The organism is Bacteroides sp. D1 (genome assembly GCF_000157095.2).
Lineage (GTDB): Bacteria > Bacteroidota > Bacteroidia > Bacteroidales > Bacteroidaceae > Bacteroides > Bacteroides xylanisolvens.
In genome coordinates this window covers 115236-172906 of record NZ_JH114332.1, presented here as the reverse complement: position 1 = coordinate 172906, position 57671 = coordinate 115236, and the positions used below count along the sequence as shown (strand labels likewise).

At 42.9% G+C, this 57671-nt stretch carries 32 protein-coding genes and 1 pseudogene (2 of these 33 cut by a window edge); 14 read left to right on the top strand and 19 right to left on the bottom strand.

The annotated features are described in order from the left end of the window. The 3 genes from BSAG_RS17815 to BSAG_RS17825 form a co-directional block, all read right to left on the bottom strand. A protein-coding gene (locus BSAG_RS17815) for a LiaF transmembrane domain-containing protein (protein ID WP_004312816.1) crosses the window boundary here: on the bottom strand, positions 1 to 349 show its beginning. The gene continues 446 nt to the left of window position 1, outside the view; only the first 349 of its 795 coding nucleotides appear in the window; its start codon is at positions 347 to 349; its stop codon lies beyond the left edge, outside the window. Between the two features lie 173 nt (positions 350 to 522). Continuing rightward, positions 523 to 2100, bottom strand: a complete 1578-nt coding sequence (locus BSAG_RS17820) for a hypothetical protein (RefSeq protein ID WP_004312815.1) — start codon at positions 2098 to 2100, stop codon at positions 523 to 525. 41 nt (positions 2101 to 2141) lie between these two features. Then, complete coding sequence (locus BSAG_RS17825) at positions 2142 to 3782, bottom strand: hypothetical protein (protein WP_004312814.1); 1641 nt, start codon at positions 3780 to 3782, stop codon at positions 2142 to 2144. A gap of 297 nt (positions 3783 to 4079) precedes the next feature. Here BSAG_RS17825 and BSAG_RS17830 point away from each other — a divergent pair, with 297 nt between their 5' ends. The 3 genes from BSAG_RS17830 to BSAG_RS17840 are packed head-to-tail and all read left to right on the top strand — an operon-like array spanning position 4080 to position 10956. Beyond that, positions 4080 to 7301, top strand: a complete 3222-nt coding sequence (locus BSAG_RS17830; RefSeq protein WP_004312813.1) for a SusC/RagA family TonB-linked outer membrane protein — start codon at positions 4080 to 4082, stop codon at positions 7299 to 7301. Between the two features lie 13 nt (positions 7302 to 7314). Continuing rightward, the gene (locus BSAG_RS17835; RefSeq protein WP_008017893.1) at positions 7315 to 9342 is read left to right on the top strand and encodes a RagB/SusD family nutrient uptake outer membrane protein; all 2028 of its coding nucleotides are present in this window, start codon (positions 7315 to 7317) and stop codon (positions 9340 to 9342) included. 18 nt (positions 9343 to 9360) lie between these two features. Further along, the gene (locus BSAG_RS17840; RefSeq protein WP_004312811.1) at positions 9361 to 10956 is read left to right on the top strand and encodes a DUF5123 domain-containing protein; all 1596 of its coding nucleotides are present in this window, start codon (positions 9361 to 9363) and stop codon (positions 10954 to 10956) included. Between the two features lie 230 nt (positions 10957 to 11186). Here BSAG_RS17840 and BSAG_RS17845 read toward each other — a convergent pair whose 3' ends face one another. From BSAG_RS17845 to BSAG_RS17865, 5 genes are all read right to left on the bottom strand, one after another. Continuing rightward, positions 11187 to 15761 carry a hybrid sensor histidine kinase/response regulator transcription factor gene (locus BSAG_RS17845; RefSeq protein ID WP_008771090.1) on the bottom strand — a complete coding sequence of 1525 codons (4575 nt, stop codon included), beginning with the start codon at positions 15759 to 15761 and terminating at the stop codon, positions 11187 to 11189. 90 nt (positions 15762 to 15851) lie between these two features. Beyond that, positions 15852 to 17192 (bottom strand): ATP-binding protein, encoded by a 1341-nt coding sequence (locus BSAG_RS17850; RefSeq protein WP_004315064.1) that lies wholly within the window; start codon positions 17190 to 17192, stop codon positions 15852 to 15854. Positions 17193 to 17524: 332 nt separating this feature from the next. Further along, the gene (locus tag BSAG_RS17855; protein WP_004315063.1) at positions 17525 to 19273 is read right to left on the bottom strand and encodes a pectinesterase family protein; all 1749 of its coding nucleotides are present in this window, start codon (positions 19271 to 19273) and stop codon (positions 17525 to 17527) included. A 359-nt stretch (positions 19274 to 19632) separates the two neighbouring features. Further along, positions 19633 to 20604, bottom strand: a complete 972-nt coding sequence (locus BSAG_RS17860) for a pectinesterase family protein (RefSeq protein ID WP_004315061.1) — start codon at positions 20602 to 20604, stop codon at positions 19633 to 19635. A 9-nt stretch (positions 20605 to 20613) separates the two neighbouring features. Further along, a complete protein-coding gene (locus BSAG_RS17865; RefSeq protein WP_004315060.1) occupies positions 20614 to 21813 on the bottom strand; it encodes a glycoside hydrolase family 88 protein in 1200 nt (399 codons plus the stop codon). A 301-nt stretch (positions 21814 to 22114) separates the two neighbouring features. On the opposite strand from BSAG_RS17865, the gene BSAG_RS17870 reads away from it, so the two are divergent. The 3 genes from BSAG_RS17870 (at position 22115) to BSAG_RS17880 (ending at position 26290) form a co-directional block, all read left to right on the top strand. Next, positions 22115 to 23521, top strand: a complete 1407-nt coding sequence (locus BSAG_RS17870) for a PTS galactitol transporter subunit IIC (protein WP_004315059.1) — start codon at positions 22115 to 22117, stop codon at positions 23519 to 23521. A gap of 64 nt (positions 23522 to 23585) precedes the next feature. Further along, positions 23586 to 24506 (top strand): 5-dehydro-4-deoxy-D-glucuronate isomerase, encoded by a 921-nt coding sequence (kduI, locus tag BSAG_RS17875; RefSeq protein WP_004315058.1) that lies wholly within the window; start codon positions 23586 to 23588, stop codon positions 24504 to 24506. A gap of 266 nt (positions 24507 to 24772) precedes the next feature. Next, positions 24773 to 26290, top strand: coding sequence for an MFS transporter (locus tag BSAG_RS17880; protein WP_004301500.1), 1518 nt, complete (start codon positions 24773 to 24775; stop codon positions 26288 to 26290). A 400-nt stretch (positions 26291 to 26690) separates the two neighbouring features. Here BSAG_RS17880 and BSAG_RS17885 read toward each other — a convergent pair whose 3' ends face one another. From BSAG_RS17885 to BSAG_RS17905, 5 genes are all read right to left on the bottom strand, one after another. Further along, the gene (locus BSAG_RS17885; RefSeq protein ID WP_004315055.1) at positions 26691 to 30077 is read right to left on the bottom strand and encodes an AAA domain-containing protein; all 3387 of its coding nucleotides are present in this window, start codon (positions 30075 to 30077) and stop codon (positions 26691 to 26693) included. After that, entirely contained in the window at positions 30040 to 30882 is an 843-nt protein-coding gene (tatC, locus tag BSAG_RS17890) for a twin-arginine translocase subunit TatC (protein WP_004315054.1), read from the bottom strand. The genes BSAG_RS17885 and tatC overlap by 38 nt, the downstream gene beginning before the upstream one ends. A gap of 17 nt (positions 30883 to 30899) precedes the next feature. Continuing rightward, on the bottom strand, positions 30900 to 31121 hold the full coding sequence (gene tatA / locus BSAG_RS17895; RefSeq protein ID WP_004301497.1) for a twin-arginine translocase TatA/TatE family subunit: 222 nt from the start codon (positions 31119 to 31121) through the stop codon (positions 30900 to 30902). A gap of 113 nt (positions 31122 to 31234) precedes the next feature. Next, positions 31235 to 33775: a bifunctional UDP-N-acetylmuramoyl-tripeptide:D-alanyl-D-alanine ligase/alanine racemase gene (locus BSAG_RS17900; protein ID WP_004315053.1), complete on the bottom strand. Its 2541-nt coding sequence runs from the start codon at positions 33773 to 33775 to the stop codon at positions 31235 to 31237. Then, positions 33751 to 34770, bottom strand: a complete 1020-nt coding sequence (locus tag BSAG_RS17905; protein WP_008017880.1) for a GSCFA domain-containing protein — start codon at positions 34768 to 34770, stop codon at positions 33751 to 33753. The genes BSAG_RS17900 and BSAG_RS17905 overlap by 25 nt, the downstream gene beginning before the upstream one ends. Before the next feature lie 167 nt (positions 34771 to 34937). Here BSAG_RS17905 and dxs point away from each other — a divergent pair, with 167 nt between their 5' ends. From dxs to BSAG_RS17920, 3 genes are read left to right on the top strand one after another with little or no spacing between them, the layout of a single operon-like run. Further along, entirely contained in the window at positions 34938 to 36842 is a 1905-nt protein-coding gene (gene dxs, locus BSAG_RS17910) for a 1-deoxy-D-xylulose-5-phosphate synthase (RefSeq protein ID WP_004315051.1), read from the top strand. 1 nt (position 36843) lies between these two features. Then, the gene (trkA, locus tag BSAG_RS17915; protein ID WP_004305310.1) at positions 36844 to 38184 is read left to right on the top strand and encodes a Trk system potassium transporter TrkA; all 1341 of its coding nucleotides are present in this window, start codon (positions 36844 to 36846) and stop codon (positions 38182 to 38184) included. A gap of 23 nt (positions 38185 to 38207) precedes the next feature. After that, positions 38208 to 39659 carry a TrkH family potassium uptake protein gene (locus tag BSAG_RS17920; protein ID WP_004315050.1) on the top strand — a complete coding sequence of 484 codons (1452 nt, stop codon included), beginning with the start codon at positions 38208 to 38210 and terminating at the stop codon, positions 39657 to 39659. Positions 39660 to 39872: 213 nt separating this feature from the next. On the opposite strand, the gene BSAG_RS17925 is transcribed toward BSAG_RS17920, so the two are convergent. From BSAG_RS17925 to BSAG_RS17945, 6 genes and pseudogenes are all read right to left on the bottom strand, one after another. Further along, a complete protein-coding gene (locus BSAG_RS17925; RefSeq protein ID WP_004315049.1) occupies positions 39873 to 41255 on the bottom strand; it encodes an SGNH/GDSL hydrolase family protein in 1383 nt (460 codons plus the stop codon). A gap of 70 nt (positions 41256 to 41325) precedes the next feature. Continuing rightward, entirely contained in the window at positions 41326 to 42864 is a 1539-nt protein-coding gene (locus tag BSAG_RS17930; protein ID WP_004315048.1) for a family 43 glycosylhydrolase, read from the bottom strand. Between the two features lie 11 nt (positions 42865 to 42875). Further along, on the bottom strand, positions 42876 to 44009 hold the full coding sequence (locus tag BSAG_RS17935; protein WP_008997377.1) for a glycoside hydrolase family 130 protein: 1134 nt from the start codon (positions 44007 to 44009) through the stop codon (positions 42876 to 42878). Positions 44010 to 44185: 176 nt separating this feature from the next. Continuing rightward, entirely contained in the window at positions 44186 to 46342 is a 2157-nt protein-coding gene (locus BSAG_RS17940) for a GH92 family glycosyl hydrolase (protein ID WP_004315046.1), read from the bottom strand. Between the two features lie 30 nt (positions 46343 to 46372). After that, a pseudogene (locus BSAG_RS0222655) lies at positions 46373 to 48647 on the bottom strand (GH92 family glycosyl hydrolase). Between the two features lie 275 nt (positions 48648 to 48922). Beyond that, on the bottom strand, positions 48923 to 50227 hold the full coding sequence (locus tag BSAG_RS17945; RefSeq protein WP_004301486.1) for a DUF5005 domain-containing protein: 1305 nt from the start codon (positions 50225 to 50227) through the stop codon (positions 48923 to 48925). A 357-nt stretch (positions 50228 to 50584) separates the two neighbouring features. Between BSAG_RS17945 and BSAG_RS17950 the strand changes: the two genes are divergently transcribed. The 5 genes in view from BSAG_RS17950 to BSAG_RS17970 are tightly spaced (at most 33 nt apart) and all read left to right on the top strand, a layout consistent with a single transcriptional unit that may run on beyond the window. Beyond that, on the top strand, positions 50585 to 52429 hold the full coding sequence (locus tag BSAG_RS17950; RefSeq protein ID WP_004301485.1) for a RagB/SusD family nutrient uptake outer membrane protein: 1845 nt from the start codon (positions 50585 to 50587) through the stop codon (positions 52427 to 52429). Positions 52430 to 52444: 15 nt separating this feature from the next. Beyond that, positions 52445 to 52900, top strand: coding sequence for a DUF5004 domain-containing protein (locus tag BSAG_RS17955; protein ID WP_004301484.1), 456 nt, complete (start codon positions 52445 to 52447; stop codon positions 52898 to 52900). A gap of 15 nt (positions 52901 to 52915) precedes the next feature. Continuing rightward, complete coding sequence (locus BSAG_RS17960) at positions 52916 to 53983, top strand: DUF4961 domain-containing protein (protein WP_004301483.1); 1068 nt, start codon at positions 52916 to 52918, stop codon at positions 53981 to 53983. A gap of 33 nt (positions 53984 to 54016) precedes the next feature. Further along, entirely contained in the window at positions 54017 to 56848 is a 2832-nt protein-coding gene (locus tag BSAG_RS17965; protein WP_004320976.1) for a SusC/RagA family TonB-linked outer membrane protein, read from the top strand. Positions 56849 to 56862: 14 nt separating this feature from the next. Then, a protein-coding gene (locus BSAG_RS17970) for a RagB/SusD family nutrient uptake outer membrane protein (protein WP_004320977.1) crosses the window boundary here: on the top strand, positions 56863 to 57671 show its 5' end (the start). Its footprint extends 967 nt past the window's final position; 809 of the gene's 1776 nt are visible here — the first part of the coding sequence; the start codon lies at positions 56863 to 56865; its stop codon lies off the right edge, out of view.

Below are 57671 nucleotides of genomic sequence, written 5' to 3'. Positions count from 1 at the left end.
CCCGCCTGTTCTTGCCGGATTTAAAAAAGAATAAGACACCTGCTGTTATCAGAGCGATAGGCCATACCATTGCCTGCGAATTTTCAGGCAACCATGAAAGCCCTCCAATCAAAAAATACACACCTATCAACAAAAGGATGATTCCACCGATGAAATGGCGGCGAATCATAGAATATATACCTAATATAATAAGGAGTGAATGCCAGGATACGATCATATCGAAGACTTCAGATGTAATCCATCCCATATTACGGGCAAACAGCAGAATCCCGGAAAGGATAAAAAGCGAAGCTATCAGTGTTTTACCGGAAAAGCCTGTAGCAGTGGGAAATTTTTGTTTCTCTTCCATTGTCTCTATTACTAATTGATTAATGGTTCAAAGATACATCATTTCTCACTGCTTCTACAGCCTTTTCTGTTGATTTCCGGTATAAATTCCGATGAATGCCGGATAAAAACCGGTGAAACTGACTATAAAGTATCTTACCTGATAAAGATAATTCTTAATACGATGTTTGCAGATTACTTTTTTCCACCGCTATTTTGTTTTTCAATAATGTCATGCACCAAACTATTCATATACATTTCCAGATTTGTATACTGGCCATATTTATCTATCGTTTTTCCATTGCCATCAGAAGCATCATGAGGATTTAATCCGAATTTTCTCTCCCATGCATCAGGCAAACCATCATTATCAGAATCAATCAAGGTACTTCTCTGTAAAAGAACTGGCCATGCGGAAACATTTTCCGAAGTATTTAACGAGAGCAAATCATCCTGACTATCTATCAATCCTGGTTTCGGATATCCTTCACTTTTCCAAATACCTCCTTCTCCATTATGAACATTCAAACCTTTATATCCAGCTGTTCTCGTACGTGTTTCCTTCACAATACGTGCATCCACATCATCTCGATGCAATGAACACCCCGCATAATCCAACACTTGTTTATAAGCATTGAAAGCAGAATGTGTCGTTACCGATGCAAATTCATGAGGTTTGTCCAATCGAATCGAGTCTTTAGTTTTTTGCGTAACTACTTTCTTATAATTATTCGAAAATTGATTGTAAACTCCATATTCCCAATTATTAGCTGTAGCCTTTTGGCTGTTTTTATCATCTGCCCCTCCATCTACAACGTTACCATCGATATAATACTTTCCCCACAGATACCCCCCATTCCTATTTTCTGTTGCATCTATAGCAAAAATCCGTCCACGTTTAGAGCCTGTCACCGTTGCAGGACCTGGTTTATAATAATTGTTCACTATATTAATATTCATCCTTTCGCCACCATACGAACTGTTCATACCCCAATTATAGATCACATTATTGCGAAAATCTACATAATCACCATCACATTCTCCATTCTTACGTACCTTAGCTCCTAATCCGAAACGGGGATTCCGGCTATCATGATGGGCTAATAAATTATGGTGATAAGAAGAGTGTTCACCTCCCCAAATTCCTCCATATCCATGAGGACCTTTGGTATGTCCACCTAATCTAAGACTTTCAGAAATAATGCACCACTGCATAGTAAAATCATCATTTTCATAAAAAGAAGCACATTCATCTGTACACCAGCTGATAGAGCAATGGTCTATAATCACATTCCTTGCCCCTTTTCCTCCTAAAGCATCTGCACCGTCAGGATGCACACATTCTTTATTACCCATACGGAAACGTAAAAAACGGAGAATTACATTACTAGCATAATTTGTCACCGGATAACCCGCTATGCATATACCGTTTCCCGGTGCAGTTTGTCCCGCAATAGTCAAATTCCCTTTCCGTATTTTTAGGTCTTTATGCAGAAATATTGTACCGGACACTTGAAAAATGATAGTACGAGGACCATCCAACTTTTCTATACCATAACGTAAAGTGCCAGGCATCCCATCATCTGCTAAAGAAGTAACAATATACACTTCACCTCCACGTCCGCCTGTAGTCATACGTCCATATCCTTCTGCTCCGGGAAAAGCAGCCAACTCTCCAAAATCAAGAGTGTTACCAATACCAGAAGAGGCAAAAGCAGCCTCATTTCCGATCAGAGTTAATAAAACGGTTAAACAACGAAAGATCAAATTCATATTTTTATTTATGGAATAATACAAAAATACACCAAATTTATTTATTGCACTCCTCCTTTATTCTGTTCCTCAACAATCTTTTGTACCAAGCTATTCATATACATCTCCAGATTTGTATATGTTCCTTCCTCATCTACTGTTTTACCATTTCGGTCAGAAGCATCATTCGGATTCAAACCATACTTTTTTTCCCATTCATCAGGCATACCATCATTATCCGAATCCTTCAGAATAACACCTTGTACCAATTCAGGCCATGCTGAAGATTCTCCAACAGGAATCACATCATCCTGACTATCAATGATACCTTTCTTTGGATACCCCACGCTTTTCCAATCAATACCTTCAACAACTCCCTGACCATTGTGCTCGTTCATTCCCTGGTAGTTCGCAGTCCCGGTACGAGTCTCCTGAACAATACGTTCATCCACTCTATCCCTGTGCAAAGAACAACCTGCATAATCCATAACACGCTCAAAAGCCGTACGGGCATCATGAGTGGTAACAGTACCTGTTTCTACAGGAGTGGTACGTTTAAGAGCTTTTTTTGTACCTTCATCCAACGTTCCATACTTTTTATCAAACTGATTATAAACTCCGTACTCCCAGTTATCCTTTGTAGCCTTCATACAACGATCGTAATCAGCCGCACCATTAATTTGCCCATCATCCACCACATTTCCTTGGATAAAGAAATCTCCCCAAGTGTCAAAAATGGCCGGATATGATTTCTTATCCGAATCACTCACTTTTTTGTCAATGGCGATAATACGTCCACGTTTAGAAGTGCCAGTAGGAGTGGCAGGCCCCGGCTTATAAAAATTATTCACAATATTTACATGCATGGCTTCTCCACCATAACAAGAGTTTCCACACCAGTTATAAATGACATTATTACGCATATCAACAATTTCATTCTCTTTTGTCGAATTAACTCCAGGACCTAGACGAGGATTACGGCTATCATGATGTGCCAATAGATTATGGTGAAAAGAAGCTTTCATACCTCCCCATATACCACCATAGCCATGAGGACCTTTTGTATGCCCACCTAAACGCAGACTTTCAGAAATAAGACACCATTGCAGTGTAAAATTCTCATTTTGATAGAAAGAAACACACTCGTCAGTACACCAACTCATAGAACAATGATCAATCATTATATTTCTATGATACCGACCGCCAAAGGCGTCGGCTCCGTCTGCACTGACATCTTCTTTATTTCCCATTCGAAAACGCATAAAACGGACAATAACATTGTCTGCTTCCAAGAAAACCGGATAACCAGCCAAACAAATACCATCCCCCGGAGCCGTCTGGCCTGCAATGGTCAAATCTCCATTCTTAATCTTTAAATCACCATTTAAATGAATAGTTCCGGATACCTGGAAAATAATTGTACGTTTTCCGCTTAGTTTCTCAATACCATAACGTAAAGTTCCGTTCTGTAACTTGTCCTCCAATGAAGTAACAATATATACATCGCCACCACGCCCACCGGTTGTGTAGCGTCCATGTCCTTCTGCCCCAGGAAAAGCTGGTATCTTTTCATCTTGAGTTTCTCCAGTCCCTTCAGGTTCTTTAGGCAACTCATTAGCGTCACTACCATCAGTACACGCCAGGATTCCAAAAGCAAACAAAATGGCCAAACACCATTTACTTAGAATTATATCCATTTTCATACATTATTAGATTAATGAGGGCAAAAGTAGGCAGGATAAAGAAAAGTCTTGTTCAAATTTTGTTTTTCCAAATCATTAAAATCGATAAAACAAGGCTTTTCAAGCTAGTATGTGTATTTTTTGTTTTAAAACTATTCTAAAAATGCCTGCCGGCTATTAAAAAACAAAAAATACTAGGTGAAAAACAAATATTGCACATATCTATATTCACATTCATATACTTTTGTACCGAGGAATTAACTCTAAATGTGAGTACAGAATCAAAACAATAACCATTAATTAATAAACATGCAAAGAATGTCTAACAAGGTGAAAAACATGCGCAGTTGGCTGCTAATGCTATTTGCAGCGATATCGCTTGGCGTATCAGCGCAAACAATTACCGTAAAAGGTAATGTGAAAGACACAACAGGAGAACCGATCATCGGAGCTTCTGTAGTAGAGAAAGGTAATACTACCAATGGTACAATTACCGATTTAGATGGTAACTATTCTATCAAGGTTCCTTCAAAAGCAACCCTTACAATTTCTTATATCGGAATGAAAACTCTGGATATTGCTGTAAAAGGACAAAGTCAAATTAATGTCACTCTTTCCGATGATACACAAGCATTGGATGAAGTTGTGGTAATTGGTTACGGAACCGTTGCAAAAAAGGATTTGACTGGTTCCGTATCTTCCGTTAGTGCCAAACAGATAGCTGCCATTCCGGTATCTTCTGCATCAGAAGCATTACAGGGAAAAATGGCTGGTGTATCTATCACAACGACTGAAGGTTCTCCTGATGCAGACGTAAAAATCCGCGTACGTGGTGGCGGTTCTCTATCTCAAGATAATTCACCGCTTTATATTGTAGACGGATTTCCCGTATCAAGTATCTCTGATATTGCTCCAACAGATATTCAATCGGTAGATGTATTGAAAGATGCTTCTTCTACTGCTATTTATGGTGCCCGTGGTGCAAACGGTGTTATCATCATTACTACTAAATCCGGTCAGGAAGGTAAGGTGCAGGTAAACTTCGGTGCATCTTACGGTTTGCGCAAAGTGACCAAGATGGTCGATGTACTCAATCCGTATGAGTTTGTGATGTGGCAACAAGAATTAGACCAAAAAAGTTTTAATTATGGCACCTTTGACGATCTGGAGATTTATAAATCATACACAGACACCGACTATCAAGGAGAAATATTTGGTCGCACCGGTAATCAACAACAATACAATATTAGTGTCAGTGGTGGAAACAAAGATACCAAATTCAATATCAGTTATTCACGTAACGACGAAAAAAGTATCATGTTGAACTCAGGTTTTGCCAAAGACAACATCAATGCTAAAATAAATACAAAAATCAACAAATGGCTAACATTTGACTTCAATGCCCGTTTATCCTATCAAAAAGTAAAAGGAACCGGAAGCGGTGCAGACGACAATCAATCGAGTGCAACCACTTCTGTAAACGCACGCTCTGTAGTATTTGCTCCTGTTGAAAAATTAATCAGCGGCAGCAGTGACGATGATGAAAACGTAAATAACGCACGTTACACGCCTATCGAAATATTGAACGCGACTTACAAACGTGTTAGCCGCTTCCAACAAAACTACAATGCCGGAGTGAACTGGGAACCCGTAAAAGGACTTAAATTCAGAAGCGAATTCGGATATGGATGGAAATACAATAATACTGACCAAGTATGGGGGGTGGAAGCTACAAACAACAGTAAATATGGAAATCCGGGAATGCCCCAAGCGTTATTAACCAAACTTATCAACAAGAACTGGAGAAACGCCAATACTGTAACATATAATAACGATAAGATGTTCAATTTGAACCACAGAATGAATGTCATGTTAGGTCATGAAGTATCCAGCAGTTACGACCACAAAACAACAATGACATCTGTAGGTTTCCCTAAAAACATGTCAATAAAAGAAGTACTTGCTAATATGGGACAAGGTCAGGCACTCCCCACAGATACATACATTGGTATCAAAGACAACTTGCTCTCTTTTTTCGGACGTATCAACTACACCATTAACGATAAATACCTGATGACTTTCACCATGCGTGCAGACGGCTCCAGCAAATTTGCCTCCGGCAATCAATGGGGATACTTCCCATCACTGGCTTTAGCATGGCGTATATCCGACGAAGCTTTCATGAAAAACGCCCAAGAATGGCTTTCCAACTTAAAACTTCGTTTAAGCATCGGTACGGCAGGAAACAATCGGATTCCCTCCGGGTCGCTAGAAACAACTTACTCACTAGCAGGTTCGGGAGACAAACATATCTATTTCAACAATACAAGCAGCGTGGTTCTGCAAAGAGGTAAAAACTTGTCCAACCCGAACTTGAAATGGGAAACAACGCTCACTCGTAATATAGGTTTGGATTTCGGCTTCTGGAACGGACGCCTTTCCGGTAGCTTAGATGCATACTGGAACACGACCAAAGATTTGTTGATGCAAACTACCCTCCCCAAAGGAGCTGGTTATGAGTTCCAATATCAGAATTTCGGTCAAACCTCCAACAAAGGTATTGAGCTTGCTTTAGACGCTATCCTTGTCGACCAAAAAGATTTCGGTCTGAATTTCAACTTCAACATTTCTTATAATCAAGCTAAAATTGACAAACTGCCTACAAATAAAATCTGGCAAAGCAGTGGCTGGGGCGGCAGTCTCATCGCTGGTATCGATGATTTCCTAATTGAAGAAGGTGGAAGACTGGGTGAAGTATACGGTTATAAACTAGATGGTTTCTATACTACAGAAGACTTTACTTGGGATAATGGATGGAAACTTAAGGAAGGACGTGTCAATCCGACGGAATCGGGTATGAAAGTCAATAATTTCGGTCCTGGATCACCCAAACTGAAAGCAAATGCAGATGGTAAAATCGAGAAAGAACGCCTTGGAAATACAATCCCGAAAATAACTGGCGGTTTCGGTATCAATGCACGATATAAGAGCTTTGATTTAAGTGCATTCTTTAACTATTCCTTGGGAAACAAAATTATCAACGCTACCAAACTTGCTTCCGGATTCTATAGTGACACAAAAAAAGATTGGAATCTGAACAATGAATTCAACCTTAGCAAACGTTACACTTGGATTGACCCTGCCAACGGAATGGACATGACTTCCAAAAGCTATATCAACGAATTTGGAAGCGACTATGCCATCAACCGTCTAAATGAAATAAATGCTGGTGCCAGCATATTCAACCCTGCTTCCATCACACAGATTCCACTTTTGGACTGGGCTGTAGAAGACGGTGCCTTCTTGCGTGTCAACAACATTTCCATCGGTTACACATTGCCGAAAGTTTTCGTACAAAAACTACAAATGCAGAATGTGCGTATCTACTTTACAGGATACAACCTCTACTGCTTCACTAAATATTCCGGTGCCGATCCGGAAGTAGACACTTGTCGCAAAACACCTATGACTCCGGGCATAGACTATTCGGCCTATCCTAAAAGCCGTTCATTTGTAGGTGGTATAAATGTTACATTCTAAAACAGATACATATATGAAATCAATTATAAAATACATCATTGGAGGAATGGGGTTACTGAGCATCACCTCTTGCAGCGATTTCTTAGATCAAAGCTCTCCTTCCGAAATCAAAGGCGACATGGTTTTCAACTCGCTTACTTTTACAGAACAAAGTTTGAACAAAGTATATGCAGGGCTTACCCTCGACCATACTTATGGTGCCCGCATCCCTCTGAATTTCGGATTCAATACAGATATTGAACTAGTAGATGCCGACGTTAACAAACCAGCTTCTTTCACCGAATCCAGTGAGCGCGCTTTAGGTAATTACAATGGAGAAAGCATCAGCGGTTCCTGGTCAAAACTGGATGACAATTGGAAAAACTGTTTCGCCATTATTGAGGACGCCAATCTTGTCGTAGAAGGAATCCGTTCCAGCGAGTTGTTCCAAGAAGGAAATCCGGCACGCAACAAGATGGCTAATTTCTTGGGTGAGGCACTCACCATCCGTGCCATGGTCTATTTTGACCTTGTAAAAAACTATGGAGACCTGCCAATGAAATTCGAAACGACCAAGGTAGACGGTTCCAATTTATATGTAGCCAAAAGCGACCGAGACGATATTATGGAACAATTGCTGAGCGACTTGGAAGAAGCTGCAAACTATCTCCCTTGGGCAGGCGAATCCGGCTATACGACCGAACATGCCACTGCAGGTTTTGCTCACGGCTTGTTCGCCCGCATCGCCCTTGCCAAAGCCGGCTACAGTATCCGCGAATCCTCCAAACCCGGCTACGAGACACTTGCCGGCTCTGACGGTACATACCCTACCCAACGTCCGGGAGAAGCAGAAAGAAAACTGTTGTATGAACGTGCACTGAAACATCTGACAGCTGTTATTGGAAGCGGTGTACACAAGTTGAATCCTTCGTATGCAGACCAATGGTTCCAAGTAAACCAGCGGAAGTTGGACAATACTTATAAAGAAAACCTATACGAAGTAGCGCACGGCCTGAATAAATCCGGAGAAATGGGATATACCATTGGCGTGAGAATCAGCGGTGCAAGCAGCTACTACGGTGCTAAAGGAAACTCAAGCGGAAAAGTGAAATTAACCGCTCCGTTCTTCTGGTCGTTCGACCACTCTGACCTGCGTCGTGACATCACATGTGCCACTTATGAACTCAAAGAAGAAAACGGGCACATCAAAGAAAATATGCAGAAAAACGCCCCATTCGGTATCTATGTAGCAAAATGGGACATCCGCAAAATGAACGATGAATGGCTGAATGCTGTCCGTGCGAGCGATGCAAAAATCGGATATGGCATCAACTGGATTGCAATGCGTTATTCCGACATACTATTAATGTATGCTGAAGTTATGAACGAACTGTATGGAGCTGATGCAGCCAATCCATTGGGGGGAACTGCCATGACAGCCCGTACCGCACTGACAGAAGTTCACAGCCGCGCGTTCGACAACAAAGCCAATGCACAAGCGTATGTAGCTGCTATCTCATCAGGTGACGATTTTTTCAACGCCATCGTGGATGAACGCGCATGGGAATTTGCCGGAGAATGTGTTCGCAAATATGACTTGATTCGTTGGGGATTACTCTCAAAGAAGATCGACCAATTCAAAGAAGACTACCGCCAACTCACTACCATAGCTCCAAAATACATCTTCTATAAGATGAAAGCTGATGATGAATATTCCATCGACATGAGTAGTATTTGCTGGTATGAATATCCCTCCTTTGTCAACGAAATCAATAACGAATTGGATGTCAAGAATGCCATAAAGAACGCCACTGATCCCAACTGGAAATACGTTCCGGGCTGGGGAACCTTCCCAAATGGAAAAATAGAGAAAGACGCAACTACAAAGCAAGAAGTGTTCAAAGAGGACGGAAGCACCTCCAATGATTCCAACCTTTCGGGATTAACGGACTATGTTAGCACAGGTCTGAACAAGACCGTAAAAAACAGGCATTTGATTCCACTAGGTAGTAAAACGATTTCAGAATCAAACGGAACATTAGCCAATTCATACGGATTCTAATTGATAAAAACGATTATTATGAAAATTAGTACAAATATACACACGCTATTAAGCATCATTTGCTTAACAGTTATTTCATTTTCGTCTTGCGACCAAAGTAATGACTGGAGTTCGGACGAACGATACAACCGCTTATTCCGCAGCAACAATCTTGCGGTTACTCCCCAAACATTCGAAGCAGAGGTTATTTGGAACGCAACTCCCAACACCGACTACTATATCATAGAGGTAAATAAAAACGAATTTACAAATGACGAACTGCAAGAAGGCTCTATCATCTACGGAGAAGACAAAGGCATTACAAGCAGCCCTTACAGTATCACAGGATTAGAAGAGCAAACGACGTATTACTTGCGTCTGCGTTCCTGTTCCGAATCTGCCCAACCGTCTAAATGGTGCACCTTGGAGGATGGCACTTTCACCACAAAGAGCGAACAAATTATCGAAAGCAGCAGCAACGTGACCAGCAAGAACGCCACCATCCACTGGACTGCAGGAGTGGACGTTACCCACTTCCTCATCGAATCTACCGAAGGGGAGACACGCCGCGACATCACCGCCAACGAGAAGAATGCAGGTCAAGCTACGTTGACAGGACTCAAAGCTGCCACCACTTACAAAGTTTCTATCTATAACAATCAGAAGTTGAGAGGAAACTGTAAATTTGAAACAACAGAAGACTTTCCGGAAGGATACAACATAGCCAACCTGAAAGAGGGCGATGATATTGATGCAGTTCTTGCCGAACAACAAGGAGATGTAGTGCTCGTCTTCCCTGCTGGAAGCACTTTCGAACGTACGGAAAAACTTAGCATTCCCGCATCGGTAAATGCAATTATCTTCTGGGGTGCCTCCGGTGGAGCACAGCCTAACTTCAAGCCCAAAGAAGTGACAGCCACAGAAAACACGACTTCTATCAAGTTTTATAACATGAACCTCTACAACAATGGCAAAGGCAGCGATTACATGATTAACCAAGATGCCATGACAACGGATGTAAACATTTCCTTCGATAAATGCAAGGTATCCAAAACTCGTGGTATATTGCGTGTGCAAGGCGGTGGTACAGGTTGTTCCATCAACAACATCGAATTCACTAATACCACCTTCAGTGAAATCGGTTCGTATGGTGTCATCCACACTAAAGACATGACGGGAAACCTGAATTCCATTCATATTAGTAAATGCACATTTAATGATGTAGCAGCTACTAACGGAGCGACATTTACATTAACAGCAAAAAATACAACGCATTCTATCACATTTAATATCGAGCAATGTACATTCTATACTTGTGTTCAAGCTAGCAATAAACACCTTATTGATGCAAACAAAGTGGAACTACACGATATCAGAATCACAAAATGCTTATTCGCCAACTGTGGTAGCAGCGATGCCAAAAACAAACTATGTAGCGTAAAGAGTATCGTTAAAGAGACTTCCGACAACTGGTATACCACCGATTGCGCATGGCACAGTGAGGCACAAGCGATGTGCACCGAATATGGCAAAACATCTGCCGAACTCTTTGAAGATCCTGAAAACGGTAATTTCAAAATTAAAGACGCTTTATTCAAGAACCGTGCAGGCGACCCTCAATGGTTCAGTGAATAATATAGGTTTTACATAAAAAACATATAAAAAAGATAGGGCGAATGTATATTTGAATATATACACTCGCCCTACTTTTTTAATATACACTCCCAAGCAAATGAACGTTTACAAACAAAGCATATAAAATACACTTTGAGTTTGGAATACATGAATTGAGAAGTCCATAGGAATAGTCTCTTAAATCATTTATTTCCTAAAAATAGAATAAACAAAGAGATTGTTACTACGTATTACCGACCTATTTTTTCCTTATACTCAGTTGGTGTCATACCCACCTGCGCCTTAAAACATTTGCTAAAATAACGCGGGTCGTTGATTCCGACCATATATGAAATCTGCGTCATATTAAACTCTCCGGTTTCAATCAGTTGCGTAGCACGCTTGATGCGTATTTCTTTGATAAACTCAATAGGTGCCAATCCTGTCAATGTCTTCAGCTTCTTGAAGAACACGGAACGACTGACAGCCAGTTCACGTACCAAATCATCCACTACGAGGTCTCCATTATCCATGTTCTGCTCCATCAATTCCACTAGTTTATCCATAAACTTACGGTCATTTGGAGACATATCAGGAATGGTCGGTTGCTGTTGTGACTGTAATTGCGTTTGCTCTTCTTCTCGCTCCGACACTATCTTTTTTTCCTCTTCAGCCATAGCCTTTGTCGACGCAAGCAACTCGCCGGAAGTAACAGACATATTGATATGCATCAGGCTATCCCGATAGAAACTTTGCAGTTTCTTACGCTGCATCAACAGATTTTCCACACGGGCCTGCAGATAGATAGCACTGAAAGGTTTCGTGATATAATCATCCGCACCATATTCCAATCCTTCCAGTTTACTTTCAATCGTAGTCTTGGCAGTAAGCAGGATAATAGGTATATGGCTGGTTGTCATATCCGCACGCAGTTCACGCGTCATTTCAATACCGTCTTTCTCGGGCATCATCACGTCACTGATAATAATATCCGGAAGATACTTCAATGCTTTATTCGCTCCTTCCCTACCATCGGCAGCTTCCACTACCCTGTACATCGGAGTAAATATACTACGCAAGAATTCACGTAACTCCTGATTATCTTCAACTAATAACATCAGTTCTTTGGAGTTTTCTTCTTTCGCAGTATCTTCCTCATAAACAGCTTCAATTTTCTCCGAATCATCGGGTATCAGCGTTTCAGACTGAATGGAAGAGTTGGCTATATCCACCACTTGCCCCATCCTTACCGGAGCTTCCGCATCTTCCAGGATAAACTCGGTTTCCTTATCATAATGTTCTTTCCCTTTCAGGAAATCGACTTTGAAACAACTTCCCTCTCCCAAACGACTATCCACGGAAATTGTAGCCTTGTGCATCTCCACAAGCTCTTTCACCAATGAAAGTCCGATACCCGTACTAGCCTGATTGAAAAGATTCTTGTCTACCAGATTCTCAAAACGGACAAACAAGGATTTCTTTTTATTTTCCGCGATACCAATTCCCTGATCTTGTACACCGATAGAAACTGTATTCTCATCTTCACGGATAAACATCGTTATCATCTTGCCATTCGGCGTATACTTAAATGCATTGGAAAGCAGATTGAATACAATCTTTTCCAGCTTATCGGCGTCCACCCAAAGATAAAGATGCTCCTTTTCCGTCTGAAACAGGAAATCAATCCGGTGCTCTTCGGCCACAGCTTCAAAATTATCCATCACCTTGCGCACGAAAGGAACGATGTCCACACGCTGTACCTGCATCTTCATCTTCTTGTTCTGAATCTTACGGAAGTCCAATATCTGATTGACAAGACGAAGCATACGGCTGGTGTTCCGTTCAACCACCACCAACTGTTCGCGGGCATCAGCCGGCAATTTATCATTCTTCAAAACCTGCTCTACCGGACCTGCTATCAACGTAAGCGGAGTACGCAACTCATGGGATATATTCGTAAAGAAGCGCAGTTTTATATCCGAAATCTGCTGTTCGACCGACACTTCATGCTTCAACCGGTAAATGGTGAACAGGATATAAACGGCCACAAGAATAATAATCAGAATAAAAAGTATATAAAGCACGTATGCTATCGGCGTTTCCCAAAAAGAAGGCAGAATGACAATATCCAAGATACGTTCGTTATCCACCCATACACCATCGCTATTGGTAGAACGGACGCGGAGCACATACTCTCCTTTCGGAAGATTCGTATAAGTCACGCTACGCTGTTTGTCGGCAAAGGTCCACTGTTTTTCAAATCCGTCGAGAATATAAGCATACTGTATATTCTGCGGATTGGTATAATCGAGTGCCGCGAAATGAACGGAGAAAATATTCTCTTTATGCGAAAGTACCAATTTATCAGCGTCGTCAATATCCACTTTCAACAATGAGTTGCCGCCGGGGGTAATGTCCTCATTAGCCACTGTCAGTTTGGAGAATACGATAGGCGGGATATAGCTGCTCTTACGAATAGAGTCAGGATTAAATATAAAGACTCCGCCACTGGCACCGAAAAGCATGCTTCCTTTAGCAGTTAATGCCGAAGCGGCTTCACTAAAACGTACGGGGAAAGTGATACTACGCTCGTCATAACTTTCAAAACGTTCTTCAGAGGGGATGAACTTACAAATTCCATTCTCCGTACTAATCCATAGATTCTGCTTACTATCTTCGCGAATGGAAAGCAGGACATCGGAAGGAAGACCATCCAATACGGAATATGATTTGAATTCTCCGTGACCGTCCTTACTGATAGATACCAGCTTGTTGAGTCCGCCGCCGAAAGTAGCCAGGTAAAGTTCCTTTTTCTTGGTGGAGATAATCCAATGGACATCATTATTACTCAAGCTTTGCGTATCATTCGGCATACGGGAGAAATGATAGAACTTCACATCCTCCGGTTTCTTAAAATTCTCATCAAAAGCAACGGCACCCGTAGTTGTTCCTACCCACAAGCGTCCGTTGTTATCGGAAGTGATGAAACGAGCTTTGTAACAAGGATCGATGGGATAACCTTTCAGGTTGTTCCGGTGATTGATAAACAATGTCTTTCCAGCTTCATTCTCCGTGATATAATTGATACCTCCGGCAAAAGTTGCCAGCCAGATACGACCATAATGATCTTCATAGACGCAATATACATTATTATCGCTCAAACTGTACATATCATCTTCACGATGAAGATAACGGGTCAGCTTATAAGACATTCCGTTGGAAGAAATCGGCTCGGCACGAACAAGGCCGTCTCCTTTTGTCGCAATCCAGATGATTCCTTTTGAATCCTGAATAACAAAATAAACGGTTCCCAGCATGGGAGTACCGGTGGTAGAGATCGTGCCGCTTTCGGTGAGGTATCCTTTATAAGTTTTGCCGACATCATACATACGAAGTATGCCGTCTTTCAAGCCAACCCACAAATTTCCCAGTTTATCTTCACACAGGGCACGTACCTCATTATGCAACGATTCGTGTTCATGAGGCATAGGGGTCATCATCGCAAAGGGTACATTTCGATAAGTCACTTTCTCCAATCCTTTAGAATGGGTACAAAGCCACAGATTACCTTGTTTATCGGAAAAGGCCGAGTGAATCTTATTGGAAAAACGCCAGTCACGGCTGCCCAGTCCGTTATAGAAAGGAACCAAGCATTTTTTTTGAGGATCGAAGTAAGAGAAACCTCCTCCGTAAGGATGTACCCAAAGATAACCGTTTACGTCTTCATGGATATGAAAAGCCGGACGGGAACGTTCGGGATTGCTGTATTCTATAGGAATTTGCTCACGGGTCACCACTCCGGTCGAGGGATTAAAATGAGCTACAACACCCGGTTCTTCCTGTTCGAACCACACTTCCGAAGAACGGTCTACATAAGCAGAAAGGATCGGCTTTGCGGGTAACGCCTTACAAGTCAGGAACGAGTAATGTACGTTTGTTTTTGTTCGCAGGTTGTAAGTAAAGAAGCCATCCGAATCGGTAGTAATAACGGATACGTCCGGTGCAATGGGATGAATGGAGGTGATCTGTCCTTTTGTGGGAAGCTCGATCAACGTAAATTCTCCGCTTTCTTTCTGATAAGACCAGATACGTCCATGATCCGAGGCGAAGCAAATATCTTTATCACGTTCCTGCACAGCATAGAAAGCCTGGTTCATTCCGCCAAACTTTCCTTTTGTCTCCGTAAAATAAGAATCCGGCTCTTTCTTTCCGGGATGGATCATACCGAGGCCATTATCCGTCAACAACCAGTCATTGCCGGCTTTATCCTGATGAACTTTGAATACATGTAAAGAAGGAAACAGTTCTGTCTTGCTGGAATAAATATCCCATGTCAAGCGATTATTCTCATCCGGATGCGTCAGGATGCGGATGGCCCCGTCGTTTTCTGTCAGCAGCCAGACGGTTCCGTTGGGCATCACTTCAATGGTATGCACATTGAAAGCACTCCCCTCCTCTCCGGCAGCAGGCACTTGCTCGAATGTCTCTGTCTTCGGGTCGAAACGATGGACACGGTTGTCATAAGTCAGCAACCACAGAAAGCCGTAACGATCTTCATACATACGGTCTACGCGGTTATTGGTCAGACTGATGTAGTTTCCCTGACGGGCCTTGTATGTTTTAAAAGTATAACCGTTGAAACGGTTGATACCATCCCAGGTGGCAAACCAAAGGTTGTCTTTGTGATCCTGCAAGATGTTCATCACCGTATTTTGGGATAGTCCATCTTCAGTAGAATAGTGGGTGAAAAAACAGTGCTGTTGCGCGTATGTTGAGAACGCAATAGCTAACAAAAGAATTACTGAAATTAAGGTTTTCTTCATCATATCACTCGGTTCTGTGGCGTAAAGATAGAAAAATACTTGTAGTATCATGCAATCTTTAGCGGCTATTTAACAGAATCGGGCCAACATGACTTATGTCTCTATTTTTTTTAAAATATTAGGCAATGCGGCTATCATGTAAAAAGGAAGGTTGATAAGTTTGAAATGTTTTCCTTCATTAGTAGTAACTTCGTCTATGGCATAATTCCCCGACCAGATTCGAACTGCCAAATCATGCTCCGTTTCATTCATAAACTGATGAATGGATTTTAAGTGGGCGTTGTGTCCGTTTTTCACTTCAATTGGAATGATTTTCCCGCCATATATGTATACAAAGTCCACTTCTGCAGAACTCCCCCTTTTAGCCCGTACCCAAAACTTTTGCTTCTTACCTACTTCGTTGGAAAGAGCTTTTAATTCCTGCGCAACGATTTGTTCGGCAGCCATACCTCTCCATGTATCCGTCAAATCTTTACTAAGAAGATATTCTTTTTGTATTTCAGCCGCATAATTTACTAGTCCTGTATCCAGCCAGATCAATTTAGGAGCGCGTTTCAAATCTGTGGTAGCTGGCATTATCGTATGAGTGGTAGGATATACCAACTCCAGCAACAATGCTTTTTCCAGAGTACGGAAAGCCTCGCCCGTTTCACGGGCTTTGTAAGCGGACTGTGCAAATCCTCCTAAAGTGACAGCTTGCCCTGCATATCCCCAACCTTCTTCCAGTATGTAACGAATCACCGCAGCTTGCGTGTTTGTCTCCGCATACTTTTCCACATCATTCTTGTAGGCATTTAGCAGTTGATTGTAAGTATCGGACAAGGATACAACATCTCGGTTGGCAGCATACCTCGCTACAATTTCGGGCATCCCGCCTATCAGTGCATAACTATTAAAAAGTAGCATTAATTGTTGATGGAAAGCCTCCGGCAAACGTGCTTCCAAAATCCAATCTACAAACCGTCCCTCTCCTATTGCCTGAAGAAATTCAATAAAGGAACACGGATGCAAAGCCATATACTCCACCCGTCCTACAGGCAACGAGATGTGTTTGTCCAACATATTTTCCAGAAGAGAACCTGCTGCAATAACATACAACTCCGGCAATTCCTCGTAAAAGTACCGCAACAATGCAACAGCTTGTGGCGACGACTGTATCTCGTCGATAAAAAGCAGGGTTCGTCCCGGCCTCTGCGGCTTATTATCATACAAAAACAATAAAGGCAGCAGCATCTTTACATCATCAGTAGACTCAAACAAATCCTTTGCCTCTTTCTTTTCAAGATTTAAAGACAGGAAATTATCAAATTCTTTGCCAAACTGCTCAACAATAGTGGTCTTCCCTACTTGGCGGGCTCCTCTCAATATCAGAGGTTTTCTATTATTTTTCTCTGCCCACTCATGCAACTGATTCTGTATCCTTCGTTCAAACATATCGTAATTTGTTTATTTACAGTTACAAATATACAAATTTGTTTCATTGCAGGGGTGAATTTACTCATTTTTTGTTTCATTGCAGAGGTAAATTAGCTTAATTTTTGTTCCATTGCAGAGGTATATTACACCAACTTTGTACCAGTTCAATAAAGTTGTACCAGCTCAATAAAGCAGTGTACCAGTTGAGCATATGCAGTTCCGCCCTTTCAGGGCTTATGTTTGGTGTATACCTATCACGTAGGGCAATGCCCTACGCTATATAATAGAAGGCTTTCAGCCTATTAAACTACTTCCGAAACTTGAGTAAACAATCATATCTGTTCGTCAGATCAACGCTTTACCGTTATCAGTTTATTTCCGTTCTCTATCGGATTCCATCCGTCTTCTCCTGCCAAAACTGCATTTATCTCATATCCTTTCAGATTCTTCAATTGTTGGGAGAAAGCAGCGCGCGCTTTCGGATGGGCTCCTTCGCCCCGACTTTCATATTCGGCATAAAAGACAGTTTTCTCGTTTTCCTTCTTGCCCCAGTTGTTCCAGCCAACGGGAAGAATGTGTTTCCCCAATTCGCAACGGATGAATACAGCTTGTGCATACGGACGCCAGGGACGGGACAGATACACTTTTGTGGCTTCCGGTTCCGCAGTCAGTTTGCAATTATAGAATACATAGCCATATTTTTTACCTTTATCAGTAGAGGGAGCGGTGACATAACCATCCCGTTTGCTATGAATGTGGCAACGGTTGAAAACAGCCGTAGACCAACCGAAGATAAAATCTACCGTTCCTTCGATGTAGCAGTCTTCATAATATTGGCGGCTTTGCTTGCTGTATGTATAGAGGGTATCCTGGAAGCCGAGGAAACGACAGTTCTTAAAATAGACACGATCGGCAGACACAAAGCAGGCAACTGCCTGTCCTACGGGACCTGATGAGTTCTCGAATGTGATATTCTCCGCATAAAAATCGGGGGCATAGATGTAACAGCTGGACGAACCGGAAGTTCCCATGTTCTCGCCGAATACATTTTTCTTGTTTGCAAAACCGTCATAAGTCAGTATCGCACTGTCTTCTCCAATCAAAGAGATATTAATCTTGGATTCAGGGATGATGAGTTTCTCTTTATAAGTTCCTTTACGAATCAGGATAGTGGTACGGACGTCTTTGCGAAAATCGGGAACAGCATTGATAGCTTCCTGCACGGTAAAGAAATCACCGCTACCGTCTTGGGCCACTACATAATCGAATTGACGGATATATTTCGCCAGTTCCGGAATTTCCTTGCCGATGGCATCCACTGCCAGTCCGGCAATTGTTCGTGCTCCGTATACGTTTAAATGAGTATTGTCTTCACGACCTTTCGGGAAAGCCGGCACCTGATTGGGTTCGACAAACATAAATAGTTTCTTTGATTCTACTGGTCCCAGTTCCTGCACCAGGTCGTGGGTGATTTTATTCATGTCGATGAAAGTCACTCCCAGTTCTTTTGCCACATTGCGGGGAGCATCCAGATAGGCGCCATGCGTATCGAATAAAACAATTCCTTCTTTCGGTTGTTCCTTTTCCCCTGGTGTGCGGCGGACATCTTTTGCGATGGCATCATCCTTCGGCTGTACGAAATTTCGACGGACGATAGAGTTGAACAATACCGGTATTCCACCTTTGGCGCGGGTTTCATTCACATACCGACGAAGATTTTCATCAAAAGTACTGCCCGGATCGGTGTGACGGGTAGAGTCTGCTTTCTCATCATTATGGCCGAACTGAATAAAGACATAATCTCCTTTTTTCACTTTAGAAATTACTTTTTCCCAGCGTCCTTCGCTGATAAAGCTCTTAGAACTTCGACCGTTGGCGGCATGATTGTCTATCCGTATGTCTTCGGAGAAGAATCCGGGAAGTACCATTCCCCAACCACGTTCGGGATTTCCTCCGTCTATTTTCTTGTTAGCCATTGTCGAATCACCTATCATAAAGATAGTGATGACCGGTTTGTCTGCACGAAATGCAGAAAAAAGAATAAGAGCCGTTGCAAGTAGCCCTACCATTTTAACCCTAAGTGTTTTCATATTCTTCATCCCCTCTTACGAGTTTTATTTTTTGTTTTTATCTGCCACCTGCAACGTTTTGCTTGTATCTTACTTGCAATCAACTGATTGCAGCGTTGCAGATACTGTTGCAGATACCGTTGCAGATGTTTATCTGCAACACCTTATATAATCCTGTTTTGCACGCAGGCAAATTCAGTTTCCACGCATAGGAACTACAGTTTCCCCGGGAAGAAACGCTAGTTTCCACGTAGAGAAACGACAGTTCCCACATAGGGAAACTGCAGTTTCCTGCCTTGGAACAGGAGTTTTAAGCTAGGGAAAGCAAAGAGCCAAGCCCGGAAACAAAAATTTCAAGCTGCATAAACAGTCGGAAAACCTACGTATTTTTATTTATAGGGATACCAATTACTGCTTTCCTTAAAGATATTTTGCGGAGTATACTTCATTGCCTCCTTATTTGTCAACTGTTTAGCCCATGCCACACGCCCGGAAGTATCTGCGCCCGCACCCGTATTTCCGAATTCGGCATAACGGGCTGTCTTTTCGTTCTCCGGATTCTTCCAATTGTGCCATCCTTCGGGACGGATATGATTACCAAACTCACAATTGATAAAGACCGTTGCCGCATAAGGACGCCACGGACGACCTAAATATACTTTTTTCACTCCCGGAGCGGCCGTCAACTTACAGTTTTTGAAAACATAACCGAATTCTTCACTTTGAGGAGTGGAAGCGGCAGTGATATACGAATCACGTTTACTATGCAGTTCACAATATTCGAATAGAGCGGTGGAAGGACCAAAAATAAAATCGGTAGTTCCCTCGATATAGCAATTTGTGAATAAGAGACGCGCTCCTTCGGTTCCTGTATAAATAGTATCCTGATTTCCCAAGAAACGACAGTTGACAAACATCAGTCTGTCACCTTCGGTGTGAAGAGCTACCGCTTGCCCCAGTGGAGCCGCATTATTTTCAATCGTCAGGTCTTTGAAAGTGATGTCATTCCCTTCCACTTTTACCGTATAGGTACGGAAAGTACCCATCTTATTGATATTGGCATGGTCATCGTAAGTGATAATCGTTTTTTCTGCGCTTTCGCCCACTAATTGCACATTCTTTACCCAGGAAGGAATGACCAGTTTTTCTTTGTATATACCGTTCTTGATAAATATCGTCACCGTATAATCCATAAAAGCGCGGACAGCTTCCACGGCTTCCTGAATGTTACGATACTCCCCTGTCCCGTCGCGTGCCACAACTAATGTGTCTTTGCGTTGCTGTTGTTGTGCATAAACAGATGTTGCTCCCACACCCAGTAGAAGCAAACACATCATTCCTTTAAAAATACTCCTTTTCATTGTCGGAAATTACTTTTGTAAACGTTCGTATTCCAAGCTAGCCATAATAAAAGGTCCTACGGCTTTAGGATCGTTATTGCGGATAGTTTCATTAATATAATAGTCATAATCGCCGGAACGATAGACCTTTCCTCCCAATCCTGCCACTGCACAAGCCTTGGTGATGGTTACCAATCCGTTCTTGTCCACTTCGATAAAATTATCCAGGAATCCTTTGTAGCCTTTCAATGCCACATCCAGATAAGACTTATCAATATATCCCAGACGAACCGCCTTAAAGAGCGAATAAATGAACATAGCGGAACAGGAAGATTCTACGTAATTACCCTTATCACCACTCCGGTCCATCACCTGATACCATCCTCCGGTCTTCGGGTCCTGAAGTTTCTTCACCTGCACAGCTACATTATTCAATATATCAAGCAGGGAATCTCTTCCGGCTTCATGTTGCGGAATAAATTCGAGCACATCCACCAATGCCATCGCATACCATCCCATTGCACGTCCCCACGTATGTTTCGACTGTCCGGTCACCGGGTCCGCCCAACGTTCGGTGCGGCTTACATCGCACGCATGACGATAAAGACCATTTTTAGGATCGTACGTATGACGGGCACAAGTGACAAACTGGTTGATTACATCTGCATAGTCCTGCGGAAGATTATTACGGAATGCATATTCCGCGTAGAAAGGAGCTCCCATGTAAATTCCGTCCAGCCACATTTGGTGGGGATAAATCTTTTTATGCCAAAAACCACCGTCCTCATTACGCGGTTGTCCTTCAAACTGGCTATAAAGCAGGTCGAGCGCTTTCTTATATTTAGGATTCTTGGTCTGCTCATAGATACGGAAAAGGATTTTTCCGGAGTTGATACGGTCGAGACTGTAATCGGTTAATTTATAAGCGGTAATGCTTCCGTCCTCGTGCACCATTGTATCCGCATACGCGATGGCGTAATCACGAATTTTCTTGTCGCCATAAGCGTCGTACACATCGAGCATGGCTCCCAGTTCAAGTCCGTGGCAATAATCCCACTTCAGTTTCGGCTGAAAGTCGAGCTGCCAGGATTCGGGGTAACGGATCATTTCCGATTCAGTCAGTCGCACAGACCAGGGAAGTTTGCTGTCTACCTGTTGTGCCGATACAGAAGCGGTCATTGTAACCAATAAAGCCACTATAAAAAAATTATAAAAAGGAGTTCGTCTCATGGTTTGTTATTTTAAGGATTCAACATAGTCTTTTTTCACGGTACGAAAGTAGTGTTTTTCCTCCAAACCCAGTGGGATTTTTTAGTCAAGTAGGTGCATTTTTTGTTTTTCGTGCACGGAAACGACTAATTTTGTGCACGCAAACGTCAAAAATGTCCATTTTTGATGCAATATCTCATAAATTAAGAGTTTCGTTTTGGAAGAAAGCAAAAAAGGTCTTACTTTTGGCACGGTTTACAACTAATACCCTCTGGGGAAACACAGGTAATTTATCATTAAAACAGAGAAAAAATAGAACAGAATGGAAGAAGTATTTAAGTACATTATCGGTCTTGGAGCGGCAGTAATGATGCCAATCATTTTCACGATTTTAGGAGTATGTATCGGTATTAAACTTCCCAAAGCGCTGAAGAGCGGTTTGTTGGTTGGTGTCGGTTTCGTTGGTTTATCAGTAGTGACGGCATTGCTCACCAGCAGTCTGGGTCCGGCATTAAGTAAAATGGTTGAAATCTACGGATTGGAATTGGGAATTTTCGACATGGGTTGGCCTTCTGCTGCGGCGGTAGCTTACAACACTTCAGTCGGTGCTTTCATCATCCCTGTTTGCTTGGGAGTTAACTTATTAATGTTGCTTACCAAAACAACCCGTACCGTCAATATCGACCTTTGGAACTATTGGCACTTCGCATTTATCGGTGCTATCGTGTACTTTGCTTCCGACAATATCTATTGGGGATTCTTCGCTGCTATCATCTGCTACATCATTACGCTGGTAATGGCTGATATGACTGCTCCTGCTTTCCAAAAGTTCTATGATAAAATGGACGGTATCTCTATTCCTCAACCGTTCTGCCAAAGTTTCGTTCCGTTTGCTATTGTAATCAATAAACTATTGGATAAAATTCCGGGATTCGACAAACTGAATATTGATTCTGAAGGATTGAAAAAGAAATTCGGATTGATGGGTGAACCGCTGTTTTTGGGTATCGTAATTGGTTGCGGTATCGGTGCATTGGGCTGCGGAAGCTGGAAAGAAGTAGTAGACAGTATTCCAAGTATATTAGGACTGGGTATCAAAATGGGTGCGGTGATGGAATTGATTCCACGTATCACCAGCCTCTTTATCGAAGGTTTGAAACCGATCTCTGACGCTACCCGCGAACTGATCGCTAAAAAATATAAAAGTAACACCGGACTAAGCATCGGTATGAGCCCTGCACTGGTTATCGGTCACCCGACTACTCTGGTGGTATCTCTGTTGTTGATCCCTGTCACTATCTTCCTGGCTGTTATCCTTCCGGGCAACCGTTTCTTACCGCTGGCTTCTCTGGCAGGTATGTTCTACCTGTTCCCGATGATTCTGCCTATTACAAAAGGTAACGTAGTGAAATCATTTATTATCGGTCTGGTAGCATTGATCGTAGGTCTGTATTTCGTAACAGAACTGGCAGGCTTCTTCACACTGGCTGCTAAAGATGTATACGAAGCAACAGGCGACCCGACAGTAAATATCCCTGCGGGCTTTGAAGGCGGCGCGCTTGACTTTGCTTCCAGTCTCTTCTGCTGGGGTATCTTCCACCTGACTTACAGTCTGAAGATTATCGGCCCTGCCATCCTTGTGGCACTGGCACTCGGAATGGCTATCTACAACCGTATCCGCATGACTAGAAACGACGCAAAGAACGCATTGAACAGTAATAAGGAATAAGTCGAAAAGCCTTTAACTGATAATAAGTAGTATATAATATATAACTCAATAAAAAACTCGAAAGATGAAAAAATTAGCAATTGCAATGATGTTGGGTATCGCAGCAATGTCTGCCTCCGCCCAGGTGAATTACAAGATGCAAGTGGCTTGCAGTCCGCAAGACGTGAAAACGTATGATACTAACCGCTTGCGCAGTAGCTTCCTGATGGAAAAAGTAATGGTTCCGAACGAAATCAACGTTACTTATTCTATGTACGACCGTCTGATCTTCGGTGGCGCAGTACCTGCAACAAAAGAATTGGTACTTGAAACAATCGACCCGTTGAAATCTAAATTCTTCCTCGAACGCCGCGAACTGGGTGTCATCAACATTGGTGGCGAAGGTATCGTAACCGTAGACGGTAAAGAATATACGCTGAAATTCAAAGATGCCCTGTACGTAGGTAGAGGCAAGCAGAAAGTGACTTTCAAGAGCAAAGATTCCAGCAATCCTGCCAAATTCTACATCAACTCGGCTACTGCCCACAAGGAATACAAGACTCAATTGATTACTATCGACGGACGTAAAGGTTCTCTGAAAGCAAACTCATTTGCTGCCGGAAAGCTGGAAGAAAGCAACGACCGCGTTATCAACCAGTTGATTGTTAACAACGTACTTGAGGAAGGTCCTTGCCAATTGCAGATGGGACTGACAGAGTTGAAACCGGGTAGCGTATGGAACACCATGCCGGCACACACTCACTCTCGTCGTGTAGAAGCATACTTCTACTTCAATGTACCGGCAGGAAATGCTATCTGTCACTTCATGGGCGAACCTCAAGAAGAACGCATCGTATGGATGCAGAACGAGCAGGCTATTATGTCACCGGAATGGTCTATCCACGCTGCTGCCGGAACAAGCAACTACATGTTTATCTGGGGAATGGCAGGTGAAAACCTCGACTACGGAGACATGGACAAGATCAAATATACAGAAATGCGCTAACCGTTGCGTATTCCTGTTCATGCATATAATCAATGATCCGAAAAACTTCATTCTTTTCTCTTGCGGGAGAAAGGGATGAAGTTTTCCGGATTTTACGTATTCTTCCCCCAGAGAACAAATACTCGTTACCTTATTATATATAGGATGTAACAAAATCCAACTATAATGCAACGAATAATACATGATTTTGACCAATTTTTACAAATAAAATTCAGTCGAAATACCGACCTTTGTCAACGAATCAAAATCTATTTAAATCCATTATCATGAATGCATTTCAAAAAACAGGCGAAAAGATGACAAACTACAGATGGACCATCTGTGCTATGCTATTTTTTGCTACTACAGTTAACTATCTCGACCGTCAGGTTCTCTCATTGACGTGGGATGAATTTATCAAACCGGAATTCCACTGGGACGAATCTCACTACGGTACTATTACTTCTGTTTTCTCCATTGTATACGCTATATGTATGCTGTTTGCCGGTCGTTTTGTCGACTGGATGGGAACTAAAAAAGGTTTTCTATGGGCTATCGGTGTATGGTCGGCAGGTGCTTGTCTTCATGCCGTTTGTGGCATTGTTACAGAAGCACAAGTTGGGCTTCATAGTGCAGCAGAACTGGCCGGTGCCACAGGAGATGTGGTAGTGACTATTGCTACTGTCAGTATGTACTGCTTCCTCGCCGCCCGCTGTATCCTTGCTTTAGGAGAAGCCGGTAACTTCCCTGCCGCTATTAAAGTAACTGCAGAGTACTTCCCTAAAAAAGACCGTGCTTATGCTACTTCTATCTTCAATGCCGGTGCATCTATCGGAGCATTGATCGCTCCTCTTACCATTCCTATTCTGGCAAAAATGTTCGGTTGGGAAATGGCATTTATCGTAATTGGTGGACTTGGCTTTATCTGGATGGGATTCTGGGTGTTTATGTATGATGCCCCGTCGAAAAGCAAACATGTCAATCAGGCAGAGCTTGACTACATCGAGCAAGATAATCGCGAAGCAGGCAGTGCTCCAATGACAGACGAAAAAGATGAAAAGAGAATGAAGTTCTGGCAATGTTTCAGCTACAAACAAACATGGGCCTTTGTCTTCGGTAAGTTCATGACTGACGGCGTATGGTGGTTCTTCCTTTTCTGGACTCCGTCTTATCTGAATACACAATTCGGTATTAAAACCTCCGACCCGCTAGGTATGGCGTTGATCTTTACGCTTTATGCAGTGACTATGTTATCTATCTATGGTGGTAAACTACCTACTATCTTCATCAACAGAACAGGTATGAATCCGTATGCAGCCCGTATGAAAGCGATGCTAATCTTCGCCTTCTTCCCGCTGGTTGTACTATTAGCACAACCGTTAGGTACTGTTTCTCCATGGTTCCCGGTTATCTTAATCGGTATTGGTGGAGCTGCTCATCAATCCTGGTCGGCCAATATATTCTCTACCGTAGGCGATATGTTCCCAAGAACAGCTATTGCAAGTATCACCGGTATAGGTGGTATGGCAGGAGGCGTAGGCTCTATGATTCTTCAGAAAGTGGCAGGTAACTTGTTCGTATATGCTTCCGGAACAACGATGATCGACGGCAAAGAGGTGGAAATGACAAAAGAATTACTCGAACAAGGAGCACAATTCGTACACCCAGCCATGACATTCATGGGATTCGAAGGCAAACCAGCCGGATATTTCGTTATCTTCTGCGTATGTGCAGTAGCTTATCTGTTGGGTTGGGTTATCATGAAGGCATTAGTTCCGAAATACAAACCTATCGTATTAGAGTAAATCTATTCGAACAGATAGAATCGTTAAAAACAAAAGAGTAACTCGTCGCCGAGTTACTCTTTTGTTTTAACCAATTATTCAAAAAAATGAAAAATGAAAAAATAAAAAAGCCTCTTCTCACGAAGAAGGCTTTTTAGGTTTACTTATCCTGCATCATCATCCTGCAAAATTTTTAACCGAAACACTAGAAACAGTGTTTTTGCATTCCTATAATGAAGTATAGTAAACGTTAAGATGAAAAAAAGGGAAGTCTCACGACTTCCACAATTCTTCTAACCTTAAATCTAAATCTCTATGAAAAAAACGTGTTGCAAATATAGGCGTTTGTTCAACATAGAGGTGTTAATGAATTGCATAAAGAGAGAATAAAAACTAACATCTGCAAAAATGATGCAATTTTTCAGGAGCCTTCTATTAATTTTAATAAACTTTTATAGAGAGGATTGCGTTCCAAGAGTTCGGGAACTCCCGTGATGAACATCTGTTTCCTTGCACGGGTCAAGGCAACATTCAGTTTCCGGTCAATCAAAACACCCTCTTCTTCTGTCAGATTGGATAGAAATTTTAATTGATAAGGGTAGTTGACACAGAAGGAATAGATTATTACATCACGCTCGCTTCCCTGGAACCGCTCCACCGTGTCAACCAGAATGCGATTCAAAACCGGAATACCTACTGATTCTATTTCTTTTTTAATCAATGCTATCTGACTCCGGTAAGGAGTAATGATTCCTAAAGTACGGGATTCGTCAAAATCCGACTGATGGTGTTCATAAATGCGAACGGCTAAATCCGCAACGATACGTGCTTCCGAATAGTTGATTTTGGCAGATGCTCCTGCTTTCTCCGGCACAGACGGATAAAAGGCTAAACGGCAGATCGTGTCCGAGTCCTCTATTTGATGAGGTAGTCCGACAGGAATCAGCCGCCCCCCGTAAAAAGCACGATTGGCAAATAAGGCAACTTCCGGATGCATGCGTCCCTGACGACAAAGCATATCATAGGAACGATGAATAGCAGACGATGAACAGGCTGCCGTACAGTTCCGATAAAGACGTTCGAACAAAGAATCTTTCAGATTGCTCAATCCGATAGACAGTAATGATTCATCATAGATTGCCGCCTGTTCCGCGTTTTGCTGCACAACAGCAGGCAGTTGCTTATGATCTCCGATCAATACAAACTTATCTATTGCATCTTTTTCATCTTCTCCACGTGCACAGAGGATTCCTAACAACTGCGGTTCCAGGATTTGGGTAGCCTCATCAATAATAGCTACATCAAAATGTTTCAAGCGAAACAGTTCCGGCTTACCGGAAATAGCCGCTACCGTTCCCACAATAATCCGACAATTCCGAATACGCTCGTAAACTTCCGAACGACGGTTGCAAGAGGATAATTCATTTTCAATCAGATGCCCGCGGTAGGCTTCATCACATGACAATTCACTTCCTACCCGGATAAAGTCAACTGCCGGAGCAATGGAAGCCAACGACTTGCATATCTCATCAACCGCCCGGTTGGTATAGGAAAGCAAAAGAATCTGCGCATCCTTGTCTGCATGGAAAGTCTCTACCATTTTCTTCAAGGCACATGAAGTCTTGCCTGTTCCCGGAGGTCCGATAAGAAGGAAATAGTCCTGTGCGGCTTTTGCCTTCAGGGCGACTCGCGTAAAATCGTCTTCCGAACAGAAAATCATGGAATCCAATGATTTATCAAACCTCGGAGGACGTTGTGACAGCAACAAGTCACGACGTTCTTTTCTTGCAGAAAGATAAGCATATAATCCCTGATACATCGAGCGGAATGTCGTATCCATTGTATCATGCTCTATGGCATAAAGGCTTTCGGTCGGAAGTACGGATGGATTCTGCTGGGTAGCACGCAAGCGGATACCTATTTCGTTTTCTGTCAGATACTCGATATTGCCTTTGAAAACCATTTTATTGGTGACATTATCTGTATCACAGTTTCGTTCATAAAGGATAATGGCGTCGCCTTGACGGAAATTAGGAAGGAAAGTTTCAGCATGAAGCATCTCACTTCCAGCGGTAAGAGTAAGTCCGGCTTTATATTCATCGGCGGCATGGTTCTCCTTTATTTTCAGATCATAAATGATTTCTCCAGCCTCACATTTCTCCGCCAATGTAGAGAGCCACAAAGAAGCTGCCCCTGTACGTCCCTCATAATCCACGTCACCGGATTTTGAGGTATAAAGTTCCTTTGTTATAAAGTTGTACACCGCATAGAAGTAATTCTTTTCCAATGCGGAAAGAGCTTTCAGCTTCGATTGAAAGTTATCAATAGAAGGACGCAGGTATGTTTCCCAGAAACGCCCTTTCAATCCTCGTTCATTCAAGGTGGAAGCATTGATTTCTTCCAGTTTTTGTGACGTATACTCCAGGCTGTTTCGTAATTGGATGCCATATTCATCGGCTACAATCCGGTTACGCAAATCAATTACCCGGCGTACCATCGCCCACGAAGGACGGGAAGGGTAAAGAAGCGGATAGCGGGTATAAAGCAAATAAGCTTTCACTTTTCGGTGATCCATTCCCATCGAATATTGCAATACCGCCTGATAAAGCAACATCTGTACTTTATTATTCTCTTTCGGTTCTACCTTGCCCCGGATAGCATACTCGTCCGCTTTACCGGATTTCATTTCGATAAAAGAAGACATATCCCGCTGCATATAGTCAAGACGTCCCTGGAGTCCGAGTGCTTCGCAAATATAAGATGGTTCGAGCACGGCATCTGTCTTGTCAAGCTCATAGCCGGCTGCATGAAAGGTGTCATTTACTGTTTCACGAATATGATCGAAGTGCAATTTGCAGTCTTCAAAGAATTGGCGTTCTTTCTCCTTGTCTCGCAAATCAGAGCAGGCGGCCAGTTCAATAGGATAACGCCGGAAGGCTTTCTGCATACAGGTACGATAGTCTATCTCTTCACTCTTTGCATGAATCCATTCGTCCAGAAAAAGGTTGGCTATATTTCCCAGTAATAAAGGACGAGCATTTTCGATCGGTTGAAGACGGGAAAGAAAATAGTTGGCCGGATGGTGTCCGTAGTCACGGAAACACTCGGCAAGGGAACTGATGTCAAGCAAGTAATCCGGTTCGAGTACGATAAAAGAAGGGGTCAGGATTCCTGCTTCATCGATGGCTACATCCAATAAATTGACTTGCGCATGCCGCCAAAGCAGCTTGCACGTTTCTGCAAACTCTTCATTGATTTGAGGAACATTATAACGGACAAGGTATGGTTGCTCAGAAACTTCATCCAAGGGAGTCACATACAGATATTGTTCGTCGGCATACTGGAAACAGACACGCATCCGCTGTACCCGCTCGCGGGCAGGAGGCGCAACCAAATAGGTGGCATCCGCACGCGGAAATAGTCGATATAGTTCCAGAGGAATATCTTCATCCAAGAGTTTACGGATAAAGAAAGCCAGAGTTTTCGCATCCCGCAAGAGTTGTTCTCGGTTGGGCTCTTGTTGACGGTTCAGGATAGCATTTGAAGTTAACCGGAAAGTATGCAGCCGGTTCTGCTCTGTAACAGAAAGACCCACCTTAGCTGACACAAAACTAATTCGTGCGGAAAGATCGGTCATCTGTAAACTTTCGTTTTGCATTTGCCCGCGACAAATGCGTTCCAGCAAGTCGCGCATTTGCTTATATCCTACGGCAAGATAGGCATCTTCTGCCCGGCAAACTGCTAAAAGGATTTCATAAGATTCTATCGCTTCATTCTTCGGACAAGGCAACTTCATCTCCAGTTTCATCTTCTACTTCCTCTTCCTCTTCGGTTTTCTTCTTGTCTTTTATCATCAAAATACTCATCTCGTACAACAGATAAAGTGGAATAGCTACGACACTCAATGTGAAGGGATCGCCTGTCGGAGTAATAATAGCAGCTGCTATCACGATGACAACCACCGCATGACGGCGGTATCTCCGCAAGAAAGACTTGTTCACCACTCCCAGCAAAGAAAGCAGCCATGTAACCAACGGAAGTTCAAAAGCCAATCCCATGCAGAGAACCAGCATCATAAAATTATCTATATAGGAATTAAGCGACAAGATATTCTCCACTTCCGAACTCAACTGATAGGTAGACAGGAAACGGAGAGTCAGCGGATAAACCATAAAGTAACCCAGCAGTACGCCGATGAAAAACATCACCGTTCCGATAGTCAATGCTTTACGCACGCCCTTTCTCTCATTCGGATAAAGAGCGGGATTGATGAAACGCCATATTTCAAAAAAGATATAAGGTATAGCCGTCACCACCGACATCCAAAATGCTGTCGACATGTGAATAAAGAAAGGAGCAGCCAAGTTGATATTGACCAGCTTCACATAAAATTGTTGTGTGAAGAAGTCATCGGTCAAATCAAATGTTTTACCGATATGCCGTAATAAATCGTAGAATATGAAATCATTGTGGCAAGGTGCAAGTATTACATGGTCGAAGAGGTAGGGCATAGCAATAAAATAGCCTATCGCCAATACAAACCAAACTCCAACTACCCGAAAAAGCACCTTACGCAGTTCGTCCAAATGATCCCAAAAGGTCATTTCTGCCATCCGTATGTTGTGCTCTTTTAGTTCTTAGAAGGATCTACAGGTTTGTCCAACTCGTCTTTTGCCTTGTTTATTTCATCTTTCGCTTCGTTCACACCGTCTTTGAAACTTTTTACACCTTTGCCTAATCCGCGCATCAGTTCAGGTATTTTCTTTCCACCAAAAAGAAGAAGGATAACCAAAGCGATAATAATCCATTCGGAACCACTAGGCAAAAAGCCTAACAATAATAAGTTTGTCATAAGTTTATTTGATATAAGAGGTTTTTAATAGTTGCTGCAAATATAATCATTTTCACCACAGGTTACATAGATTAGCCCTGTTTTTTATGACAACACAGGGTTATTAGAAAATTCTAATCCTGATAATATACCCGCTTCACCCGTGTCGATATACTTGTCAACACTTCATAAGGGATCGTATCCAGCTTATCGGACAACACCGTAATCGGAAGATCATCACCAAAGATGATAGCCTGATCGCCTTCCCGACAATCAATATCCGTCACATCGATCATGCAGACGTCCATACAGATATTCCCTACATAAGGAGCTTTCTTTCCGTTCACCAGGCAATAGGCGTTGCCGCGTCCCAAATGGCGGTTCAATCCATCCGCATAGCCGATAGGAATGGCCGCAATGCGTGAAGGACGTGCCAAATGCCCCATCCGGCTATATCCTACCGTATCTTCTTGGGGAACATCCCGTATCTGAAGAATGGTAGTCTTCAACGTACTTACATTATGTATAATCGAATTGTCTATCGGGCTAACTCCATAAAGTCCGATTCCCAAGCGCACCATATCAAATTGTGCATCAGGGAAACGCTCGATTCCTGCCGTATTACAGATATGACGGAGAATCTTATGAGAGAAGGCAGCCTGCAATTCTTGCGAGCCTTTCTCGAACAATTCAATCTGCCTGCGAGTGAAAGCGTCGAACTGCGGCGAATCACTTCCTACAAAATGAGAGAATACCGAACGGGGGATCACCGCACTCTGATTCTTCAGACGACGAATGAGCAATGGTATATCTTCTACCGCAAAGCCCAGACGGTGCATACCTGTATCCAGTTTCACATGAATCGGGAAGTTGGTGATTCCTTCTTTTTCTGCTGCTTTGATGAGCGCATCAAGCAGATGGAAATTATAGACTTCCGGTTCCAGCTTATAATCGAACATGGTTTTGAATGCCGTAAGCTCCGGATCCATAATTATAATAGAGGCGGTAATACCTGCTTTGCGAAGTTCGGAACCTTCGTCAGCCACGGCCACAGCCAGATAATCGACATGGTGTTCCTGCAAGCTCTTGGCTATTTCGTACGAACCGGCTCCGTAAGCGGATGCTTTCACCATACAGATCACCTTTGTTTCCGGATGGCGAAGCATGGAACGGTAATGGTTCAGATTGGCGACCATCGCTCCCAGGTTTACTTCAAGGATGGTTTCATGCACCTTCAATTCAAGTTCTTCGGATACCAAATCAAAGTTGAACACGCGCGAACCTTTTACCAGAATTACTTCCGAATGAAGTGATTTGAGTATGCCGGATGTAAGAAGTGCTTCTGTGTTAGGAAAGAAGTAGCGTTCGAGATCGTCATCAAAACGAGCGGAACAGGAGGATATTTCCTGCCCTACACCAATCAGTTTATTTATTCCTTTACTCTGCACCAACTGTGCTACACGCCGGTAGAGCGTAGCGGTACTTTGGCCGGTTTCCAGTATATCCGACAGGATCAGTGTCCGCTTCAAGCCTTTCTTTTCCGAACGGCGTACCAGAAAGTCGAGTGCAATATCCAACGATGCCAGGTCTGAATTATAACTATCATTAATCAATACGCAGTTATTCTTTCCTTCTTTCACTTCCAGACGCATGGCAATCGGTTCGAGACGGGCCATCCGTTCGGTGATCTGGTCGGCAGGTGTCATCAGGTAAAGACAAGCTGCCAGGCAATTCAGCACATTTTCAATGGAGGCGTCATCGATGAAAGGAATACAGAATGTATTATCCATTTCCAGATAACGATAGGATATAACGGTATGATCTTCTTTCTTGATTACACGGCTGATATACAACGGACGTTCAATATCCCTACGGCTCCAGGCTATTTCACGTGCAGTCAGCATTGATTTTGCGACACAATTACTGATTAATTCGTTATCGCCGTTGTAAATCACTACATCGCAGTCTTTGAAAAGCGTCAGTTTCTCCATGCATTTCTCTTGCAATGAGAAGAAATTTTCCTGATGGGCACCGCCGATATTGGTCAGAATACCAATGGTAGGCTTTATCATTCGTTTCAAGGCTCCCATCTCTCCCATTTCGGAGATGCCGGCTTCGAAAATGCCCAGTTCTGCTTCTTCTGAAAGTTGCCATACAGAAAGAGGAACTCCGATCTGCGAATTATAGCTACGCGGAGAACGGACGATACAACGATCCGGACTAAGTAACTGGTGCAACCACTCTTTCACAATGGTTTTTCCATTGCTTCCGGTGATACCGATCACAGGGATTTTAAATTTATCACGATGCGCTTCGGCAAGCTTCTGCAAAGCCTTCAGAGGATTGGGAACGATAAGGAAATTGAGAGTTGAGAGTTGAGAATTGAGAATTGGCTGCGCATCATCATCCTGCCCAGATTTCTCCATTTTCAATTCTCCATTCTCAATTAATTTAAAGTCTTCTTCTGTTATTACAAAATTGCGTACGCCCCGGTCGTATAATTCGGGGATATAACGGACTCCGCTATTTCGTTTGGTAGTTAAAGCAAAAAAGAGAGTTTCTTCCGGAAAACTCAAAGAGCGGCTGTCTGTTAACAGCCAATCAATAGTCGCTTTATGTTTGCCCATACGGCGGGCACCGATACTTTTGGCTATGGATTCAATCGCATATGACATAGTTCTGTTTCTTTTTGAAAATCTAAGTACGGGTATTTTCCGATAAGTCGTTCTATTTTTAACACTATTTGTCCTAAAAAGCGTTGATACGCCTCTGACTCGGGGTGAAAGGGTTTATGTGCCAAGTCCCAGCGGATGTCCTGCACTGCCATGATAACCTGCTTTGTTTCAGCGGAAAAGAAGGTTTCGGAGAAGCGTTCCCACAGGTAACGAATCGCCAGAGGAGACGGATGCAGCATATCGTCAGCATAGAAGCGATAATCACGCAATTCGTCTAATATGATTTCATAAGAGGGGAAGTAGAACACTCGTTCCGGGAACAATTGCTGCAACCGGTCGATGGCCAGTAACAACGTAGATTTACTTAATTGATTGGCGTGCATTCCGTCGCGTATATGACGGATCGGGCTGACTGTAAACAGCCATTTTAATTCCGGATTGCAGGCTGCCATTCCGGTGATGAGCGCTGTATAATCTTCTACAATTTCTTCAACAGTAAGCCGGTAACGTAAGAAATGGTTTTCCGGCAGTTGATGGCAGTTGGCTACCACTTGCCCACTCTCTTTTTGTTTATAAACATAAGCGGTGCCCAAAGTTACCATTAGCCAGTTCAACTCCGGTAGTCTTTGATGGGCGTGATGAAGACGGGCATTTATGGTATGCAACGTTTCTTCGGGCGTAAAAGCTGAAAAAGAGCCGTGATGCATCGGACTATGCCATAAGTCTTTGTAGGTAAACAAATCCTGGCTGGTATATTCTTTATGTCCCATAATCTCTCTCAAAGCGGATGAGACGGACAAAGGATTATAAAGGATACCAAAAGGATTCAGATCCAGCTGAAACCCGGCGTCCATTAATTGTCTCCCGATATTTTCTGCAAAACAGGAGCCCATCAAAAGAATACGATCTGCATGACTGACAGGTGGCATCCCGGCAGGCAATTCTACAGATGTTTGAAAGTTCATACGATTTTCCATCATTTCATTACGTTTCATATGCAAAAGTAATCAAAAAACAATTTCCTACCTCTTTTTCCTCACGATTCAATAATCTTAGGGAGTATGGAAAAACAGATACGTCCCTATGCCGAATAAGATTTTATAAAAAAAAGGGGGGCGAATATACTTTCTTTTCGTATTTTTGCACTAAATTTCCTCGAATCATGAAGAATGAACCGATATATAACTTGCTAAACACTATCAATTATCCTGACGACCTGCGAAGACTAGACGTAGAGCAACTGCCGGAGGTATGTAGTGAATTAAGGCAAGACATTATTAAAGAACTTTGCTGCAACCCGGGGCATTTTGCTGCCAGTCTGGGAACAGTGGAGCTGACCGTAGCTTTACACTACGTCTACAATACACCTTATGACCGTATTGTATGGGACGTGGGACATCAGGCATACGGCCACAAAATACTGACAGGACGCCGTGAAGCCTTTTCTACGAACAGGAAACTCGGAGGAATCCGCCCTTTCCCGTCTCCGGAAGAAAGCGAATATGATACTTTCACGTGCGGACATGCTTCCAATTCTATTTCTGCAGCTCTCGGTATGGCTGTCGCAGCCGCCAGAAAAGGAGATGTCAAACGCCATGTAGTAGCCATCATCGGTGACGGTTCCATGAGTGGCGGACTGGCTTTTGAAGGGCTGAACAATGCATCTGCCACGTCGAACAACCTGCTCATTATCCTGAATGACAATGATATGGCCATTGACCGTAGTGTAGGAGGTATGAAGCAATATCTCTTCAACCTGACAACTTCCAACCGCTATAATCAGTTACGTTTCAAGCTCTCGCGCATGTTATTCAAGCTCGGCATCCTAAACGAAGAACGTCGCAAAGCGCTCATACGTTTCGGGAACAGCCTGAAATCAATGGCTGCACAGCAACAGAATATTTTCGAAGGGATGAATATCCGTTACTTCGGTCCGATAGACGGACACGACGTAAAGAACCTGGCAAGAGTATTACGTGATATCAAAGATATGCAAGGACCTAAAATCCTGCATCTACATACTATCAAAGGAAAAGGATTCGGTCCGGCGGAGAAACACGCTACCGAATGGCATGCTCCCGGCAAATTCGATCCGGTCACCGGCGAACGTTTCATTGCCAACACTGAAGGAATGCCTCCGCTTTTCCAGGATGTATTCGGAAATACATTGGTAGAGCTTGCCGAAGCCAATCCGAAGATTGTCGGTGTCACTCCCGCCATGCCTAGCGGTTGTTCGATGAATATACTGATGGAGAAAATGCCCAAACGTGCGTTTGATGTAGGCATCGCCGAAGGACATGCGGTTACTTTCTCCGGTGGGATGGCAAAAGACGGACTGCAACCATTCTGCAATATCTATTCTTCTTTTATGCAACGGGCGCATGATAATATCATCCACGACGTAGCGATTCAGAATCTCCCTGTTGTTTTGTGCCTCGACCGCGCCGGATTGGTTGGCGAAGACGGTCCTACTCATCACGGAGCTTTTGATATGGCATGTTTACGCCCGATCCCTAATTTGACTATCAGTTCCCCGATGGACGAACATGAATTACGTCGCCTGATGTATACGGCACAATTGCCGGACAAGGGACCGTTCGTGATCCGTTACCCCCGTGGACGCGGCGTACTGGTGGACTGGAAATGTCCGCTAGAAGAGATCCCGGTAGGAAAAGGACGGAAACTGAAAGAGGGTAGCGACCTTGCAGTGATTACTATCGGACCGATAGGAAACGTAGCCGCCCGTGCCATCACCCGGGCAGAAGCTGATTTCGGTCTGTCGATCGCCCATTACGATTTGCGTTTCCTGAAACCGCTGGACGAAGAGCTATTACATGAGGTAGGACGCAAATTCCAACGTGTCCTGACTATCGAAGACGGGATTATCAAAGGCGGTATGGGTAGTGCTATCCTTGAATTTATGGCAGACAACGAATACAAACCAACCGTGAAGCGTATCGGTATCCCCAACCTATTTGTAGAGCATGGATCAGTTGCCGAACTGTATCAACTGTGCGGCATGGATGAAGAAGGGATTCTGACTAAAATAAAAGAATTTATCAATTGACATGAAGATTATTATTGCCGGTGCCGGCAACGTAGGCACCCATTTGGCCAAGTTGTTATCGCGCGAAAAGCAAGATATCATCTTGATGGATGATGACGAAGAGAAACTAAGCGCTCTTAGTGCCAATTTTGACTTGCTGACTGTTGCCGCTTCTCCTTCTTCCATCTCCGGATTGAAAGAAGTGGGCGTCAAAGAAGCCGACCTGTTTATCGCAGTCACACCGGACGAAAGCCGTAACATGACTGCCTGTATGCTGGCTACCAATCTGGGAGCTAAAAAGACAGTGGCACGTATCGACAATTACGAATATCTTCTGCCCAAAAATAAAGAGTTTTTCCAGAAGTTGGGAGTAGATTCTCTGATTTACCCGGAAATGCTGGCTGCCAAAGAAATCGTATCTTCCATGCGTATGAGCTGGGTACGCCAATGGTGGGAGTTCTGTGGAGGTTCTCTAGTTCTGATTGGCACGAAGATGCGCGAAAAGGCTGAAATCCTGAATATACCGCTGCATCAGCTAGGCGGTCCTAACATACCTTATCACGTAGTAGCCATCAAACGTGGAACGGAAACGATTATTCCCCGTGGAGACGATGTCATTAAATTGCATGATATTGTTTATTTCACCACTACCCGCAAGTATATTCCTTATATTCGTAAGATAGCCGGCAAGGAAGATTATGCCGACGTACGCAATGTGATGATTATGGGGGGAAGCCGTATCGCAGTCCGTACCGCACAATATGTGCCGGACTATATGCAGGTGAAAATAGTAGATAATGATCTGAACCGTTGCAACCGCCTTACGGAGTTACTGGATGATAAGACAATGATTATCAACGGAGATGGTCGCGATATGGATTTGCTCATCGAAGAGGGACTAAAGAATACCGAAGCATTTGTTGCTCTGACCGGTAACTCGGAAACGAATATTCTAGCCTGTCTTGCCGCTAAACGTATGGGAGTGGAAAAGACAGTGGCAGAAGTGGAGAATATCGACTATATCGGTATGGCGGAAAGCCTTGACATCGGTACTGTTATCAATAAAAAAATGATTGCTGCCAGCCATATCTACCAAATGATGTTGGATGCCGATGTGTCTAATGTGAAATGTCTTACTTTTGCCAATGCGGACGTTGCTGAATTCACTGTACCGGAAGGTGCTAAAATCACCAAACACCTGATTAAGGACCTGGGACTCCCGAAGGGTACTACCATCGGAGGAATGATCCGCAACGGAGAAGGTATCTTGGTGACGGGTGATACACAAATCCGTCCCGGCGACCATGTAGTCGTATTCTGCCTGAGTATGATGATTAAAAAGATTGAGAAGTTCTTTAATTAAGCATAAGATAACTAAACCAATTTATGATTAATTCAAAGATGATATTCCGGATTCTGGGCTTTCTGCTTCTGATAGAAACAGCAATGCTGTTATGTTGTGGAGCGGTTTCTCTTTTTTATAAAGAGAATGACTTGCAGAGTTTCCTGATTTCATCTGCTGTCACAGCCTGTATTGGCTTTCTGCTGCTTGCCATCGGGAAAGACGCAGTGAAATCCCTGAATCGCCGCGATGGATATGTCATCGTCAGCGCAGCATGGGTTACCTTTTCCCTTTTCGGAATGTTACCTTATTATATAGGAGGATATATTCCCAATGTTGCGGATGCATTTTTTGAGACGATGTCCGGATTTAGCAGTACAGGTGCCACTATTCTGAATAATATAGAGTCGATGCCCCACGGAATACTTTTCTGGCGGGCTATGACGCAATGGATAGGTGGTTTGGGTATTGTATTCTTCACCATTGCCGTTCTGCCGATTTTCGGTGTGGGCGGAATTCAGGTGTTCGCAGCAGAAGCCAGTGGACCTACTCATGATAAAGTGCATCCTCGCATTGGCATCACTGCTAAATGGATTTGGGGTATTTATGCCGGAATGACGGGAACGCTGATTATTTTATTAATAGGTGGTGGCATGAGTATATTCGACAGTGTATGTCATGCTTTTGCTACGACCAGCACTGGTGGGTTCTCTACCAAACAGGCCAGCATTGAATATTACCATTCACCTTACATAGACTATGTAATTTCCATTTTCATGTTCCTTTCAGGTATTAACTTCACGTTGCTGCTGTTGATGTTTAATGGGAAGATTAAGAAGTTCCTACATGATGCGGAACTGAAGTTCTACTTTATTTGTGTTTCATTCTTCACTCTATTCATTGCTATCTGGCTCCATCAGACTTCTTCTATGGGAGTAGAGGAGGCATTCCGAAAATCGCTTTTCCAAGTGGTTTCATTGCAAACTTCTACGGGATTCGTCACAGCTGACTATATGCTCTGGCCTTCTATCCTCTGGGGCTGCCTCATTATTGTGATGATTATCGGAGCTTGTGCCGGCAGTACAACAGGAGGTATCAAGTGTATTCGTATGGTTATCCTGTTTCAAGTAGTGAAAAATGAATTCAAACATATTCTTCACCCTAACGCCATACTCCCGGTGCGGGTAAATAAGCAAGTTATTTCCCCTTCCATTCAGTCTACTGTATTGGCTTTCACCTTTTTGTATGTGGTCATTGTTATCATCAGTGTACTTGTCATGATGGGCTTAGGAGTCGGTTTTCTGGAATCAATAGGAACCGTAATCTCAAGCATAGGTAATATGGGACCAGGCCTCGGCAGATGTGGTCCGGCTTTCTCATGGAGTGCATTGCCTGATGCTGCCAAATGGCTGCTTTCTTTCTTAATGCTCTTGGGACGCTTGGAATTGTTTACAGTATTATTGCTTTTCACTTCCGATTTCTGGAAAAAGAATTAAGAATTCAATAAAGGTAGTCTGTTTAATGCAAAAGCTACAATAAGGAGTACATTATCAGGCTATTACAAAGAGTACTTATCTATTCATATATTCTCAACGATACTCACTGTAATGAGAAAAAATACTCATCGCAATGAGAAAAAGTTCTCATTATAGTGAGAATTCTTTCTCATTACGGTGAGTATTCTATCGTATTTCTACGCTGTTATCACATCAGACCTTTCTAAGTAAAATCTTTCTTACAACAGGCTTATTTATTTCATAAATTTTATTGATAAGAACATCCATTTCCTGTTGGCGAGCATCACGGACAGCTTCAAACATCATCTTTGAATACATATCACGACGTCCCTTCAACCAAACGTTTTTATCCAAATTTTCATCCATCACCTCGATCGCTTTTCTGTCGTCAGCATACAACAATCCCTTTTGCTGGAAAAAGCCGAATTCACACCACGCATATTCTCTGAATGTTCTTTCAATTTCCCAACGATATTCATTCAAGTGCATCACCGTCAATGCTTGTTGGTATTGGGGAGTTTTGGATTCAGCAGCAAGATTAATGCCCTTTGCCAGTTCATCTCCACTCCAGATTCCAATTTCTTCATCGTCTATCAACAACTTATAATTGCCTTTCAGTCCTGTTACTTTCAACGTTTCACGGTTCATCTCTTCCATAAAAGGAACAACTTTCAGCACTTCTGCCTGGCTCTTTTTCTGTCCCCAACCACGGGCAATAGTATCTAAAGGATAAGGAAGAGCTTCTGCCAAATAGTCAAAACTCAAATCTTTTCCGTTCTTCTTTATATTTGAAACGGTACAATTTTCCGACTTAACGACTTGTTTTTTATTAGCATTAATCTCCATATCCGCTACTTCTTTACCTACAAATCCCTGGGCTTTCAGGAAAAGATAGGCCATTACCATGTGTCCGTCGTTATCGGGATGAATACGGTCACTGCCACAAAGGGTAAAGGTAGGATCTTTCTGCTGATATTGCTGATTAATAGCTGTCATAGGAGCATTTAAATCGGTAAATTCCCAATTATTCTTAGCTGCCGATTCTTTCTGATATTCAACAAGCCGTTTGATGGTTTCATTTTTTGTCTTGAACGGTGTATTCTCTTTGAGTTGTACGGTTTCATCATACGGAGAAGTCCCGACCATCACGATACGGGTATCAGGAAGATCTTTAAAACGTTTCTCCATCTGCTGGTAATTCTTTATACTTTCCTGATATTTCTGCTCACCGAATTCTTTGGGCTTATCACCGTTGTATTCAAAATATCCGGAATCATTCATACCAAAAGTAACCATCAACACGGAAGGTTTCATCACAAAAATATCTCCATCCAGGCGTTTGTTCATATCATAGGCCGTATCTCCACCAATACCACCGTTGAAAACACGGATAGGCATATCCGGAAAACGAGTCATATAATATAACCAGATGTATGAATGGTAATGACCACCATCCGTTATACTATTTCCCAGGAACACTGCTCTCTCACCCTCCTTAAAAGGTTTCACAGTTTGTGCAAACGCAGCAGTACATGTCATACAAGCCGCTGCAATCAATACAAAAAGTTTTTTCATGTCTTAATTTCTATTTTATAAATACTATAAGTTTATATACATTAATTCTATCACTCTTCATGCGTTTCGTCTATTTCAGGTTTATCATTCTGAAATAGGCAAATTCCGCCGGAACCTCTTTCGCTCCACAGTGAAGCAACCCCGGACGTTGCACCCTGTCCCAACGAATCAGGGATTCTCCTTTTAAGGGAGTGTCCAGTATGGGGTTCCAGATCTTTCCATCTTTACTTTTATAGAAGTTGAAAATACAGCCTTGTTCGACTTCTATCTTCAAATAGATGTCTTTATCAACAGCACCGGATTCATAAAGGATGGATTCGGAATTTTCTTTTATAAATTTCAACTGCAACTGTTTTCCTTTGACTCCCCAGGTTATCAGATTCTTATCGTCACCGTATAAAGTTAATCCCTGCAAACTCTCATTAGCGTGAATCACTTTTGTCTCGCAACTGTAATGAGAAGACTGCGGACGCAAGCATAATGCCGTCCCTCGCTGATTGTCTTTTTTCGGAGTTCCGGATAGGGATAGCTTTCCTTTTTTCAGTACTATGTTGATATCCGAATAAGGATAGTTCCAAGTCCAGTCTACTTTCAGTTTGTTTTCTGTAAAGTGATCTTCAAAATCGGTAAGAGGCTGCTGGATGGTAGTTTTAAAAGGCATGGGTTGTTTGGCAATAGCCAGTTTCCCCGTTGTAAAGCGCACCCAATGGTCTGCTGTCATCTCCATTTCCTGCAGAACAGGTTGGCGTCCGGCATAAAATCCTTCTCCTTTCAAATAAGCATGACACATATAAAACATTTTTCCGTCGGGAGTCTTTACGACTGTGCCATGACCACATGAGAGATAATCACCCTCACCACCATGCAAAACGGGATTTCCTGTATATTTTTCATAAGGTCCGCAGAAATTTTTAGAGCGTGCTACATATACATCATAGTTACTGGAAGGTCCACAGCAACCATGGGCTGAATATATAATATAATAGTAGTCCCCTTGTTTGAAGTGGTACTGGCCTTCCATGCCTATCTCTTCGTCATCCACCAATAAAGAGAATGGTTCACCTTTCAGGTGCAATCCGTCAGCAGAAAGTTTACAGCCTAATAGTTCTATCGGGCGTTTGTCCAGTCCATACGCTTTCCAACTGATATATAGCTGTCCGTTGTCATCATAGATAAATGCGTCAATAGCTTCTGTGCCATAGGTGATGACCGGACCATGATCGGTAAATTCGTGTAAAGGAGAATCCGATGTAGCTACTCCGATATAGGAAATTCCGGTACTCTTTTGACGTGCGGTGTAGTAACAATAGACTTTGCTATTGTGATAAAACAGTTCTGGCGCCCAAAACGAATTTGAAGTCCAGGAAGGCTGTTTAGAGAAGATATGTCCTGCCTGTTTCCAATTGACCATATCTTTGGAGGTAAATACCGGATAGAAAGGAGCCCACTCGGAAGAGGTACCTGTGGCATAATACGTATCATCTATCCGGATGATGGAAGGATCGGGCATGTCGCCCCGAATGACCGGATTCATAAAATAATGTTGTTCTTGCGCCACAAGTTGCAGCGCAAGACAAACACTAAACAGAAAGATTGTTATCTTCTTCATGAACGTTTTCTTTATTTTTTGAGAGGATCATATACGGCAACTGCCACGCGTGAATCGGCACAGCCATAATATAAGAACCATTTCTGATTGTAGAATACAAGTCCTTCTATAAATACGGTTCCGGCTGGATATTGTCCGCTCTTTTCAAAGTCTGATTCGGGAATATAGAAAGGTTTATCCAAGCGTTCGATTAGTTTAGTAGGATTTTTGGCATCAAATAAGGCTTGTCCGGTGCAATAAGAGTTGGCTGTATACAGTGTGTCTCCTTCTGCGCCCGATTTATTTTTGCCGTTATAAAATAAAAGGATTCCTTTGTCAGTCAGGATGGCAGGAGGACCACATTCGGTCAGGTCACTGTCGAACTTACCTGCGCGGGGAGTCATCACTTTCAGGAATTCTCCATTTTCATCCAACATCGGTTCCCAGTTGACAAGGTCCGTGGAAGTGGATACATTCACAAACTTTTCTCCCCAGTACATCCAGTATTTGCCGTCAATCTTGGCAATCACTTGTTTGCCGTCAATTAATTTGGTTACGATAGAGGCAGATTTGGAAAATTCATCTATGAATCTTCCGTTGTATGCTTTTGCGAAAGCCGGTCCATGTTTTTCCCACGTTTGAAGATCACGCGAGGTGGCCACTGCCAAACGTGCCTGTTTGCGGTTCCATTGTGTGTAATGCATTACGTAAAGCCCGTCTTCTGTTACAGCAACACGTGGGTCTTCGCAACCGCCGGGATTTTCCAGTTCTTTCTGACTATCGTCTGCCGGATAAAATACAGGTACGGACATTCGTTTGAAGTGTAGTCCGTCGTCAGAAGAGGCATATCCCAAACGGGAGGTACGTGATCCGATACCGGTTGCCGAGTTATCTTCAGCCCGGTAGAGGACTACTACTTTTCCATTATAAACAGTAGCAGCGGGATTAAACGTATCACTCGCTTCCCATGCTACTGAATCCTGTCTCATCGGACAATAGAAAAAGGTTGTAGTGTCAGGAGAAATAATCGGATTAATACCTTCCGGACGCTGGAAATCTGCCCATGCCCAATCCGGGAATTCAGATGTCTGCTTCTTCCCGCCACAGGAAGTGACTAATGCGGCAGCCATCAGTAGATAAGCTATGTTTTGTAGTTTTCTTTTCATTTTCACGTTTGATATTATAAATAAGTACTTTTACAAAATAATCTTAGATGGTTAGGAGGCACGGATTACACGGATTTCACGGTTTTTAGAGTGATGAATATATAGAACAACAGCGTTAATCCGTGTAATCCGTGCCTAAATTTATGATATAAACTTATATGCCTCGTTAATTTGCTTTAAGGAAAAGAGGGAGGTGTCACTTTAGTTCCCCACTTCACGTCAGGCTTGGACGAGGTAGTGTATTCTATTGTAGCCCCATTATTCAGTTGGTCCCAATCGATCCATGTACTGTCATACGGTTTACCGTTCAGCTTCATGGACTTGATATAAATATTCTTTTCCGAACCGCCTTTTATCACCATATCCCCTTTCTTCAAATGAATTTTCACGGATGAGAATATCGGAGTGTTCACCGTAAAGCCTCCCACTCCCGGTATTTCGGGATAAAGACCGATACAAGCGAACACATACCAGGCGCCCATCGTCCCTAAATCATCATTGCCCGGCAGACCATCAATTTTACTTGAATATTGTTCATTCAATACACGGTTAATAATCTCCTGTGCTTTATAGGGAGTTCCTACCCAGTTGTATATCCAGGGAATGTGGAAGCTCGGTTCATTGCCGGAAGCGAACCAGGCATCATTATAACCGGCATCCAGACGAGTAAAGAATTCATCCAGACGTTTTTCTGCCGCTGCTTTGCCTCCAATGATTTCTATCAGACCGGCAATGTCGTATGGCACCATCCAGAAATAATTCTTATAGGTCGATTCACGGAAATCTTCAGTCAGTGGTTTCCACGAACCATCCGGATTACGTGATTGCAGCCATCCGGTTTCCGGGTTATACAGATTCTTCCATGAACGTGCGAAATGGAAATAACGCCAGCTTGCAAACTCATCTCCTACGGCATGTAAGGCAAATTGTGCGATTGCAAAATCAGCGGAAGTATATTCTAGTTGTATAGAAGCGTTGTAATATCCTTTATCCAAATACTGTTTCAGTCCCGGACGAGCCTCAACCTCCTGTGACATTGCTCCCGGTTCTTCCGCTCCTTTTCTCATGGTTTTGAAAATCGGTTTCGGGTCATAATTGCGGGCACCAAAAGCGTAAGCATTGGATATCAAGATAGGAGTCGGATCTCCTTGCATCACGCCGGTCTCTATATTAGCCATCACCCAACGCGGGAAAGCACCACCAGCTTCTTCGGCAAACAATTGGTGAGAAATAACAATATCAGAGGCTACTTCAGGATCAAGGATTGATAATAGTTGAATCTGTGTACGATAGGTATCCCAGTTGCTAAAAGAAGTATAGTGCTTGGAACGGGATTTATGCACTTTGAAGTCAGCTCCCATGTATTCTCCGTTCACATCGCTGCATACATTTGGGTGAATGAATGAACGATACAGATGGGTATAAAATTGAGTGGTACGATCCGGATTGCTTCCTTCTACTTCAATCTTACCCAAATAATGATTCCATTTGGATTCTGCCTGATTCTGAATCTGCAGGAAATCCCATCCGGTATTCTCCGCTTTCAGATTCTCGCGTGCATTTTCTACTGATACATAAGAAACCCCAATCTTATATTGGATATTTTTCTTCTTATTTACATCAAATGTAAAATAGACTCCGGAGTATTCTCCTTCGGCAAAAGTTGTGTTCGGTTTCAGTTCATTTCTTTTCCATGTTCCCGATTCCAACGCATCCGTATCAAACTCTGCTACAAAATAGACTTTATACGGTGTACGGAGTCCACAGAAATTACCGCCTTCTGCATATCCTTCACACTTATTCGGTGCAGTAATGACGATGGCGGCCTGATCTATCGGAGTTGCGGAAATGCCTCCACCGATAATTACCGTACCATATTGCTGATCTGCCGAATATTCATAACTCGCCATACCGGTCCTTTCGGTTACTGTCAGTTTTGCATGAATATCTTCCTGCACCTTTGCTTCATAATAACCGGCGTGTCCTTTTTCTTCAGAAATATTGATACGGTAATTGAGAATATTGTCCGGAGACATCTTCAGTTTACCTTTTACCGGAAAAGTGGGAAAGTTACCCATGTGCTCGCAACCGCCACCACTCAACTGATTGATGACGAATCCGGAACGTTTGGAAAAATAAGAGGGGGTGAACTGCACCATTCCGTATGGATAGGTGGCTCCGGGATAAAGATATCCCGAAGTCAAACCCACGCCCTTCGTTCCTATCAGGGTATTTACCTGACGGGCATAATTACTCCCGACGTTCTGCGCCGAGAGACTCCCCCACCCTCCAATCAAAACCAATAACAAACCTGTTAAAATCTTATTTTTCATACTGTATTCTTCTTATATCTTTTTAGTTTCTTATTCTTTCGACAATGAGAAAGGAGCAGCATACTTCGACGTACATCGTTCTTTATTCGGTTGACTTCCCATTTCAAAACGGATAATTCCTCCGTCTGCTATATCGTCGTATCTGATAAAATTCTTATCCAACACACGTCCATTTAAGGTAGCAGACTGGATATAGAGATTCTCTTTACTATTGTTGTCCGCTTCAATCACGAATTTATTACCGTTTTCCATCGTTATAGTAGCTTTCTTAAATAACGGACTGCCAATTACATACTCATCCGTACCCGGACAAACGGCATAAATGCCTAATGAGCTCAAGATATACCATGATGACATACCACCCTGGTCTTCGTCTCCCGGATATCCTCTTTCTGTGGAATTATACAATCTTTCAACGATCTGGCGTACCCAATACTGTGTTTTCCATGGCTGGCCGGCATAGCTATACAAATAAGGCATGTGCTGAATCGGCTGATTGCCGTGTGCATATTGTCCCATACCCGCCAATTCCATTTCTTTCATTTCATGGATCACTCCTCCGTAAGTTCCCGGTTTAATAGTGCAGGGAAGGGTGAATACCGAATCCATTTTGGTCGTAAATCTTTGGTCGCTTCCGAACAAGTCTATTAATCCTTCTACATCATGGAATACGGACCAGGTATAATGCCAGGCATTACCTTCGCAGAAAGGTCCACCCCACTCCAATGGGTCAAACGGTTCCTGCCATTTACCATCAACGCCTTTTCCACGCATAAAACCGATAGACGGATCGAATACGTTTTTATAATTATACATCTGACGGGCAAAGACTTCCTGATAGTGTTTGTTTCCGGTCATTTTAGCCAGTTGGTAGCCACAGAAATCATCGTATGCATATTCCATTGTCTGTGCACTCGATCCCATTGATTCCGGATAAGGAACATATCCCAGTTCAAAATATTCTTTCCAGAAACCACGTCCGTTGGCACCTCCCCAAGGACCTTTATTCATGGCTTCGTGTGCGTAGGCTTTCAGAGCTTTCTCCGGATCAAAAGTCCGAATCCCTTTTGCCCACGCATCTGCCAATAATGAAATGGAGTGATTACCCAACATTCCTCCTTGTTTCTCCGGGAGCTGACCAGGAAGGTAACCATCCGCATTGTTCTTGTGCGGCAAGCAAGGCATTCATGTAACGTCCCTGCATAGTAGGATGAAGAATATTAGTTAATGGAAATTGAGAACGGAAAGTGTCCCAGAAACCATTATCGGTATACATATATCCGTCATATACTTTGCCATCATAAGGACTATAATAATAAGGTTCACCGTTCGCTTTACGTTCATAGAATTTGCGTGAGAAGAGATTGGCACGGAACAGGCAGGAATAGAAAGTCTTCATTTGTTCGTCTGTTCCACCTTCTACCTGGATTCTGTTCAATAATTCATTCCACGTTTTATGTCCACGTATTTTGGTGGCTTCCAAATTCTTATCTTTACCCAGTTCGTCGTTCAGTGTAATCACAGCCTGCTCTGCGCTGATATAGGAAGAAGCAGCCTTTGCCTGTACTTTCGATCCTTTCTTAAATTTGATATAAGCACCATAGCCTTTGCCTTCTCCTTCCAACTTTTTAGGGAAAATCTCATCTTTCTGATTTTCCCACATACCGTAATCCTCAAATGCTTTATCGAACTGCACTACAAAGTAACTACGGAATGTCTTAGAGTTATTTACAAAACGTTGGTTATTCACCCAACCGGAAATTTGTCTCTTAACCGGATCAATCTTGATTTCACTCATATCTGTATATCCGTCAATTACCAGATAGGCGTCTTCGGTAGAGGGATAAGAAAAGCGTAAATGTACACCACGAGTAGTTGGAGCCATCTCGGTTGTAATTCCATTATCCAGCATCACTTTATAATAATGCGGCTTGGCAATTTCATTATCATGGCTGAACTTCGTTGCCCGCATCTCCTGATTAACGACTAACTTCCCTACCATCGGCATAAAGGAATACACTGCATAATCACTCATCCACGGACTGCATTGGTGAGACTGGCAGAATCCTCTGATATTATCTACCGCATATTGATATTTCCAGCCTTCTCCATTTTTCCCTGTTTGGGCAGACCACGTATGCATGGCATAAGGCATACCGGTAGTAGGGTATGTATTTCCATAACTTAATCCGAAATGAGAGTCGGTACCTTGCAGTGTATTGACATATTGCACAAGATCTTTCATTTGGGCATATATACTTGTTGATAAGAAAGAGAAAATTACTAAATAAATGAGCTTGTTCATGGTTATTTTTTTATGTGTTACATCTATTTCACTTGGCAAATCGAAACAACTATATCTATTTATTACCATAAGAATACCCTGCCAGTCATCTGTACGGAAAGGGGACGCCGGAAGGTTAACTCCATTGTATAAATTACAAATTGGATTATCTGCCCAAGCATAACGCACTGCTATTGGGAAAGCAACTTCAGGAGATGAGACGATGATGGAATTACCATCAATCACAGCATCAGCCCAATGAAACTTATGATCAACGTCAGAGATAGTAAATCCTTTTACTCAAGTGGAGCATCGTTATCGTACAATGATTCCCAATTAAATACACGGTAGAAATAAGGACGATAGAAGTCAGCACTACCCGGTGCATTGAAATTATCCCAAAAGTTGGAACAGTCTGTATTGGTAGAGATCACCAATTCACCGGTACGTGATAAAGCCGGATGAATATTTACCATATAAACATGTTGATAACGTTGTTCGCCAATCTTATCAAGAAATTCGGGCAATGTAAAGAGAGTCTTTTGGTCGACAAACGGCCCATAAGGGTGCTTACTACGGAACATCAGCACGTCTCTCCCGAACCACATGGATTGTCCGATCATGTAGTAGGTATCACCTTTTTTAAATACCCAAGGCATAGAACATGCACTTTCCAAAGGGATAATTGTAGAATTTTCAGCATCTTGGGTTGAGGGGTACTGCGTTGTCCACGAGAAATGTCCTTGCGGATCGGCCACATAATATTCCCACTGGCTGCCAAGGTCGCGTGTAGCGGTACGTGCCACAGCCACCTTATAATTGGAAGTTGTGTAAAGATAGATATGTCCGTCTTCGTCTTCCCACATAGTGTCGCCATAACCTAAAGTGTGGTCGTTAAAATTATCATTACGACTGATAAGTTTCATATAAGTAGCATCACCCGGCTTTCCTTCCAAGCTATAAGTAGCCAAGCAAGTACCAAAGCGGCGCATCAAGTTGTTCGGATCGGTATTATCAACGGCTCCCCACAACATTTGCATCTGATTGTTATATATCGTAGCATCTCCTGCCCAATAAAGATAATCCTGATCGATTTCTCCAGCTTGTATTTTTTCATCCGATAGTGTAGCTTTCGGATGACGAATGTGAGTACGTACCTGATAGTATCTATCCGCATTAGGATCGTTGGTTTGTACGTAATCAGCTAACCAAACAAGATTTTCATCCTTCTCACCAGGTGTTTGTACCATAATACTGTTACGAGGGAAACTACAATTACCTCGTGAACGATTTTCATTGATTACGCCATAGAAGCTATCATTGAACGACCAAAATATATTCCCGTCAGGCAAACCAGTGGTGAACACACCGTCTCCTCCATTCCAGCCCAACGACCGAGTGAAAAGGGCATTGTATTTCAAGTCTTTGTAGACGAACACTTTCCAATATTGTCCTGATCGATTTGGCATTAGTTCGAGATTCCATTCGGAATCAATTTGAGGCATCTTCACTTCTGAATTGCCGTAATAAGGTTCTTGCTGGTCACCACATGCTCCTCCGGCGAGGAGTGCGATACTTAGGATAAGATGAATTGGTTTCATGTTTAATAAGATATTTAAGATTATTTAATTTGTTTCTGCACCTGTAAAGCCGATAATACAAGCCATAAAGGTTGACAAAAAGATGCGTCTCATAATGTTATACTATTAGAGTTTAGGATAAAGACGATTCAGGAATGAAAAACCACTAATTCGGATAATTCTTTCTTTAGATGTATTTGATTTACTATCATTGCTCGAATAATACAATGACCTTTTCACTGAATAATAATACGTGAAAAAAAAGTATTGTGTTTAGTGGTGTATATCTTGTCAATCGTCTTAATACAAATTCAAGTCGTGAATTAGTCTCGGCTTATTGGCTTTAAATTGTTTAATTTTAATTTTATAAGTTTTACTATGAAATTGTACATGAAATCATTAACGCTACTCCTATTTTTAGGAACAGTTGCGTCCTGTAATGACAGTTTCCTCGATCAAACCCAAACTTCGGATTTAAATCGTGAGACCGTTTTTGCAGATAGTACGTATACCGCCAACTTCCTGACCGGAATTTATACCGATATCGGGTTTGATATCAACTACAACCGATGGACATACCTTTTGGCTAATGGTGGTGGGCTGCAAAGCGCTTGTGACGAAGCTGAATTTTATCCTTCGTCAACCATCTGGACAAACATGATGTTTGCTACCGGTACGGTTAATCCGGTTACGGTGAGTGATGATGCATGGTCGAAATGCTACACTAACATTCGCCGGTGTAACGTATTCCTTGCCAACATCGACCGATCACCGATGGTACAGAGCCGGAAAGCTCAATACATATCCGAAGCACTTTTCTTGCGTGCCTGGTACTACTTCATTCTGATGAAACACTACGGTGGTGTACCTATTATCGGTAATAACGTGTATGATGCTACTTCGACAATGAAAACCTCGCGCAACACATGGGCGGAATGTGTAGAGTATGTGTCCCATCAATGTGACTCTATCGTCCAACTCAATGTACTTCCCGTGCGACGAACAGGTCAAGAAAACGGTCGCGCCTCATCGGCAGCGGCATTGGGTCTTAAAGCCCGTGTCTGCCTCTATGCAGCTAGTCCATTATTCAATGGAAGTGATTTCGCTCCTACTGATACCAAAGAATTAGTAGGCTATCCCTCTTATGATAAAGAACGTTGGAAAACGGCAATGGATGCTGCCCGCGCAGTAATCAACCTAGGAACCTATAATCTCTTTATTAGAAGTAAAGATTTGAACGGCAAAGCCGAACCAGGTTTCGGATTCTACGTCGTATTCCAAGCCGGTGATACACGAAATGCCAATTTAACCGATGATGATGGTAAAAACAATAACGGAGCCTTTGCCGGCAATATCCTCGACCGTAAGTATCAACGTGAGTCCGGACATGAAGCTGCTTACTATCCACCTAGTGGAAGTCACTCCGGAACACGCCACGGCGGGTACATATACAAAGAATTGGCAGATGCCTTCCCTATGATTGACGGTAAACCCATTAACAACAGCCAATACACATTCGATCCTCTGAATCCCGCTCAAAATCGTGATCCACGTTTCAACAACACCGTGATTTATGATGGTGCTTTGGTCCCTGCTGACGATACTTACAGTGCTACCACAGTTGTTAACACATGGATTGGCGTAGGGCAAACAAGCGATGCCGTATACCAAGGCACTGCCACTGGTTTCTATGTACGCAAGGGATGTGATCGCTTATGTAAAGGTAGTACATGGAACCCAAGCCGTCACAACGATCCACTGATACGTTACGCCGACATTTTACTGATGTATGCTGAAGCAGCCAATGAATATCATGGGCCCGATTTCGAAGAAACACTAGGCGGACAACAACTTGGTTGCTATCCCATATTAAAACTCATTCGCAAGCGTGCCGGCATCGAGCCCGGTGCAGATGGTATGTATGGACTTAAAAAGAATATGACACAAAAACAGATGCGCCAAGCCATTCAGGAAGAACGCCGCCTTGAATTTGCTTTTGAAGGACATCGCTTCTTTGATGTACGCCGCTGGATGATTGCTCCGCAAACCGAAAGCAAAACCATGCATGGCATTGAAATCACTCGCGCCACTGACGGAACAAAGACTTGGAAAGAATTTGATGTACGCACGCATGTATGGCGTCCGGCTATGTACTTCTTCCCAATTCCTTACAATGAAACGGTGAAGTCGAAAGATTTGCTACAGAATCCCTACTATAATTAATAAAATACCCTAAATATGAAACATAGCATACATTTGGCGGCAATAGCCTTGCTGACTACTCTGCTTGTGACATCGTGTGATACGTTCTCTGCTCCTGCTGATCCTGACAAAAACACGGAGCAGGTCAAAGACATATCAGGCACGTGGCAACTCACCACAGTGAGCCGCAACAGTAATGATATTACCGAAACCATGGACTTCAGCCAGTTCCAAATTGACCTGAAGAAAGATGGTAAGTACACAATTGAAAACTATCTGCCTTTTGTGGTACGCCACAATGGCACGTGGAAAGTTGACGATATCTATTATCCTTTTCGCCTCTATTTCACAGAGGATGGAGCCACGGAGCAGGCCAGTACCGATATCCTATTCCCCATTACCAATGGCGAACGTAACATCGTGATTACTCATAGCCCCGGGTGTGGTTCGAATACCTACACCTATGTATTCAAGAAAATATCAGAAAACTAAAAATCATAACGCTTTATGAAAAAGAAATTAATCAGCTTGCTTCAACGCAAACGGCACATCGTAGCGTTATCAACTATACTTATGACTTTCATCGTTATGAGTTGCCTCTTTATCGATTCTGTCGATATAACCCAAATGATAGATGGAAAAGCCGTAAACTATGCAAAGGCCGGAACGACTGCTACTTTCAAAATGCATGGACACATTAAGGTTCAAGGAGACCCACGCAATGACAAACGACTTGTTTTCGGTTTTTTGGCTCCTAAGAGTTGGAATCTGGCACAAAATGCCAGGGTTTCGTACACAGAAGATACATTTGATCCGAATATAGGTGAGCAAAACATGACGCTTATCCCATTGACCGAACAACCTAGCAACAAACCAGGATTGTCGTGGTCGGCTGCTCTCATGCAGGAATACGGTGTCGGTACCAATATTCTGGAAGATATGGAATGGGCAGCCTATTGGACAAGACCCTATAACGGTGTCGCAGATGAAATTCATTTTACAATCTATGTCCGTGTACCGGTAGGAAACAAAAATCTGCGTTTCAAACCATCATTCTTTATTAACAGTACTGACGATAACTTCAGTACAAGTGCAGATGCAAAGAAATGTGAGGAAGCCGGATGTTTTGAGGTAGTAGAAGGTGAAGGACTTGTCACTGACTTCTGTAGCGAACACTTCAACAAAACCACTCCATTAACAGCATTGCAAAACGACTTTGTAACCTTTAGCTTCATTGGAGGCATGGACGACGAAAATGCACTTGTCAAGGCCGATAAGATCTATTTTGAAGGAACGGCGGTAGCTAGCGACGGACACCGTTATACCGTAAATGAGAAGAGTGACAAGACCCTGATGAAACGAGAGAATCAGTATACCAAAACATACAATATCACATTCTGGCCGGAAGGGTTCTTCAATGTACCTGAAGGAACAGAGCTTGTAAGTATTGAATATGCCTTCACTAATGCCGATGGATCTATCTCCGTTACACAGTCTGATGATGACTTCGTAATGTTAAATATACCTCTTCCTCCGCAGAAGGAACCATTCATATATACGTTCTATTGCGAGTGATAACCTTATATTCTACTGATAATGAAACAGAATATGTATAAAATGATAACGACGGGACTACTATGTATAGCTGCCGTCGCACTAAAGGCACAAGATGCACCGATAGACAGTGTGGATCACACTAAAAGTAATACCCTAGGGGCATCTTCGACGGTTTATACCAACGACTTGATAAAATATCAGTCAGCCACCATCCTTACCGGATTGCAAGGACGATTGAAAGGTCTTAATGTATCACCTTTCCGTGGCATGCAACTGTTACGGACTGATGCCAATACTAAATCCGATATAGTGGGAGCTATTCCTAATGTAGGTGGAGGTATCTACGGAGATAATTCGGAGTTTCTCATTTCAGCACGCGGACAATCGCCTGTAGCCATTGTCGACGGTGTAGAACGTGACCTGTATTCCATAGATCCCGAAGCCATTGAATCGGTTACCATTCAAAAGGATGCCCTTTCCAATATGTTTTTAGGAATGCGCAGTTCACGTGGTGCATTGATTATTACTACCAAAAATCCTGATGCAAAAGGTGGTTTCCATCTCTCACTCACCGGAAAGTTTGGTATATCCAGTGCATTGAAATCTGGCCCAAATCCACTTTCGGCTTATCAATATGCTTATTTGCTCAACGAAGCATTGCTCAATGATGGCAAATCACCACTCTATACGTATGATGATTTCGAAGCCTATCGTAATGGAACTTCCCCTTATCTGCATCCCGACGTAAATTGGAAAGATGCTATTATGAACAATTCTACTACGTCGCAAGCCTATAATCTGAATGTAACAGGTGGCGGACGGGTGGCTCAATACTTTGTAAGTTTGGGATATTACAGCGAAAACGGATTGTTCAAGACGAGCGATGCTAATAGCTACAACACCAATTTCAAGTACAACCGGTATCTCATCACATCGAAGGTAAACATCAACGTGACAGATGAATTTAAGGTAAGCATGTCTTTAATGGGACGTATAGAGGAAGGAAACCAACCTGGAGGTATTTCGGGGACAGGATACAGCGACCTTTTGAGCAACGTATGGCAAACTCCCAACAATGCTTATCCCGTCTTAAATCCCAACGGTACGTATGGTGGTAACGCTTCGTATACCCAAAACCTCTATGCACAGACCACTGGTTCGGGATATATCTCAAGCAATACCCGCGACGTCGTAGGAACCATTAATTTGAAATATGACTTCGATAAATTGGTGAGAGGACTTTCTGTTGGTGCAACGGGAAACATCTCATCGCAAGTGCGCAATGCTATCGTTCGTACCAAACAGGCACAAGTATTTCAATACAGCATAACCCAACAAGGCAACGAGGCTTATGACAAGTATGGAGATGTAAGTTCACAAACCAACAGTTACCGTTCAGTATCGACGTACCAATATATGTATGGCAAAATGTATGTAGACTGGGAACGCCAATTCGGTATGCATGGTGTAAAAGCTTCACTTTGGGGCGATACACGTACTATACTCAACAACTACGACCTGCCTATGATTCCGTCGAACATCGGACAGAAAGTTGAATACAATTACGATAACAAATACTTCGCGCAAGCAGCCGTAACGGAAAGTTATTACAACCGCTATGACAATGGACGTCGCTGGGGAACATTCTGGGCAGTAGGTCTGGGTTGGGATATCAGCAAAGAGAAGTTTATGGAGGCATCGAAGATAGACCAACTCAAGTTACGTGCCACATACGGTCATACAGGAAACGGAATCGACAATGCCGGTTACTTCAGCTATTTAAAGAGATACAATGAAGATGGCGGATTCTGGTATAGCAACGGTACATCCATGAGCAACGGAGGTTCAGTGTCGGAAATATCCCCATTGGCTAATACCCTCCTGACATGGGAAAAAGGAAGGAAGGTCAATGTAGGTTTAGATTTAACCTTGTTAAAGAATCGTTTGACTCTCTCGGCCGACTATTACAATGACTACTACTATGACATATTGCAATCACGTGGTAAGAGCATCGAATTGCTGGGTATTGCTTATCCGGCAGAAAATATCGGAAAAACACGTTACTACGGATTGGAAACACAACTTAGCTGGCAAGATCACATCGGTAAAGTGAACTATTATGTATCAGCCAACTGGAGTATGGAACAGAACAAACGGTTGTTCATGGACGAGCAATACGTACCTTACGACTATCTGAAAATGACAGGTCAACCCACCGGTACCATCTACGGATTGGTAGCTACCGGATTCCTCACAGCTAAAGACATAGCCGATGGTTATCCCGTAATGAACGGCTTCAACAATATTCAAGCGGGTGACGTGAAATACAAAGACATGAACGGTGACGGCGAAATCAACGAATTCGACCGTACTGTGATTGGTGGCGACAAACCGACCTGCTATTTTGGTATTGATTTAGGCTTTGAATGGAAAGGGTTGGAAGTTACAGCACTTATCCAAGGTGCTTACAACCGCGACTTATATAATAGCGACCGCACGTTGCTCGAAGGGTTCCAAGTGATCGGACAAAGCTACGGACAAGCTTACACCAATTTGCTGAATCGTTGGACACCCGAAACAGCTGAAACAGCTACGTATCCGAGACTGACTGCCGGAGGCAATATGTACAACTACGGAAACAACTGGAACTCTTCACTCTTTGTACAGAACGGAAACTACATTCGTCTCAAGAACGCCACCGTATCGTACAAACTACCCGAAAACTTCTGCCGTAATTACTTAGGCGGACTGCGCGTGAAAATATTTGTACAGGGACAAAATTTACTCACATGGTCACGTACCCGCTTGCAAGACCCTGAAGTTACCTTCACCAGCTATCCGTTACAGCGCACCATTACGACTGGAATCAATCTTAACTTCTAATAAAAATGATGGATATGAAACAAAATAAATATGGCACATGGGCAGTAGGAGCATTTATGCTGTTATTGAGTGCTGCCGCATGTACAGACAGTTATGAGAGTACGCCTGTAGATATGTTTACAGAAGATTACCTCTTCTCGAAGACCGACTCCAACGGAACTGTAGTACGTAAATACCTCAACCGCATCTACTATTACATGCGTAATGGACACAACGGCGTAAATGGTGACTACCTGGATGCCGCTTCCGACGATGCGCTCTCTGTTATTTCGTCCGAGTCCGATGTATACAAACTGGCCATCGGACGTTACAGTGCCTCCAATTTTATTAACTCGGATATGATTTGGAGCGACCCTTATTTGGTGATTCGCCGCGTGAACATTCTGTTGAGTGGCATTGACGTAGTACCTTTCAACACTACTTACACTGATGCACTCGGTAATACACGCAGGCTCAATGATTCTATGAAAGCCGAAGCCCGGTTCCTGCGTGCTTACTTCTATTTTGAATTGGTGAAGCGCTACGGTGGAGTGCCCATTATCGGTGATAAAGTGTACGAATTGAACGAAAACATCGAATTGCCACGTAGCACGTTCGAGCAATGTATCAAGTATATTGTAAGTGAGCTTGACGATATCAAAGATGACCTTCGTTCGCTGCCACTACCTGACGCCGCCGCTAGCGCACACGTAGTAAACACGCAGGCTGCCCAGGCACTGAAGATTCGTGTATTGCTCTATGCAGCAAGTCCGTTATTCAACGAAAAGCCCATTGAATCTGGTAATGAGTTGATAGGATATGCCTCTTATGATCGCGAACGTTG

What these genes read in the sequence shown, in the direction of transcription:
- trkA (WP_004305310.1), top strand. Translation starts at nt 36,844, where the DNA reads ATGAAGATTATTATTGCCGGTGCCGGCAACGTAGGCACCCATTTGGCC.
- dxs (WP_004315051.1), top strand. Translation starts at nt 34,938, where the DNA reads ATGAAGAATGAACCGATATATAACTTGCTAAACACTATCAATTATCCT.
- BSAG_RS17900 (WP_004315053.1), bottom strand. Translation starts at nt 33,775, where the DNA reads ATGTCATATGCGATTGAATCCATAGCCAAAAGTATCGGTGCCCGCCGT.
- BSAG_RS17880 (WP_004301500.1), top strand. Translation starts at nt 24,773, where the DNA reads ATGAATGCATTTCAAAAAACAGGCGAAAAGATGACAAACTACAGATGG.
- tatA (WP_004301497.1), bottom strand. Translation starts at nt 31,121, where the DNA reads ATGACAAACTTATTATTGTTAGGCTTTTTGCCTAGTGGTTCCGAATGG.
- BSAG_RS17940 (WP_004315046.1), bottom strand. Translation starts at nt 46,342, where the DNA reads ATGAAAAATAAGATTTTAACAGGTTTGTTATTGGTTTTGATTGGAGGG.
- BSAG_RS17965 (WP_004320976.1), top strand. Translation starts at nt 54,017, where the DNA reads ATGTATAAAATGATAACGACGGGACTACTATGTATAGCTGCCGTCGCA.
- BSAG_RS17935 (WP_008997377.1), bottom strand. Translation starts at nt 44,009, where the DNA reads ATGAAAAGAAAACTACAAAACATAGCTTATCTACTGATGGCTGCCGCA.
- BSAG_RS17870 (WP_004315059.1), top strand. Translation starts at nt 22,115, where the DNA reads ATGGAAGAAGTATTTAAGTACATTATCGGTCTTGGAGCGGCAGTAATG.
- BSAG_RS17820 (WP_004312815.1), bottom strand. Translation starts at nt 2,100, where the DNA reads ATGAATTTGATCTTTCGTTGTTTAACCGTTTTATTAACTCTGATCGGA.
- BSAG_RS17865 (WP_004315060.1), bottom strand. Translation starts at nt 21,813, where the DNA reads ATGAGACGAACTCCTTTTTATAATTTTTTTATAGTGGCTTTATTGGTT.
- BSAG_RS17950 (WP_004301485.1), top strand. Translation starts at nt 50,585, where the DNA reads ATGAAATTGTACATGAAATCATTAACGCTACTCCTATTTTTAGGAACA.
- BSAG_RS17850 (WP_004315064.1), bottom strand. Translation starts at nt 17,192, where the DNA reads ATGTTTGAACGAAGGATACAGAATCAGTTGCATGAGTGGGCAGAGAAA.
- BSAG_RS17860 (WP_004315061.1), bottom strand. Translation starts at nt 20,604, where the DNA reads ATGAAAAGGAGTATTTTTAAAGGAATGATGTGTTTGCTTCTACTGGGT.
- BSAG_RS17930 (WP_004315048.1), bottom strand. Translation starts at nt 42,864, where the DNA reads ATGAAGAAGATAACAATCTTTCTGTTTAGTGTTTGTCTTGCGCTGCAA.
- kduI (WP_004315058.1), top strand. Translation starts at nt 23,586, where the DNA reads ATGAAAAAATTAGCAATTGCAATGATGTTGGGTATCGCAGCAATGTCT.
- BSAG_RS17885 (WP_004315055.1), bottom strand. Translation starts at nt 30,077, where the DNA reads ATGAAACTGGAGATGAAGTTGCCTTGTCCGAAGAATGAAGCGATAGAA.
- BSAG_RS17960 (WP_004301483.1), top strand. Translation starts at nt 52,916, where the DNA reads ATGAAAAAGAAATTAATCAGCTTGCTTCAACGCAAACGGCACATCGTA.
- BSAG_RS17835 (WP_008017893.1), top strand. Translation starts at nt 7,315, where the DNA reads ATGAAATCAATTATAAAATACATCATTGGAGGAATGGGGTTACTGAGC.
- BSAG_RS17905 (WP_008017880.1), bottom strand. Translation starts at nt 34,770, where the DNA reads ATGAAACGTAATGAAATGATGGAAAATCGTATGAACTTTCAAACATCT.
- BSAG_RS17825 (WP_004312814.1), bottom strand. Translation starts at nt 3,782, where the DNA reads ATGAAAATGGATATAATTCTAAGTAAATGGTGTTTGGCCATTTTGTTT.
- BSAG_RS17830 (WP_004312813.1), top strand. Translation starts at nt 4,080, where the DNA reads ATGTCTAACAAGGTGAAAAACATGCGCAGTTGGCTGCTAATGCTATTT.
- BSAG_RS17845 (WP_008771090.1), bottom strand. Translation starts at nt 15,761, where the DNA reads ATGATGAAGAAAACCTTAATTTCAGTAATTCTTTTGTTAGCTATTGCG.
- tatC (WP_004315054.1), bottom strand. Translation starts at nt 30,882, where the DNA reads ATGGCAGAAATGACCTTTTGGGATCATTTGGACGAACTGCGTAAGGTG.
- BSAG_RS17920 (WP_004315050.1), top strand. Translation starts at nt 38,208, where the DNA reads ATGATTAATTCAAAGATGATATTCCGGATTCTGGGCTTTCTGCTTCTG.
- BSAG_RS17855 (WP_004315063.1), bottom strand. Translation starts at nt 19,273, where the DNA reads ATGAAGAATATGAAAACACTTAGGGTTAAAATGGTAGGGCTACTTGCA.
- BSAG_RS17925 (WP_004315049.1), bottom strand. Translation starts at nt 41,255, where the DNA reads ATGAAAAAACTTTTTGTATTGATTGCAGCGGCTTGTATGACATGTACT.
- BSAG_RS17945 (WP_004301486.1), bottom strand. Translation starts at nt 50,227, where the DNA reads ATGAAACCAATTCATCTTATCCTAAGTATCGCACTCCTCGCCGGAGGA.
- BSAG_RS17840 (WP_004312811.1), top strand. Translation starts at nt 9,361, where the DNA reads ATGAAAATTAGTACAAATATACACACGCTATTAAGCATCATTTGCTTA.
- BSAG_RS17955 (WP_004301484.1), top strand. Translation starts at nt 52,445, where the DNA reads ATGAAACATAGCATACATTTGGCGGCAATAGCCTTGCTGACTACTCTG.